This is a genomic window from Ruegeria sp. PrR005 (genome assembly GCF_010500245.1).
Classification (GTDB): domain Bacteria; phylum Pseudomonadota; class Alphaproteobacteria; order Rhodobacterales; family Rhodobacteraceae; genus Ruegeria_B; species Ruegeria_B marisflavi.
The window spans coordinates 108674-159852 of sequence record NZ_JAAGOX010000003.1; the positions used below are offsets into that span (position 1 = coordinate 108674).

The 51179-nt window shown below is 61.9% G+C and carries 56 protein-coding genes, 1 tRNA gene and 2 pseudogenes (1 of these 59 cut by a window edge); 39 read left to right on the forward strand and 20 right to left on the reverse strand.

What is annotated here, in order from left to right; genetic code table 11:
• Positions 1–270: the 5' portion of a DMT family transporter gene (locus G0P99_RS02555; RefSeq protein WP_164127387.1), read on the reverse strand. 690 nt of this gene lie to the left of the window's left edge; only the first 270 of its 960 coding nucleotides appear in the window; its start codon is at positions 268–270; the stop codon falls past the left edge of the window.
• A 179-nt stretch (positions 271–449) separates the two neighbouring features.
• On the opposite strand from G0P99_RS02555, the gene G0P99_RS02560 reads away from it, so the two are divergent.
• From G0P99_RS02560 to G0P99_RS02610, 12 genes and pseudogenes are all read left to right on the forward strand, one after another.
• Positions 450–965 (forward strand): CoxG family protein, encoded by a 516-nt coding sequence (locus G0P99_RS02560; protein ID WP_164127389.1) that lies wholly within the window; start codon positions 450–452, stop codon positions 963–965.
• A gap of 79 nt (positions 966–1044) precedes the next feature.
• A complete protein-coding gene (locus G0P99_RS02565) occupies positions 1045–1974 on the forward strand; it encodes an ABC transporter ATP-binding protein (RefSeq protein WP_164127392.1) in 930 nt (309 codons plus the stop codon).
• Positions 1971–2732: an ABC transporter permease gene (locus G0P99_RS02570; protein ID WP_164127393.1), complete on the forward strand. Its 762-nt coding sequence runs from the start codon at positions 1971–1973 to the stop codon at positions 2730–2732. The genes G0P99_RS02565 and G0P99_RS02570 overlap by 4 nt, the downstream gene beginning before the upstream one ends.
• A gap of 191 nt (positions 2733–2923) precedes the next feature.
• The gene (locus G0P99_RS02575) at positions 2924–3721 is read left to right on the forward strand and encodes a S49 family peptidase (protein WP_164127396.1); all 798 of its coding nucleotides are present in this window, start codon (positions 2924–2926) and stop codon (positions 3719–3721) included.
• Position 3722: 1 nt separating this feature from the next.
• Positions 3723–3893, forward strand: coding sequence for a hypothetical protein (locus G0P99_RS24405; protein WP_203582942.1), 171 nt, complete (start codon positions 3723–3725; stop codon positions 3891–3893).
• Positions 3890–4849 carry a calcium/sodium antiporter gene (locus G0P99_RS02580; protein WP_164127398.1) on the forward strand — a complete coding sequence of 320 codons (960 nt, stop codon included), beginning with the start codon at positions 3890–3892 and terminating at the stop codon, positions 4847–4849. The genes G0P99_RS24405 and G0P99_RS02580 overlap by 4 nt, the downstream gene beginning before the upstream one ends.
• A gap of 16 nt (positions 4850–4865) precedes the next feature.
• Positions 4866–5648, forward strand: a pseudogene (locus tag G0P99_RS02585) (SDR family oxidoreductase); the annotation flags it as partial.
• Between the two features lie 290 nt (positions 5649–5938).
• A complete protein-coding gene (gene uvrC / locus G0P99_RS02590) occupies positions 5939–7810 on the forward strand; it encodes an excinuclease ABC subunit UvrC (protein ID WP_164127402.1) in 1872 nt (623 codons plus the stop codon).
• Between the two features lie 50 nt (positions 7811–7860).
• Positions 7861–9021, forward strand: coding sequence for a serine hydrolase (locus tag G0P99_RS02595; RefSeq protein WP_164127404.1), 1161 nt, complete (start codon positions 7861–7863; stop codon positions 9019–9021).
• A gap of 57 nt (positions 9022–9078) precedes the next feature.
• A complete protein-coding gene (gene pgsA / locus G0P99_RS02600) occupies positions 9079–9750 on the forward strand; it encodes a CDP-diacylglycerol--glycerol-3-phosphate 3-phosphatidyltransferase (protein ID WP_164127406.1) in 672 nt (223 codons plus the stop codon).
• Positions 9750–9995, forward strand: a complete 246-nt coding sequence (moaD, locus tag G0P99_RS02605) for a molybdopterin converting factor subunit 1 (protein ID WP_164127408.1) — start codon at positions 9750–9752, stop codon at positions 9993–9995. Before pgsA ends, moaD begins: the two co-directional genes overlap by 1 nt.
• A gap of 5 nt (positions 9996–10000) precedes the next feature.
• Positions 10001–10444, forward strand: coding sequence for a molybdenum cofactor biosynthesis protein MoaE (locus G0P99_RS02610; RefSeq protein ID WP_164127410.1), 444 nt, complete (start codon positions 10001–10003; stop codon positions 10442–10444).
• Positions 10445–10448: 4 nt separating this feature from the next.
• On the opposite strand, the gene G0P99_RS02615 is transcribed toward G0P99_RS02610, so the two are convergent.
• The 8 genes from G0P99_RS02615 to G0P99_RS02650 form a co-directional block, all read right to left on the reverse strand.
• Positions 10449–11210 (reverse strand): LamB/YcsF family protein, encoded by a 762-nt coding sequence (locus tag G0P99_RS02615; protein WP_203582943.1) that lies wholly within the window; start codon positions 11208–11210, stop codon positions 10449–10451.
• 10 nt (positions 11211–11220) lie between these two features.
• On the reverse strand, positions 11221–12219 hold the full coding sequence (locus G0P99_RS02620; protein WP_164127412.1) for a biotin-dependent carboxyltransferase family protein: 999 nt from the start codon (positions 12217–12219) through the stop codon (positions 11221–11223).
• Positions 12216–12965 carry an allophanate hydrolase subunit 1 gene (locus G0P99_RS02625; RefSeq protein WP_164127414.1) on the reverse strand — a complete coding sequence of 250 codons (750 nt, stop codon included), beginning with the start codon at positions 12963–12965 and terminating at the stop codon, positions 12216–12218. Before G0P99_RS02625 ends, G0P99_RS02620 begins: the two co-directional genes overlap by 4 nt.
• Positions 12952–13872: a hypothetical protein gene (locus G0P99_RS02630; RefSeq protein WP_164127416.1), complete on the reverse strand. Its 921-nt coding sequence runs from the start codon at positions 13870–13872 to the stop codon at positions 12952–12954. The genes G0P99_RS02625 and G0P99_RS02630 overlap by 14 nt, the downstream gene beginning before the upstream one ends.
• 27 nt (positions 13873–13899) lie before the next feature.
• Positions 13900–15210, reverse strand: a complete 1311-nt coding sequence (locus G0P99_RS02635; RefSeq protein ID WP_164127418.1) for a TRAP transporter large permease — start codon at positions 15208–15210, stop codon at positions 13900–13902.
• A 4-nt stretch (positions 15211–15214) separates the two neighbouring features.
• Positions 15215–15736: a TRAP transporter small permease gene (locus tag G0P99_RS02640; protein ID WP_164127420.1), complete on the reverse strand. Its 522-nt coding sequence runs from the start codon at positions 15734–15736 to the stop codon at positions 15215–15217.
• Positions 15737–15802: 66 nt separating this feature from the next.
• A complete protein-coding gene (locus G0P99_RS02645) occupies positions 15803–16780 on the reverse strand; it encodes a TRAP transporter substrate-binding protein (RefSeq protein WP_164127422.1) in 978 nt (325 codons plus the stop codon).
• A gap of 39 nt (positions 16781–16819) precedes the next feature.
• Complete coding sequence (locus G0P99_RS02650; RefSeq protein WP_164127424.1) at positions 16820–18082, reverse strand: FAD-binding oxidoreductase; 1263 nt, start codon at positions 18080–18082, stop codon at positions 16820–16822.
• Positions 18083–18202: 120 nt separating this feature from the next.
• Between G0P99_RS02650 and G0P99_RS02655 the strand changes: the two genes are divergently transcribed.
• Complete coding sequence (locus tag G0P99_RS02655; protein WP_164127426.1) at positions 18203–18718, forward strand: winged helix DNA-binding protein; 516 nt, start codon at positions 18203–18205, stop codon at positions 18716–18718.
• 11 nt (positions 18719–18729) lie between these two features.
• Here G0P99_RS02655 and G0P99_RS02660 read toward each other — a convergent pair whose 3' ends face one another.
• The gene (locus G0P99_RS02660; protein WP_164127428.1) at positions 18730–19857 is read right to left on the reverse strand and encodes an enolase C-terminal domain-like protein; all 1128 of its coding nucleotides are present in this window, start codon (positions 19855–19857) and stop codon (positions 18730–18732) included.
• Between the two features lie 101 nt (positions 19858–19958).
• Here G0P99_RS02660 and G0P99_RS02665 point away from each other — a divergent pair, with 101 nt between their 5' ends.
• Together G0P99_RS02665 and G0P99_RS02670 are read left to right on the forward strand one after the other, a co-directional pair.
• Complete coding sequence (locus tag G0P99_RS02665) at positions 19959–20876, forward strand: LysR family transcriptional regulator (RefSeq protein WP_164127430.1); 918 nt, start codon at positions 19959–19961, stop codon at positions 20874–20876.
• 75 nt (positions 20877–20951) lie between these two features.
• Positions 20952–21041, forward strand: a tRNA-Ser gene (locus G0P99_RS02670).
• Between the two features lie 161 nt (positions 21042–21202).
• Here G0P99_RS02670 and G0P99_RS02675 read toward each other — a convergent pair.
• The 5 genes and pseudogenes from G0P99_RS02675 to G0P99_RS02695 all read right to left on the reverse strand — a co-directional run bounded on the left by G0P99_RS02675 (position 21203) and on the right by G0P99_RS02695 (position 26745).
• Positions 21203–22348, reverse strand: a pseudogene (locus G0P99_RS02675) (IS3 family transposase).
• Positions 22349–22514: 166 nt separating this feature from the next.
• The gene (locus G0P99_RS02680) at positions 22515–23894 is read right to left on the reverse strand and encodes a parallel beta-helix domain-containing protein (protein ID WP_164127432.1); all 1380 of its coding nucleotides are present in this window, start codon (positions 23892–23894) and stop codon (positions 22515–22517) included.
• Between the two features lie 17 nt (positions 23895–23911).
• On the reverse strand, positions 23912–24988 hold the full coding sequence (locus G0P99_RS02685; protein ID WP_164127435.1) for a tetratricopeptide repeat protein: 1077 nt from the start codon (positions 24986–24988) through the stop codon (positions 23912–23914).
• A gap of 25 nt (positions 24989–25013) precedes the next feature.
• Entirely contained in the window at positions 25014–26126 is a 1113-nt protein-coding gene (locus tag G0P99_RS02690; RefSeq protein WP_239059645.1) for a cytochrome-c peroxidase, read from the reverse strand.
• 1 nt (position 26127) lies between these two features.
• Positions 26128–26745 (reverse strand): c-type cytochrome, encoded by a 618-nt coding sequence (locus G0P99_RS02695; protein WP_164127437.1) that lies wholly within the window; start codon positions 26743–26745, stop codon positions 26128–26130.
• Between the two features lie 102 nt (positions 26746–26847).
• Between G0P99_RS02695 and G0P99_RS02700 the strand changes: the two genes are divergently transcribed.
• Complete coding sequence (locus G0P99_RS02700; RefSeq protein ID WP_164127439.1) at positions 26848–27915, forward strand: AraC family transcriptional regulator; 1068 nt, start codon at positions 26848–26850, stop codon at positions 27913–27915.
• Between the two features lie 33 nt (positions 27916–27948).
• Here G0P99_RS02700 and G0P99_RS02705 read toward each other — a convergent pair whose 3' ends face one another.
• Positions 27949–29004, reverse strand: a complete 1056-nt coding sequence (locus G0P99_RS02705) for an AraC family transcriptional regulator (RefSeq protein ID WP_164127441.1) — start codon at positions 29002–29004, stop codon at positions 27949–27951.
• A 140-nt stretch (positions 29005–29144) separates the two neighbouring features.
• On the opposite strand from G0P99_RS02705, the gene G0P99_RS02710 reads away from it, so the two are divergent.
• From G0P99_RS02710 to G0P99_RS02765, 12 genes are all read left to right on the forward strand, one after another.
• Positions 29145–30878 carry an acyl-CoA dehydrogenase gene (locus G0P99_RS02710; protein ID WP_304621492.1) on the forward strand — a complete coding sequence of 578 codons (1734 nt, stop codon included), beginning with the start codon at positions 29145–29147 and terminating at the stop codon, positions 30876–30878.
• Between the two features lie 21 nt (positions 30879–30899).
• Positions 30900–31706, forward strand: a complete 807-nt coding sequence (gene dmdD / locus G0P99_RS02715) for a methylthioacryloyl-CoA hydratase (protein WP_164127444.1) — start codon at positions 30900–30902, stop codon at positions 31704–31706.
• 16 nt (positions 31707–31722) lie between these two features.
• Positions 31723–31941, forward strand: a complete 219-nt coding sequence (locus tag G0P99_RS02720; RefSeq protein WP_164127446.1) for a hypothetical protein — start codon at positions 31723–31725, stop codon at positions 31939–31941.
• 125 nt (positions 31942–32066) lie between these two features.
• Positions 32067–32639, forward strand: a complete 573-nt coding sequence (locus G0P99_RS02725; protein WP_164127448.1) for a peroxidase-related enzyme — start codon at positions 32067–32069, stop codon at positions 32637–32639.
• Positions 32640–33276: 637 nt separating this feature from the next.
• Positions 33277–33465 (forward strand): hypothetical protein, encoded by a 189-nt coding sequence (locus tag G0P99_RS02730; RefSeq protein WP_164127449.1) that lies wholly within the window; start codon positions 33277–33279, stop codon positions 33463–33465.
• Positions 33466–33492: 27 nt separating this feature from the next.
• On the forward strand, positions 33493–33759 hold the full coding sequence (locus G0P99_RS02735) for a phenol hydroxylase subunit (protein WP_164127451.1): 267 nt from the start codon (positions 33493–33495) through the stop codon (positions 33757–33759).
• 35 nt (positions 33760–33794) lie between these two features.
• A complete protein-coding gene (locus G0P99_RS02740; protein WP_164127453.1) occupies positions 33795–34793 on the forward strand; it encodes an aromatic/alkene monooxygenase hydroxylase subunit beta in 999 nt (332 codons plus the stop codon).
• Positions 34794–34806: 13 nt separating this feature from the next.
• Positions 34807–35079: an MmoB/DmpM family protein gene (locus tag G0P99_RS02745; protein ID WP_164127455.1), complete on the forward strand. Its 273-nt coding sequence runs from the start codon at positions 34807–34809 to the stop codon at positions 35077–35079.
• 19 nt (positions 35080–35098) lie between these two features.
• On the forward strand, positions 35099–36613 hold the full coding sequence (locus G0P99_RS02750; RefSeq protein WP_164127457.1) for an aromatic/alkene/methane monooxygenase hydroxylase/oxygenase subunit alpha: 1515 nt from the start codon (positions 35099–35101) through the stop codon (positions 36611–36613).
• Between the two features lie 135 nt (positions 36614–36748).
• Positions 36749–37120 carry a phenol hydroxylase subunit P4 gene (locus G0P99_RS02755; RefSeq protein WP_164127459.1) on the forward strand — a complete coding sequence of 124 codons (372 nt, stop codon included), beginning with the start codon at positions 36749–36751 and terminating at the stop codon, positions 37118–37120.
• A 31-nt stretch (positions 37121–37151) separates the two neighbouring features.
• Positions 37152–38210, forward strand: coding sequence for an NADH:ubiquinone reductase (Na(+)-transporting) subunit F (locus G0P99_RS02760; RefSeq protein ID WP_164127461.1), 1059 nt, complete (start codon positions 37152–37154; stop codon positions 38208–38210).
• A 71-nt stretch (positions 38211–38281) separates the two neighbouring features.
• Positions 38282–38827 carry a peroxiredoxin gene (locus G0P99_RS02765; protein WP_164127463.1) on the forward strand — a complete coding sequence of 182 codons (546 nt, stop codon included), beginning with the start codon at positions 38282–38284 and terminating at the stop codon, positions 38825–38827.
• Positions 38828–39002: 175 nt separating this feature from the next.
• Here G0P99_RS02765 and G0P99_RS02770 read toward each other — a convergent pair whose 3' ends face one another.
• Both G0P99_RS02770 and G0P99_RS02775 read right to left on the reverse strand, forming a co-directional pair.
• On the reverse strand, positions 39003–39533 hold the full coding sequence (locus tag G0P99_RS02770; protein ID WP_164127465.1) for a redoxin domain-containing protein: 531 nt from the start codon (positions 39531–39533) through the stop codon (positions 39003–39005).
• Positions 39534–39543: 10 nt separating this feature from the next.
• Complete coding sequence (locus G0P99_RS02775; RefSeq protein WP_164127467.1) at positions 39544–40257, reverse strand: GntR family transcriptional regulator; 714 nt, start codon at positions 40255–40257, stop codon at positions 39544–39546.
• A gap of 139 nt (positions 40258–40396) precedes the next feature.
• Here G0P99_RS02775 and G0P99_RS02780 point away from each other — a divergent pair, with 139 nt between their 5' ends.
• The 9 genes from G0P99_RS02780 to G0P99_RS02820 are packed head-to-tail and all read left to right on the forward strand — an operon-like array spanning position 40397 to position 47399.
• Positions 40397–40768: a 2Fe-2S iron-sulfur cluster binding domain-containing protein gene (locus G0P99_RS02780; protein ID WP_164127469.1), complete on the forward strand. Its 372-nt coding sequence runs from the start codon at positions 40397–40399 to the stop codon at positions 40766–40768.
• Positions 40769–40791: 23 nt separating this feature from the next.
• Complete coding sequence (locus tag G0P99_RS02785) at positions 40792–41715, forward strand: catechol 2,3-dioxygenase (protein ID WP_164127471.1); 924 nt, start codon at positions 40792–40794, stop codon at positions 41713–41715.
• A gap of 10 nt (positions 41716–41725) precedes the next feature.
• On the forward strand, positions 41726–42148 hold the full coding sequence (locus tag G0P99_RS02790) for a heme-binding protein (RefSeq protein WP_203582944.1): 423 nt from the start codon (positions 41726–41728) through the stop codon (positions 42146–42148).
• Between the two features lie 10 nt (positions 42149–42158).
• Positions 42159–43673: a 2-hydroxymuconic semialdehyde dehydrogenase gene (locus G0P99_RS02795; RefSeq protein WP_164127474.1), complete on the forward strand. Its 1515-nt coding sequence runs from the start codon at positions 42159–42161 to the stop codon at positions 43671–43673.
• 13 nt (positions 43674–43686) lie between these two features.
• Positions 43687–44481: a 2-keto-4-pentenoate hydratase gene (locus G0P99_RS02800; RefSeq protein WP_164127476.1), complete on the forward strand. Its 795-nt coding sequence runs from the start codon at positions 43687–43689 to the stop codon at positions 44479–44481.
• A 5-nt stretch (positions 44482–44486) separates the two neighbouring features.
• A complete protein-coding gene (locus tag G0P99_RS02805) occupies positions 44487–45431 on the forward strand; it encodes an acetaldehyde dehydrogenase (acetylating) (RefSeq protein WP_164127478.1) in 945 nt (314 codons plus the stop codon).
• A gap of 1 nt (position 45432) precedes the next feature.
• Complete coding sequence (gene dmpG / locus G0P99_RS02810) at positions 45433–46452, forward strand: 4-hydroxy-2-oxovalerate aldolase (protein WP_164127480.1); 1020 nt, start codon at positions 45433–45435, stop codon at positions 46450–46452.
• Entirely contained in the window at positions 46449–47216 is a 768-nt protein-coding gene (locus G0P99_RS02815) for a 2-keto-4-pentenoate hydratase (protein WP_164127482.1), read from the forward strand. Before dmpG ends, G0P99_RS02815 begins: the two co-directional genes overlap by 4 nt.
• Positions 47217–47219: 3 nt before the next feature.
• A complete protein-coding gene (locus G0P99_RS02820; protein WP_164127484.1) occupies positions 47220–47399 on the forward strand; it encodes a 4-oxalocrotonate tautomerase in 180 nt (59 codons plus the stop codon).
• Positions 47400–47577: 178 nt separating this feature from the next.
• Here G0P99_RS02820 and G0P99_RS02825 read toward each other — a convergent pair whose 3' ends face one another.
• Together G0P99_RS02825 and G0P99_RS02830 are read right to left on the reverse strand one after the other, a co-directional pair.
• Entirely contained in the window at positions 47578–48732 is a 1155-nt protein-coding gene (locus G0P99_RS02825; protein ID WP_164127486.1) for a fatty acid desaturase, read from the reverse strand.
• Positions 48733–48827: 95 nt separating this feature from the next.
• On the reverse strand, positions 48828–49031 hold the full coding sequence (locus G0P99_RS02830; RefSeq protein WP_239059651.1) for a hypothetical protein: 204 nt from the start codon (positions 49029–49031) through the stop codon (positions 48828–48830).
• Between the two features lie 193 nt (positions 49032–49224).
• Between G0P99_RS02830 and G0P99_RS02835 the strand changes: the two genes are divergently transcribed.
• Both G0P99_RS02835 and G0P99_RS02840 read left to right on the forward strand, forming a co-directional pair.
• Positions 49225–49560, forward strand: a complete 336-nt coding sequence (locus G0P99_RS02835; protein WP_164127490.1) for a cyclic nucleotide-binding domain-containing protein — start codon at positions 49225–49227, stop codon at positions 49558–49560.
• Between the two features lie 356 nt (positions 49561–49916).
• Positions 49917–51070, forward strand: a protein-coding gene (locus G0P99_RS02840; protein WP_370462685.1) for an IS3 family transposase whose coding sequence is annotated in 2 segments (ribosomal slippage) — positions 49917–50178 and positions 50178–51070 — 1155 coding nt in all. Because the reading frame shifts where the segments join, the coding sequence is not laid out codon by codon here.
• Positions 51071–51179 lie beyond the last annotated feature (109 nt).

The window sequence follows — 51179 nt, forward strand, 5'->3', positions numbered from 1 at the left end:
CGGCATCACCGCAAGCGCCACGAAATAAGTCATGTTGGACACCACCACCAAGAGGCCCCGCAGCAGGTGGAGGAAGGGTTGGCGGGTTTTCAGGATCGACAGACCACCTTCGGCCTGGACCAGAATCAGCGAGAACAGGATCCCCACACCCGAACGGACAAAGACGATCTGGTGCAGCGGGTAATCGCCCGACAGCTGCTTGATCAGCATGTCGTTGACCGAAATCGCCGTCATGCCCACCAGGACATAGACGATTCCGGCCGTAGCCATGGCTGCACTGGTTTGCTTCATCCGCCGCTTGATCCATCTGTGACAGGGCTCCGCCCTCAGGGGTATCACGGGAATGCCGGTGTGCAATTCCGTATTTCGATGGCGCCCCGTGTTGCTTGCGACCACAGAGGGGGCTAGGTCTGGATCAAACCTGGCCTTTGCGACAAGGAGTGCGCCCTATGCAGATGAGCGATACCCGCGAAATCGCGGCAGACCCCGCCACCGTCTATGCCGCCCTGCTGGATCCGGCGGTGCTTCTGGCATGCGTGCCCGGCGCGCAGGAGGTGACCGGCAATCCCGAGGAGGGATACACCGCCACCGTCGTGCAAAAGGTTGGGCCGGTAAAGGCGACTTTCCAGGGAACTGTGACCATGTCGGACATGGTTCCGGGCGAGTCCCTGACTATCGCAGGCGAGGGAAAGGGGGGCGCGGCAGGCTTTGCCAAGGGCGGCGCCAGCGTGCGTTTCGCGCCTTCGGAGAGCGGCGGCACCTTGCTGAGCTATGATGTCGAGGCCCGGGTCGGCGGCAAGCTGGCGCAGCTGGGCAGCCGTCTGATCGACGGCTTTGCCAAGAAAATGGCCGACCAGTTCTTTGACACGCTGACAGCGCAATTCGCGCCACCGCCCACAGACGAGGACAAGGACTCGCCGGAGGAGAGGAAGGGCTGGCTGGGTCGGCTCACCGGACGCGACTGAGGACGTGGCGGCGCGCAAATTCGGCCTGTTCCTGTCCACATCCAGCCTGTAGGTTCGCCGCGAGAACGGGATCAGGCGCATGAACACCATACTTTCGATCCGGGACCTGCGGAAATCATATGCCGACGGGTTCGAGGCGCTGAAGGGCGTCACGCTGGATATCCGCGAAGGCGAGATCCTGGCGCTGCTCGGCCCCAACGGCGCGGGCAAGACCACGCTGATCTCGACTGTCTGCGGTATCACAACGCCGAGCTCGGGCAGCGTTACTGTGGGGGGGCACGACATCCAGGCCGATTTCCGCGCCGCCCGCCGGATGATCGGGCTGGTGCCGCAGGAGATCGCGCTGGAACCGTTCGAGAAGGTGATGAACACCGTCCGTTTCTCGCGCGGGCTGTTCGGCAAACGCGCCGATGACGGCCGGATCGAGGAGGTGCTGCGCAAACTCTCGCTCTGGGACAAGCGCCGCAACGCGATCAAGGAACTGTCGGGCGGCATGAAACGCCGGGTGCTGATCGCCAAGGCGCTCGCGCATGATCCCCGTGTGTTGTTCCTGGACGAACCCACCGCCGGGGTCGACGTGGAACTGCGCAAGGACATGTGGGACATCGTGGCCGAGCTGAAGGCCGCGGGCGTCACCATCATCCTGACCACCCATTACATCGAAGAGGCCGAGGCCATTGCCGACCGGATCGGCGTGATCAACAAGGGTGAGCTCTTGCTGGTCGAGGACAAGGCCAAGCTAATGGCACGGATGGGCAAGAAGCATCTGTCGGTGATGCTGTCACGCCCGATAACGGCCATTCCACCGGCGCTGGCCCGGCACAATCTGGAACTGAACGGGGCGGGTGACGAGCTGCTTTACACCTATGACACCCATGCCGACCGCACCGGCATCACCAAACTGCTCAACGACGTGGCTGAGGCCGGTCTGGTGCTGCGCGACGTGGCAACCCGGCAATCAAGTCTGGAAGAGATATTCGTCACCCTGGTAAAGGGAGAAACACCATGAACTGGGCCGCCATTGCCGCCATTTACCGGTTCGAGATGGCCCGGTTCTTTCGCACCCTGACACAGAGCTTCATTTCGCCGGTACTGAGCACCTCGCTCTATTTCGTGGTCTTCGGCACCGCTATCGGCAGCCGCATCCAAGAGATCGAGGGCGTCTCTTATGGCGCCTTCATCGTGCCGGGGCTTGTGATGCTGTCGGTGGTGATGCTGGCGATCTCGAACGCCTCCTTCGGCATCTATTTTCCGAAATTCCTGGGCACGATCTACGAGTTGCTGTCGGCGCCGGTGAATTTCATCGAAATCGTTATCGGTTATGTCGGCGCGGCGGCGACCAAGGCGCTATTCGTGGGCGTGGTGATCCTGGTGACCGCCAGTTTCTTTGTCGAGCTACGCATCGAGCACCCTCTGGCGATGGTGGCCTTTCTGGTTCTGACCTGCCTGAGCTTTTCGCTTCTGGGCTTCATCATCGGCATCTGGGCCAGCAATTTCGAACAGATGTCGCTGGTGCCGCAACTGGTGGTGACGCCGCTGATCTTTCTGGGCGGCACGTTCTACAGCATCTCGATGCTGCCCCCGGTCTGGCAGACCATCACGCTGTTCAACCCGGTGGTCTACCTGATTTCAGGCTTCCGCTGGTCGTTCTACGGGCTGGCCGACGTCCCGGTCGCGCTGAGCCTTCTGGCGATCGCCGCCTTTACCGGCTTGTGCCTGGCGGTGATCGGCTGGATCTTCCGCACCGGCTGGCGCATCCGCAACTGAGACGCGGCAGGATGCCCAAAAGGCATGCGTTTCCTTCAGGTCGAAAAAACTCCCGCCGGAAGCATCGCGCGCAGAGCGATAGACAGGCCCGACCTTCAAGTCGTGCGATTGTGTGGGAAAATTGTTGCCGTGGCGTTTCTGTTCCCGTCCGCGTCTTGTTTGTCGGACAGTGGAGCTCTACATCGGCTGCCATGACACTCGCCCTGCCCTTTCTGAAAAAGCCGCCGCTGGTGGCCGTGGTTCGCCTGTCCGGTGCCATCGGCATGACCGGGCGCGGGTCGCTCAATGACACCTCGCTAGCCCCCGTGCTGGAACGCGCCTTTCGCAAGGGCAAACCGGCGGCCATTGCGCTCGAAATCAACTCGCCCGGCGGCTCACCGGTGCAAAGCTCGCTGATCGGCGCGCGGATCCGGCGGCTGGCGGACGAGTTGGATGTGCCGGTCTATGCCTTTGTCGAGGATGTGGCCGCCTCGGGCGGATACTGGCTGGCCTGCGCCGCCGACGAGATCTGGGCCGACGACAGTTCGATCCTGGGATCCATCGGCGTCATTTCGGCCGGGTTCGGCGCGCATGTGTTCCTGGCCCGACAGGGGATCGAACGGCGGGTCCACACGGCGGGAAAGTCGAAATCCATGCTCGACCCGTTCAGCCCGGAAAAGGACGAGGATATCGCCCGGCTTAAGGGCATCTTGGGTGACATTCACAAGAATTTCATCGACCACGTAAAGGCCCGGCGCGGGGCACGGCTGGATCTGTCCGAGGACCTGTTCACGGGCGAGATCTGGTTGGGCGCACGGGCGCGCGATCTGGGGCTGATCGACGGGATCGGGCACCTGAAACCCAAGATGCAGGAACGGTATGGCGACAAGGTGCGGTTCCGCCGCTACGGAATGCGCCGTCCGGTCTGGTCGCGGTTCGGCCTGTCGTTGGCCGAAGACGCGCTGGGCGGCATAGAAGAGCGGGCCGCCTTCGCGCGGTTCGGCCTCTGACATGCTGGTCAAGATCGTCACCCTCTTTCTGGTCGCCATCGCGGTGCTTGCCATGTTCGGGCGGCTGCGGTTCCCCGGTGCGCGGCGGCTGAGCTCGGCAAAATGCCCGCGCTGCGGCCGCTACAGGATCGGCAAGGGTCCCTGCGCCTGCGGGCATGGAGGCCGCGCATGATGGCATGGGTCCTGTCTGGACTGGGGCTGTTGATCCTGCTTCTGGCCGGTGACGCGCTTGTACGGGGCGCGGTCAATCTCAGCCTGCGGCTGGGCGTGCCGGCGCTGATCGTCAGCCTGACGATCGTCGCCTTTGGAACCTCGGCGCCGGAACTGCTGATCTCGATCAAGGCGGTACAGGAAAACGCGCCCGGCATCGCGCTGGGCAATGTGGTGGGTTCGAACACCGCAAATATCCTGCTGGTACTTGGTTTGCCCGCACTGCTGGCGACGCTGCACACCAGCGAGTGCGATACACGGCGCAACTATGTGCTGATGCTGCTCGCCTCGGTCCTGTTCATCGGGCTGGCGTTCTGCGGCACCTTCACGGTGACCAGCGGGATGATCCTGCTGGCGGGTCTGGGTCTGATGCTGGCCAATGCCTTTCGCGAGGCGCATGCCCATCGCAAGGCTTGTGGCGCCGCCTGCGCGGACGACGATCTGGAAGTTCTGGAAGAGGCTGACCCGAACATGCCCTGGTGGCGGATCGGCATGTTCCTAGCGCTGGGTCTTTTGGGCCTCCCGATGGGGGCGCATCTGCTGGTCGACAACGCTTCGGTCATCGCGCGCACCTATGGGGTCAGTGAAACGGTGATCGGGCTGACGCTGGTGGCGCTGGGCACGTCCCTGCCGGAACTGGCAACCACGGTGATGGCCGCGCTGCGCCGCCAGGCCGATGTGGCGCTGGGCAACGTGATCGGGTCGAACATGTTCAACCTGCTGGCGATCGTCGGTGTCGCCACGCTGTTCGGACCGATCCCGGTCGATCCTTCGTTTCTGGAATTCGACCTCTGGGTGATGCTGGCGGCCTCGTTGCTGCTGATCCCCTTCGTGTTCTTCAAGCTGGACATAAACCGGTTCTGGGGGGCGGTGCTGAGCGCCATGTACATCGGTTACGTGGTGATCGTTCTGGTCTAGGCGGCGAGAGGAGAGCCACATGGCACGCGCGTTGGTAACCGGGGCCGGGCAACGGCTGGGCAAGGCGATGGCGCTCTACCTGGCACAGCGCGGCTTTGATGTCGGTGTGCACTATGCCAGTTCCGAACACGATGCCGAGGCCGTTGCCGCCCAGATCCGGTCCATGGGCCGCGCGGCCGTTGCCCTGCCCGCCGACCTGCTGGACGAAGCCCAGACACAGGCACTGCTGCCCGAGGCGGCAGAGAGGCTGGGGGGCCCGATCACCTGCCTGGTCAACAATGCCTCGATCTTTGAATATGACAGCCTGACCAGCGCCAGCCGGACCAGTTGGGACCGGCATATAGAAAGCAATCTGCGCGCGCCCTTCGTGCTGACACAGGCGATGGCGGCGCAGGGGTTGCAGCCCGTCGCGGACGACGCTGGCGAGCCGATGGCGACCGGGCTGATCATAAACATGATCGACATGCGGGTGCGCAAGCTGACGCCGGAGTTCATGACCTATACGCTGGCCAAGGCGGCGTTGTGGACCATGACCCAAACCAGCGCACAGGCGCTGACACCCGCGATCCGGGTCAACGCGATCGGCCCCGGCCCGACGCTGAAAGGTCATCGCCAGTCGCCCGAGCATTTCGCGGCGCAACGGGCGAACACAATCTCTGGGCGTGGATCAAACCCGCAGGATATTACCGCCGCTTTGGGCTATTTCCTCGACGCTCCCGCAGTCACGGGGCAGTTGCTTTGCGTCGATGGCGGGCAACACCTGGGATGGCGCACGCCCGATGTGATCGGGGTTGAATGAGCTTTTGCGGCTCAAGTTTTGCACCGTTCACATTCCTGTTGCGAAAGCGTTACAAAAATCCCTTTGATTTCATGAGCTTGTATTTAGATCAAATTTTTATTCATTAAAAACAGCCAGTTGCGAGGTTGCCTATTTTTTAGGCAAATCACCAAAGACCCCGAGTTTGAAGGGAAATTTCTACCTCACGAGAACTTATAGCCAGACTTATCCACAGAAGTCGTGGATTTGTTTCCTCTTGATCCGGCAATCAGAAGATTGCAGCCAAGGGGGTAGAATCATATTTCGGTACCATGGCTGACCAAACCCCAAACACCACCGATGCACCCGATACCGGATACGCCTGTATCCAGGGCTATCTGCGGACCCTGAGCGGAGCGCCGGGGGTCTACCGGATGCTCGATGCGCAGGCGCGGGTGCTCTATGTCGGCAAGGCCCGCAACCTCAAGGCGCGGGTCTCGAACTATGCCCGTCCCGGTCACAGCCCGAGGATCGAGCGGATGATCCGCGAGACCGCATCGATGATGTTCCTGACCACGCGCACCGAGACCGAGGCGCTGTTGCTGGAACAGAACCTGATCAAGCAGCTCAAGCCGAAGTACAACGTGCTGCTCAGGGATGACAAAAGCTTTCCCAATATCCTGGTGGCCAAGGACCATCCCTTTGCCCAGATCAAGAAACACCGGGGCGCAAAGAAGGAGAAAGGCACCTATTTCGGTCCCTTTGCCAGTGCCGGTGCGGTCAACCGCACCCTGAACCAGTTGCAAAAGGCGTTCCTGCTGCGCAACTGCACGGACGCGGTATTCGACAGCCGCACCCGGCCCTGCCTGCTCTACCAGATCAAGCGCTGCTCGGGACCGTGCGTGGGGCTGATCTCTGAGACCGACTATGCCGCCGCCGTCAAGGATGCCGAACGGTTTCTCTCGGGCCGCTCGACCCGGGTGCAAGAGGAGCTGGCGGAGCAGATGATGGCGGCCTCCCAGGCGATGGAGTTCGAGCGCGCCGCCGCGTTGCGCGACCGGATCCGGGCTTTGACCACGGTGCAGGGCGCTCAGGGCATCAACCCGCGCGGCGTGGCCGAGGCGGATGTGGTGGCGCTGCATCTGGAAAACGGTCAGGCCTGCGTCCAGGTGTTTTTCATCCGCGCCAACCAGAACTGGGGTAACCGCGATTTCTATCCCCGCGTGGGCGAGGACGTCTCGGCGGCCGAGGTGATGGAGGCCTTCCTGGGTCAGTTCTATGACAACAAGGAACCGCCCCGTCAGCTGATACTGTCGGACGCGATCGAGAACGCCGACCTGATGACCGAGGCACTGAGCGAGAAGGCCGGGCGCAAGGTGGAATTGCTGGTGCCCCAGCGCGGCGAGAAGGCCGAGCTGGTTTCGGGCGCGCTGCGCAACGCGCGCGAGTCGCTGGCCCGGCGCATGTCGGAAAGCGCCACACAGGCCAAGCTGCTGCGCGGGCTGGCCGAGGCGTTCGACCTGGACGGCCCGCCGCAGCGGATCGAGGTCTATGACAACAGCCATATCCAGGGCACCAATGCGGTCGGTGGGATGATCGTGGCGGGGCCCGAGGGGTTCATGAAGAACCAGTATCGCAAGTTCAACATACGCGGCGATGATCTGACCCCCGGCGACGATTTCGGCATGATGAAAGAGGTCCTGACCCGCCGCTTCACCCGGCTGCTGAAAGAGGATCCGGACCGTGACAAGGGGCTGTGGCCCGACCTCTTGCTGATCGACGGTGGCACCGGTCAGGTCAGTGCGGTGCAAGAAATCATGGTGGCCCACGGGGTCGAGGATATTCCGATGGTGGGCGTCGCCAAGGGCATCGACCGCGACCACGGCAAGGAAGAGTTCCATCGTATCGGCCAGCGCCCCTTTGCGTTGAAACGCAACGATCCGGTGCTCTACTTCATCCAGCGGCTCAGAGACGAGGCGCACCGATTTGCCATCGGCAGTCATCGCGCCAAGCGGGCCAAGGCGGTGGGAGCAACCCCGCTCGACGATATCCCCGGTGTCGGCGTCGCGCGCAAACGGGCGCTGCTGGCGCATTTCGGCAGCGCCAAGGCGGTGAGCCGCGCCGATCTGGCCGATCTGACCGCGGTCGAGGGCGTATCCGAGGGTCTGGCGCAGAAAATCTACGACTTCTTCCACGAAAGCTGACTTGCCTTTCCCGGCTGCCTGCGGTTGGGTCTGACCCAGGAGGAGAGCAGATGACATTGATGCAGGGATTTCCACCGGCCGAGGCCGACCGGGCGACACTGGCGAACTGGCGCACCCAACCCTACTCGGCTTGGGCGTTTCACCATGTGCGCGAAGTCGTCCCCTCGGCCGAGATCGCCAACGCACCGGGCGATGTCTGGGCGCTGGAACGGGGTGTGCCGCTGCTGTCGGATACCGCGATCGAGGATATCCTCGCCCCGACCCTGACCGATGCGGTGGTCGTCCTGCACAAGGGCCGGGTGGTGCATGAGCTGTATCGCAACGGTATGATCGCCGAGGACCCGCATATCCTGATGTCGGTGTCGAAATCCATGCTCGGCCTCCTTGCCGGTATCCTGGCGGACAAGGGTCTGTTGGATCTTGAGGCTGGCATCATCGACTATATCCCCGAACTCGGGCCCACCGCCTATGCCGGGGCGACCGTGCGCCAGGCGCTGGACATGCGGGTGGGGGTCGAGTTCTCGGAGGATTACACCGCCACATCGGGCCCGATCATCGCCTATCGCAAGGCGGCCAACTGGAACGTGGTCGAACCCGGCGAGGTGGCCCCGGACCTGCGCAGCTTCCAGATGATGCTGACCGCAAGCGACGGTCCGCATGGCGGGCGGTTCCACTATGTCTCGCCGGTGACCGACCTTCTGGCCTGGGTGATCGAGCGGGCGGCGGGGCGGCGTTATGCCGACCTGATGTCCGAACATCTGTGGCAGCCGATGGGCGCCGAAAAGGCGGGCTATATCACCGTGGACCGGATCGGCGGGCCACGCGCGGCGGGCGGCATGTGCGTCACCGCCCGCGACCTGGCGCGGGTCGGCCAACTGATCTGCCAGGGCGGTGCGCGTGCGGACGGGCGACAGGTGATCCCCGCCGCATGGCTGGAGGATATCGCGACCGCAGGCGACCGCGAGGCCTGGACCACCGGCGATTTCGGCGAGCGCTTCAGCGATTTCGACATGGCCTATCGGTCGAAATGGTACGTTCATCCGGGCGAGGCGCCGTTGATCCACGGCATGGGCATTCACGGCCAATTCATCTTTGCCGACCCGGCGCGCGATCTCGTCGTGGCCTGGATGTCCTGCGAAGCGGAACCCACCAGCGACCGCGCCTTTGGCCTGCGCTATCGGCTGATCCAAGAATTGCGCGCGGCGCTATAGGCAATGCGGCACACCTGTCCTCTTTTCCAATCGCACAGTGCAGGGTAGACCCGTGACATGAAATGGAACCTGCCCAATATCCTGACCCTGCTGCGCCTGCTGGCAGCCCCGGGTCTTGCCGTTATGTTTCTGTATTTCAGCCGCCCCTATGCCGACTGGTTCGCGCTGCTGCTGTTCGTGTCAGCGGCGGTGACCGACTGGTTCGACGGTTATCTGGCCCGTGCCTGGAAACAGGAAACCAAGATGGGCGCGATGCTGGATCCGATCGCCGACAAGGCGATGGTGGTGATCGCGCTGATGATCCTGGTGGGTTATTCGGCCGAACACTGGACACCCTGGCTGGTGCTGCCCGCCACCGTGATCCTGTTCCGCGAGGTCTTTGTCTCGGGCCTGCGTGAATATCTCGGTGACGTAGCAGGCACTCTCAAGGTCACCAAACTGGCAAAATGGAAGACCACCGCGCAGATGATCGCCATCGCAGTTCTGTTCAGCCAGGGCATCTTTGAACACTATCTGGTGATGTCCTCCTTTGGCATGGATCAGCCGATGGTCGATCAGATCCTGACAGGTGCCGTCCCGGACCTCCACGGGCTGCGGTGGAAGCTCGAAGGCATGGTCTGGGCTGGGCGCGCGGGCTTGTGGCTCTTGTGGGTCGCGGCGGCGCTGACATTGATCACCGGCGTTGACTACCTACGTAAAGCCATGCCGCACCTGAAGGAGACGCGCTGATGGATGTACTCTATTTCGCCTGGGTCCGCGAACGGATCGGCATTCCGCGCGAGCGGGTCGAGACCGGGGCCGAGACCGTGGCGCAGCTGGTCGAGGAGTTGCGCGCGCGCGAGCCGCGCTATGAAGCAGCCTTTGCCGATCTCAGCGCCCTGCGGGTCGCGCTGGATCAGGGCCTGGCCGATTTCGATGCACCGCTGGCCGGTGTGCGCGAGGTGGCCTTCTTTCCGCCGATGACGGGGGGCTGATCGCCATGCGCGTGGTGGTGCAGCAAGAGCCCTTTGACCTTGGCGCCGAGGCCAACGCCTTTGCCGCCGCCGATACCGGCATGGGCGCCATCGTGACCTTTACCGGTGTGGTGCGCGACCTGGCACGCGGCGATCTCGATGTGATGGAGATCGAACATTATCCGGGCATGACCGAAAAGGCGCTGACCAAGATCGCTGCCGAGGCACAGGAGCGCTGGGCGCTGGGCGATGTGCTTGTGATCCATCGCTATGGCCGCCTTGCCCCCGGCGACCGCATCATGATGGTGGCCACCGCCGCACCCCATCGCAAGGATGCGTTCGAGGCGGCCGAATACCTGATGGACTATCTGAAATCCCGCGCTCCGTTCTGGAAAAAGGAAATCACCGGGGCTGGCGCCGGTTGGGTCGCCGCCAAGGACGAGGACGAAGACGCCCTGACCCGCTGGTGAGATCCTAGCGCTCGAACCTTGTCACCTCTACCCCGCCTTCTTCCAGGCAGGCCCGTACCGAGCGGGCGATCTGAACCGCCGTCGGCCCGTCGCCATGCAGGCAGATGGTGTCGACCGAGGTCTCCAGATGCTTGCCGCTTTCGGTGATGATGGCGCCCGCCCGCACCATCTTAAGCATACGCGGCCCGGCGATATGTGGATCGTGGATCACCGCGCCGGGCAGCGACCGGTCGACCAGCGTGCCGTCGTCGTTATAGGCGCGATCGGCAAAGATCTCGCCCACCCATTTGCAGCCCAGTTCGCGCACCGCCTGTTCCTGCTTGGTGACCGCCAGCACCATGATGATGATATCGGGGTCCACGTCCAGCGCGCCCTGGTAACAGGCGCGCGCCATGTCCTGATCGACCGAGCACATGTTGGCCAGCGCCCCATGCAATTTCAGATGCCGGACCTGCGCGCCCACCGCCCGTGCCATGCCCAGCGCCGCGCCCAGCTGATAGCGCACCATGTTGCGCAGCGAGGCCAACGGTACCTTCATGTTGCGGCGACCGAACCCTTGCAGGTCGGGAAAGCCCGGATGCGCACCGATGCCCACGCCGTTTTCCGCCGCGAGCGCCATGGTTTTCGCCATCACGTCCGGGTCACCGGCATGAAAGCCACAGGCGATATTGGCCGAGGTGATGATTTTCAGCAGGCTGTCATCGTCGCCCATCTTCCAGGGGCCAAAGCTTTCGCCCATGTCCGCGTTCAGATCCACTTGGGTCATGATATGCTCCTCAATCGGTGGCGGACACGACGCCGCTGATCAGTTGGTAGGACAGAAGGTCGGGAATGTCATGCGGGTCGCGCACCAATGGTTCGACCCGCGAGCTGAGGCGCGCAAGGTCCTTGAGCCAGGCGGCATGCAGACTGACGGCCTCGTCCAGCGACACGAACTGAAAGCGCACCGCGCCCCCCGGCGGCGTCTGCGCCGCGCGCGGCAGGTCACAGGGCAGCACGGTCGCGATTCGGGGATAGCCGCCAGTGGTCTGACATTCGGGCAACAGGATGAACGGGTTACCAGTGCCGGTCATCTGGATATCGCCGGGCGAGATCACCTCGGATAGAATGTTGAGCTGTCCCTTGGCGGAAAAACCGGGCCCGTCGCTGTCCAGTTGCATCCCCATCCTGTTGGCGCGCGGACCACGGCGGAACTCGGTCGCCTCGAACCGGGCCAGCGTCTCGGCATCGAACAGCGCGGTCTGGAAACTCGCCACCACCCGCAGGGTGCCGCCGCCAAACCGGTCTTCGGCGGCGATTTTCATCCCCGCTTCCCCCTTGTCCGGCCCGGGAACGAGCGTATCGCCCGCCGCCACCGCGCGACCAACCCGCGCCGCCAGATGCGCCGAGCGCGAGCCAAGGAAAGGCTCGGTTGCAATGCCGCCGCCCAGATGCAGGTATCCGTACCCGCCCCTCAGCACCGCCCCGATGCTGAGCCTTTGTCCCTTTGCTAAAGCGTGCGAGGCGTTCCAGGCGACCGGGCTGCCGTCTATGCTGGCCTGCATCGGCGCGCCGGTGAGCGCGATGCGCACAGGCGATAAGGCCTCGAATTCACCGCCCATACCAGCCATCTCCAGCGCCGCCAGATCGGGTTTCCGACGCAAGAGCGCCGCCCCTTCGTAGAGCGCACGCAGATCGGCGGCGCCCGAGCGCGACAGACCCTGATCCAGGTAGCCTTCGCGTCCCTGGTCCTGGATGGTGCAGGCCGGGCCGATGCGGCGGACGATCAGGCTCATGCCGCGATCTCCTCGACCGTGGCGCCGCCGGTGCCATCCTCGTTATGGGCGCGGATATGGTCCAGTTCCGCCCGTTCGATGGGTTCGAACATCATCTCGTCACCGGGGTTGAGGGCAAATGTCGGCTCCATCCCCGGGCGGAAGCAGCGGAACGCGGTCTGTCCGATATGGCGCCAGCCGGTGGGCGTAGGCCCGGCAAAGACGATGAGCTGACGAATGGCGCAGACCAGCGCGCCTTCGGGCACCATCGGGGTCAGCTGTTGCAGGCGCGGAATGTCGAACTCGGGCGCCAACGGGCCGAGATAGGGCTGGCCGGGGGCAAAGCCGATGGTCAGCACCCGCACGCGCGATTTTCCCAAACGGCGGATCGCCTCGCCTACGTCCAGACCCGCGGCCATGGCGGCGTCTTCGAGTTGCGGCGCCAGATCGGTGCCATAGACGGTGGGCACCCGCCACAGTTTGCGGCCCGAGGGCAGTGGCGCGGCATACCAGTCGCGTTCGGCCAGCAGGGCGGCCAGCCGCGCCTGTACCTCGGCGTGGCTCAACCGCAGCGGGTCAAAGCGCAGATAGGCCGAGGCGAGCGAGGTCGAGCTTTCCACCACGCCCTCCCACCCGGCCTCGTGCAGCGCGCCGCGAAAGGCCAACGCGGCGCGGTTCGACTGCTCGGTCATGGTGTCGGCAAAGGTGACAAGCATCCCGTCCAGCCCAACGGAACGTATCAGGGGAAACGGGTCAAACCGGGTCATAGAGCCTCCGCATCAGGGTCGGGGTCAGGTACATGGGAAACTGGTAGCATCCCAGAAATATCAAGAGCGGGTCGGTCGCCTCGGGCGGCAGGGCCACCAGAAACAGCGCGAAATTGCGGTTGCCCGCGACAATCGAGGTCGGCACCGGATCAGGCCGGCCGGTGCCGCGCAGGAACGCAAAACTCAAGAGCTGGGCCCCGAAATTGATCCCAAAGGCGGCGGCCAGCCAAAAGGCCAGATCGGCCGGACGCTCGGCCAGCGCGGGCCGGATCGCTGACATCAGCGCCACCACCACCACGGCCAGCGCGATCACCGTCAGCCCGTCGACCGCGCGGCGGTTGATCTCCGACAGGTGACGCGCGCCCCAGTGGCGCAGGGCAAAGCCCAGACCGGCAGCGGCAAGGATCACCGCCAACAGCCGCAGCGCGGCCGCCAGTACGGCGGCTAGGTCGCCGAACTCGGGCAGGAACCAGAACACCGGAATCGCCGTCAGCGGCAACAGCGCGGTGCCAAGGATGAGGAGGCGCAGCGCCGGGGCCGGATCCTGCCGCAACAGGATGGTGAAATTCGCCGATCCGGTGACCGAAGGCGCCGCAAGCACCAGTGCCAAGGCGAGTGCCAGAGGCGTCATCGGCAGGCAGATGAGTTTCAACAGCAGCAGGAAACCCAGCGGCAGCGCCAGTTGCAGGACCAGCACCGCGCGGGCGGTGCGGGTCAAATCGTTGAGCTTGCCCGCCGCATCGACCGGGCCGATGCGAAAGGCAGTGAGGAACAGCAGGAAAGCCACCAATTCGGGGATCCACGGCCGCATTGCGGCCGCCACCCCCGGCAGGGCAAGCCCGGCAACCAGGCCCGCAATAAGGCCGAGCTTGCCATGCCGGGCGATGTAGGCCAGCGCCTGTTGCATCCTGCCGTTCCTCTTGGACCATTCTCGTCAGCTAGGTCGAGACCTGATGTTCTCGGGCAGCCAGGTGGCCAGATCCGGGAAGGCGATGAGCACGAAGACCATCAGCACCATGATCAGGAACATCGGGATCGCGGCGCGGGCGATGAACCCCATCTGGTGTTCGGTCATGCCTTGCAGCACGAACAGGTTGAACCCGATCGGCGGCGTGATCTGCGCCATCTCCACCACCACGACGATGAAGATACCGAACCAGATCAGGTCGATCCCCGCCTCGCGGATCATCGGCTCGACTACCGCCATCGTCAGAACCACCGAAGAGATACCGTCGAGGAAACAGCCCAGGATGATGTAGAACACCAGGAGCACCATCAACAGCTCGAACCGGCTCAGCTCGAAACTGGCGATCAGGTCGGCCAGGCCGCGCGGCAGCCCGGTAAAGCCCATGCTGAGCGACAGGAAGGCCGCGCCCGCAAGGATCAGCGCGATCATGGCCGAGGTGCGGACCGCGCCCATCAGGCTTTCTGTAAAGGTGCCCCAATTGAGAGACCCCTGCCCCGCCGCCAGCGCCAGCGCACCGATCACTCCGAATGCGGCCGCCTCGGTCGCGGTGGCAAAGCCCAGATACATGGAGCCGATCACAACGATGATCAGCAGCATGACCGGGATCAGGAAGCGCGAGTTCTGCACCTTTTCAAAGAAACTCATCTTTGGTTCCGGCGCGGGGTTCCAGTTCGACGAGACCTTGGAATAGATCGCCACATAGGTCATGAACATCAGCGCCAGCACCAGACCGGGCAGGATGCCCGCAAAGAACAGCTTGGTGATCGATTCATTGATGGTCACGCCATAGACGATCAGCGTCAGCGAGGGCGGGATCATCAGGCCCAGCGTGGCCGCGCCCGCCAGGGTTCCGATAACCATGCGCTCGGGGTACTGCCGCTTGCGCAATTCGGGGATCGACATCTTGCCCACGGTGGTCAGCGTCGCAGCCGAAGAACCCGAGACCGCCGCAAACACGGTGCAGCCCACGATATTGGTATGCACCAGCCCGCCCGGCAGCCGCGCCATCCAGGGCGACAGGCCGCGGAACATGTCCTCGGATAGTCGCGTTCGGTATAATATCTCGCCCATCCAGATGAAGAGCGGCAGCGCGGTCAGCGTCCAGCTTGAGGCCGAGCGCCAGATCACCGTGATCATCGCATCCCCCGTGGGGCGCGAGGTGAAAAGTTCCATTCCTACAAAGGCCACGCCCAGCAGCGCGAGGCCCACCCAGACACCAGAGCCCAGAAGCAGGAACAGAACGAAGAGAAACAGTGCAATCGGGATCAGTTGTTCCATGTCCCTACTCCGCGTGGCTTTGCTCCACGAGATCTTCGCGCATCCCGTGGTTTCCGGTGAAAATCAGACGGATCAGGTGATCCCAGAAGCAGATCGCCAGCAGCACGGCGCCGATGGCCATGATGGATTGCGGGATCCACAAAGGCGTGGCGTCCTGGCCCTGGCTCACATCCTTGAACCGGTGGCTTTCCATCGTCACCTTGATGGCGTAGCGCGCCAGAAAGGTAGAGGCGGCGGTCCCGACGGCAAAGCACCACAGCTCGCCCCAGTACCGCCAGCGGCCCATCTTGCTGAGCAACAGCGACACGCGGATATGGGCGCCATGGTTCAGAGCATAGGCAAAGGCAAAGAAGGACGCGCCCGCCATGCAGTACCCGGCATAGTCAGCCGCGCCGGGAAAGGTGGACCCGGTCCAGCGCGCCAGCATTTGCAGCACGATGATCCCCAGGATAGCGATTGTGAAGAAAGCGGCGACGACACCCCCGGCTGTATAGAGCGCGTCAAGCCCGCGGCGCAAAGAACCCATGCCCCTGCCCCCTTATGATTTCAACAGGTTGGGAGGCCGCAGCATGCGGCCTCCGCCTGATGATGGTTAATTTTTCGCCTTGTACGCGTCGACGACGGCCCGGCCTTCATCGCCCGCGCTTTCGAGCCACTCGGCAGTCATGGTCTCGCCGATCGCCTTCAGTTCGGCAACGAGATTGGCGCCAGCCGGACCCACGGTCATGCCGCCGGCCTTCAGACCGTCCAGCGTGAACTGGGTATAGTCCTTGGACCGTTGCAGGCCGTTGGCCTTGGCGGTGGCGGCACAATCCCGCATCGCCGACTGGGTCTCGACACTCAGCCCGTCCCATGCATCCTTGTTGGCGAACACGATGTTACGCGGCAACCAGGCGTCCACTTCGTAGAAATGGGTCAGGTGTTCCCAGACCTTGCGGTCATAGCCGGTTGCGCCCGACGAGATAAAGCTTTCGGCCACGCCGGTTGCAAGCGCCTGGCTGAGTTCGGCCGCTTCGACCTGCACCGGCAACATGCCGGTCAGTTCCGCCATGCGGGCGGTTGCGGTCGAGTACGAGCGGAACTTGATCCCCTTCATGTCGGCCACGCTTTCGACCGGCTTCTTGAAGTAGAGACCCTGAGGCGGCCACGGCACCGAGTAGAGATAGACCAGGTTCTGCTGTGCCAGGATCTCGGCTACTTTCGGACCCGCGACGTCCCACAACTGCTCATGCGCGCCAAAAGAGGTGGCCAGGAACGGGATCGAGTCGATACCGAACATCGGGTTCTCGTTCTGGTGCGCCGAGATCAGTCGCTCGCCGATCGGCGCCTGGCCGGTCTGGATCGCGCGCTTGATGTCGTTGCCCGCAAACAGTGAGCCCGACGGATGGGTCACGATCTCCATCGCGCCGCCGGTCTTGTCCTTGACGCAGGTGGCAAACTCGGCCGCATTTTCCGAATGGAAGTTGGTCGCCGCATAGGCCAGCGGCATGTCCCATGTTTCGGCGCTCGCCGACAGGGCCGAGGCCGCGGTCAGGGCGGTTGCCGCCAGCAGGTGTTTCATTTTCAGCATTTCAGTCTCCCTAGTTTGTTGGATCGGTTTGGTTTCTTATTATTGCCCGGCCTTCGCATAGCGTGCCGGGGAATAGGCGCTCAGGTCAACATTAGGTTGCCGGCCCGAGATGAGCTGGGCCAGGATGCGGCCCGTTTTCGGCCCGCCGGTCAGCCCCACGTGATGGTGGCCAAAGCCGGTATAGGCCCCCTTGATATGTGGCAACTCGCCGATCACCGGGATCGAATCCGCAGGCGCGGGACGGTGCCCCATCCATTCCGTCACCTCATCGGCCTTCAACCCCGGGAAAACGGCGGCGGCGCTGCGTTTGAGCAGGTCGATCGGCGCCTTGGACGGGCCGTTTTCAAGCCCGCCGAACTCGACGACGCCCGCCAGTCGCAAACGTCCCTCCATCGGGGTGGCGACGAATTTGCGTGCTGCGACCATGACCGGCGACTTCGGCATGAAACTCGGGTTCCAGAACTCGATATGATAGCCACGCTCGGATTCGAGCGGCACATCGAGGCCCAGCTTCTTGGCCAGCGGCCCGGACCAGACGCCGGTGGCCACCACGGCGGCATCGCAGGCAATCGTCTGCCCACCGGCCCGCACGCCGGTGACGCGGCCATTCTCACGCACGATATCCTCGACCGCCGCCGTGATCAGCTGCCCGCCCTGCGCCACCACATGGGCGGCAAGATCCTTGACGTACTGGCCCGGGTCGGCGATGCGACCATGATCCTTGAGCCGCACGGCAAACCGCAGATCCTCGGAGAACACAGGGTCATAGGCTCGGAATTCAGCGGCCTCCATCTCGTCCCAGACAAAGCCGTTCTGCCGCCGCAGGCCCCAGCCAAAGGCATCGCCCTGATAATGCGCCCGGTCGTTGTAGATGAACAGGTAATCCGATGGCACCACCCATTTCTCGGCCCCCGTCCCCTGCGCCAGCGCAAGGTGATCGGCCAGGCTGTCACCGACAATCTGCGCCATGGCATTGGCCGTGTGGGTGGCGGCGGCGGCGTTGGCATGGCCAAGATACTTGATCAACCACGGCGCCAGACGCGGCAGGTATCCCCAGCGCAGGAACAGGGGCTGGTTCGGGCTGAACAACATACCTGGCGCCTTGGCGATCAGGCCCGGCCCGGTCACCGGCACGATCGAGCAAGAGGCAAGAACGCCGCCATTGCCAAAAGAGGTACCCTCGGCCGGACCGGCCCGGTCGATCAGGATGACCCGGTGGCCGTCGCGTTGCAGCCAGATCGCGGTCGATACGCCGACAATGCCGGCGCCGATGATGGCGATGGTCTTTACGGTCTCGTTCATTTCGCCTCCCGACCCTCACCCCTAAGGCGCTGGACCGATTCCATGGGTCGAAGCATGACACACATCGACAAAACGTCAACAAATTGTTGACATGTTTTTAGTGTTAGGTGATCTTGCCTCATGTCACACTCCAAACTTGGTCCGGTGGTATCCTCGGCGCACCTGGCGGCGGGCAGCTTTCCGGAGGTTTCCGAATTCGAATTCGGCCTGATCATCGCAGGCCATGCCTTTGGCCGCTGGACCGTGCGGGCAATGGCGGCGGCGGGATATCCCGAACTGTCCTCGCTGGACGTGCTGGTGCTGCACACGGTGCGCCACCGGGACCGGCCCAAGAAACTGGCCGACATTTGCCTGGTGCTGAATGTCGAGGACACCCATACCGTCAACTATGCGATCAAGAAGCTGAGCAAGCTGGGGTTGGTCAGCGAAGGACGCCTGGGCAAGGAAAAGACGGTCGAGGCCACCGACGAGGGCCGCGCGGCCTGTGACCGCTACCGCGAAATCCGCGAGGAGCTGCTGCTGTCGGCGATGAAGGATGCGGGCATCGAACCCGACCAGATGAGCCGCCTGTCGGCCATGTTGCGGCTGATGTCGGGGCAGTACGACCAGGCCGCGCGGGCCGCCACGGCATATTGAGGGCATCGCGCTCATTCCGATTTCCTGACCGCATAGTGGTCGAGCTTTCCCAACTCGGGCCGCGCGCCCAGGCCGGGACCATCGGGCACCACCACCTGGCCATTCTGAACCCTGAACGGAGTTTCCAGAATGTCCTCTTTCAGAAAGTAACTGGCCTGGTAGAACTCGCAGCCCAGCGTGATCTCGGGAGTGGCGGCAATCATATGGGTCCCCGCCAGATGGGCCAGCCCCGCCTCGAACATATCGCCGCCATAGGCCGTCAGCCCGTGCGCCGCCGCGATGCGCGCCACCGACTGGCCGCGTGACAGGCCGCCGGACTTCATGATCTTGACGGACACGCCATCGCAAATGCCTTCGCGCGCGGCGCGCACCATATCCTCGGGGCCGAACACGCTTTCATCGGCCAGAAGAGGGATGTCCGTCAGCCCCCGCAGTTGTGCCATCATGTCGAAATGGTGGAACCGTACCGGCTGTTCGATGAAATCGGGGCGGAACCGGGCGACGTCCAGCACCTGCGGGATCGCCTGTTCGATGCTCAGACCCTGATTGTAATCGACACGCACCCCGAATTCGGGAAAATCCCGCGCGATCCGTTCCAGCCGCATGATGTCGAACGCATGATCCTTGAACCCGGTCTTGAGCTTGATCAGCCCGACGCCATCGTCGCGCAGGCGCTCCATCAGGGCGATGTCGGCGTCGAAATCCGGATTGGCAATGGAACAGCTCAGCGGAATGGTGTCGCGGAACCTGCCCCCCAGCAGCGCCCAGACCGGCAGGTCTGAGATCTGCCCTGCAAGGTCCAGCAACGCGCTTTCAAGCGCCGCCTTGGCCTCGGTGCAATGGGCAACGGCGCGGGACGCCTGTTCCATGATCAAGGCGCGGTCGCCAACCCGGCGACCCATCACAAGCGGCCGCAGATAGCGGTCGAGCGCAGCATAGCTCGCCTCGGGCGTTCCCGTAAAAACAGACCAAGGCGATGCCTCGCCAAACCCTTCGGCGCCGCCCTCGGCAATCAGGCGCAGCACCACGATCTCGCAGGATCCCTCGACCCTGCCGATGCCATGATCGCGTGCGGAAACCACGGGCAAGGCGAGGTACCACAGATCGAAACCGATAATTTTCTGGTCAAGCGCACTCATATGATCCCCCGATGACGCTAGGGAAGTGTGCGAGAGGTTTTTCATCATTTCCAATACTAAGATTTGCAAAAGGTATCATTTCAGATGATGATTTGGGTGATATGACCTCGTATTTCCGCCATTATCAGGCGTTTCACGCCATCATCGAGACCGGCACGGTAACCGGCGCCGCCGGACGGCTGGGCGTGTCGCAACCGGCAATCTCGAATCTGCTGGCGCAGCTGGAGCGGCGCACCCGGCTCAAACTGTTCGAACGCAACCGCGGCCGCCTGCTGCCGACACCCGAGGCGATGGTGCTCTATGACGAGATCGACACCGTGATGCGCGGGCTGGTGCATGTGAACCAGGCGGTGGTCGACCTGCAAAACCAGAAGGCCGGGCAGTTGCAGGTTGCCACCAATCACGCCATGGCCTTTGGCTTCATGCCCGGCGAAATCGCGCGCTTTGCCGCCGACAAGCCGAACCTGACGGTGGCCTTTCAGTCGCAGTATTCGGCCAAGATCCAGGAATGGGTGATGGCCGGCCTGTTCGAGATCGGCATCTGCGAACTGCCCGTGCGCCACGACGGGTTGGAGGCCAAACCCTTCTTCTTCGAGATCCTCTGCGCCCTGCCGGATCACAGCCCCCTGGCCCGGCACGAGGTGCTGACACCCTCGCTGCTGGATGATCAGCCCTTCATCGTCATGGGGGCCGACCACATGGTCACCCGCCGCGCCCGCGAAGCGTTTCACAACGAGGGCGCCACCCTACGCATCCGCTGTCAGACCGACCTGTTCCGCAATGCACTGAACCTTGTGAAACAGGGGTTGGGGGTAACGCTGGTCGATCCGTTCACGGTGGCGACCGATCCGCAGCAAGGCTATGTCCTGCGCCGGTTCACGCCGCGCATCCTGCTGGATGTGATCATCGTCACCGCGCGCGGCCGACCGATTTCCGCGATCGGCGCGCAGTTCCTGGAGCAGGTGTCGGCCAGCATGGCCGCCCTGGCAGCCCCCGAGACGGACCGGCTTGAGGGGTGAAAAAATCTCTTCCTGACTGACAAGTCGGCAAATTCGCCCTTGTCCTCCTGTCCCGAAATCCATAAACGGGTCAACGGAGCTGTGGCCGAGTGGTCGAAGGCGCTCCCCTGCTAAGGGAGTAGGCCCGGAAGGGTCTCGTGGGTTCGAATCCCATCGGCTCCGCCACTACATGGCCTCATAGAGTAATAATTTAAAATCAATATGTTGCTTAAATTTCTACCAAAGCAACCACACACGTTGACCACACCTCCCAAAAAATACCAGTGAAGCGTTATGCTCCGCTTAACTGAGCTACTCCCCGAAAACCGGACAGTTTCCGGTTTGATCTAAGCTACTTTCTGTCCCTGCTGGCCGGTTTCGATCTGGTTGAAGTAGACCACGGCGGGGGGCTGTCCGCCATGGGCGGCATGAGGCCGCTGGTGATTATAGAAGGTGATCCATCGGCCAACGCCAGACTTGGCCTGCGAACCCGTCTCCCATGCGTGCAGATAGACGCACTCATACTTCAGGGACCGCCAGAGGCGCTCGATGAAGATTTTGTCGAGACAGCGGCCTTTACCATCCATCGAGATCCGGGTGCCGATCCGTTTCAGCCGGTCGGTCCAGACGAAGGACATGAACTGTGAGCCTTGGTCCGTATTCATGATTTCGGGTGGGCCGAAGCGGTGGACCGCTTCGTTCAGCGTCTCGACGCAGAAGTCGGCCTCCAGCGTGTTCGAGATGCGCCAGGCCAGCACCTTGCGGGTGCACCAGTCCATGATGGCGACCAGATAAAGGAAGCCCCGCCGCATCGGCAGATAGGTGATGTCGGTGCACCAGACCTGATTTGGCCGCTCGACCCGCAGTCCGCCCAACAGGTAGGTATAGGTCTTGTGCCCCTTGGCAGGCTTGCTGGTGTTGGGCTTCTGACAGATCGGCATCAGACGCATATGGCGCATCAGTCGACGGATGCGCTTCAGATTCACAGGATGACCTTCGTTCTGCAAATGCCAGGTCATTTGCCGGACACCGTAGAACGGGGTTTCCAGGGACTGCTCGTCGATCAACCGCGTCAGGGCGAGGTTCATTTCGGTCTCGCCCTGTGGCGCGTAGCAGAACGACGACCGCGAGACCGACAGCAGGCGGCATTGCGCCCCGATCGACAGGCTTGGGTGGTTCTTCTCGATCATCCCGCGCCTCACTTGCCGGTCCAGGGCTTGAGCTTTCTGGACAAAACATCGTTGGCGATGGCCAGTTCCCCGATCTTTGAATGCAGGTCCCGCACCGTCTCCTCGTCGACTTCGGCTTTCTTCTTCCCGCCACGTTCAAAGATGTCCGACGCCCCTTCGAGCAGCGCTTTTTATCCACTGGTGAATCATCGTCGGGTGCTCGCCGTATTCGGCCCCCAACTCCGACACCGTGCGCTCGACCTTCACGGCTTCCAGCGCCACACGAGCCTTGAAGCCCGCGTCGTGATTTCTGCGTTTAGACATGTTCTGATCTCCTCGTTCTTGGAGACCAGAAAACGTCAGATCGTAGCTTCCGTCACTGTCCGATTTTCGGGGAGTAGCTCATCTGTGCGGTGTCCCAGCGGTTGGTGCAATTGGCCGCGCGCGGAGCCTCCGACGTAGCGCAGTGCGCGGCCTGTGGTGACCGCTATTACTTCCCCAGGTCTTCGAGAATATAGCTTGCGATGGCATCCAGTGTTTCTTCCCCCAGATAGGTCTGCGGCGGCATTTCGGGAAAGCCTTCGCGCTTGCGCACCGGATCGGTGATATAGCCGACCATACCAGACGGATCGCCGTCGTAAATCGCCTGTATCGACTGCATCGACGGGCCGTGCAGCACGCTGTCATAGGCATGACAACCGGTGCAAACCGCCAGATAGGTCAGACGCCCCTTCTGTTCGAGCGTGTACTCCGGCTCTTCTGCTCCGCCCTCTAGCCGCGCGGTGGCAAAGCCTGCGACGCTGTTGTCGCCAAGACAATCCTGCCACCTTCTGGTGCCCAGCGTATCGATCCCGTCGCCCGGCAGGACACAGCTGTCGCGACCCTTGCCCATGGCCAGCACTTCGATGCCGGTTTTCCCGGTGGCGGCCAGCATTTCGGCCAGCATGCCATTCATGTTCTCGCCATTGCCCCGCCAGGTATTGCCCATCACCCGGACCCCATCGGAATAGGGATCAAGCTTGGGGTCGCTGTCCATGCCAAAGGTGATCAGATCGGCCACGAACACGCCGACATTGTCATTGTCCGCGATCTCGTTGTTTTCGATTGTGATGTTATCAGGCCCCACGACCAAAATACCGGTCCCGCTGGGAACCCCCGCCGCGATCGAGCTTGCGGGGGCGAAATTGACATGGTTGTTGCCAATGATCCGGTTGTCGCGGATGACCTGCGAGTAAGCGTCCTTGACTGGCAGGCCGGGCACCAGCGTCAGGGTTATGCCGGCGGCATTGTCATAGACATGGTTGCCCGCCATCAGCGCGTTTCGGGTATTCTCGAACTCGATCCCCATCACATTGCCAAAGGCCACGTTGTCGATCACGTCCACATTGTCAGACATGCCCACATAGATGCCCGCGTCCTCGGCCCCTGTGACGGTATTGCCGATCACCAGCCCGTTGCGGCCGAATTGCGGAAAGATGCCGTAAAAGGCGCCCTCGACATAGTTGTTAGAGATCTCGAAGTTATTGGCCCCTTGGGTCATGATGCCGTTGCCCTTGTATCCGGTGACCCGGAACCCGTCGATCACGATGGAATGACCCGAGGCGATGATTCCGTCATTGAGCTTCATCTCGCCATCAAGCAGCGCCCAGTTGTCACCGTCGCGCAGCCCGCGCAGGGTGATGCGCGGTTTGTCCACGTAGACCGATTGGTGATAGATGCCCGGTTCGACCAGGATGGTGTCGCCCGGCGCGGCCTGATTGACGACGTCCTGGATACTGCCGCCCGAGGGCACGGTCAGCTCCGCCGCCAGCGCGGTCGAGCTCAAAAGAGAGGCGAGTACCGCCCCATGCAGAGTGGAAAGGGTTTTCATCGCGTGTCTCCGTTGTCTCAGTTCAGATCTTCGGGCTTCTTGCCTGTCAGCGGATCGGCGCCGCCATGGCCCAGTGCCGCCATTTCCTTGCGCGGGTCGAGCTGCTGATGAGCTGCCAGGACCGTAGCCCGCTGCTCGCCCATCTGCCGGGCAAGCTCGGGGGCGCCAGCGCGCAACGCTAGCCCGCCGAGATACTTCATCTCGTCGACATAGTCCTGAAGGTTCTCGGCCACCGGATCGATCCCGACGGCCTGCTTCAGCAGCGCCAGTGCCTTGTCGGTCTCGCGCTCGCCCAGATAGGCCTCGACCAGGGTGTGGTGGACGCTGAGATCCGTGGGGTTGAGCGCGTGGGCCTGTTCCAGCAGCGCGATCGCCGCCAAGATGTCACCGCCTAAAAACTCTGGCAGTACGGCCAGAACCTGCCCCAATAGGAGCGGCCCCAGCCCATCCAGGGCCTCGGGGTTTTCCCCGATGGCAATCTGTAGGTCTTCGACCGCCGTCGCCACGGCAGCATTCTGCGCATCAGTCTGGGTTTCGCGCAGCGTAGAGGCGAGCAGATAGGCCGCGCGCAGCAGGCGTGCCTCGTTCAGCTTGGAAACCAGCGGGTCGATCCGGGCCATCAACCCCTCGGCGCGTTCCCGCGCCTGCTCCCAGCGCAGGCCCAGTTCAGCAGCCAACTCGACGCCCTGATAGTGGGCAGAGTAGCTCTGGTCGAGGACCTCGAAATAGTCGAGATGGGCGCCCAGCACCTCCAGGTGAGTTTCGATATTGCCGGTACGGAACGTCGCCACAGCCCAGATCAGATTGGTCGGCAGCGACAGTTCATCCATCGCGCGCGCCCCGTATTCGGTGGCACAGCCCATCGCGGCGCGGTCCCACTTGCTGGTGGCGTTTTTTTCAAACGCTGCCATTAGTGCATCATAACCTTCGATCCTGGGGCAGGCGATCTTTTCGGCGGCCTCGGCGCGATAACGCGCCCGGACTTCCTCACTTTCCAGATCCGACAATACCGATCCGGTCTGCGCCGCAAGCGCTGTGCCAAGCAAAGCGGCGCATGTGGCCAAGAGTGCAACTGTCTTTCCATTTCGGGTCATTTCCCCGGTCCTCCCTGTTCCGGCCTCACGGCCTTGGTTCCGATGGCAGAACGGCCGGGCGCTCTGGCATCAAGTTCTCGTCTTCGAGCGCGGCCAGAAAGGCGATGATATCGGCCACAGTCGCGGTGCTCAGCTTTGGCCCGTTGGTCATGTGCACATGCCAATGGATGCGCAGATCCTGCCCCTTGGGCGCGGCGTGACCGGCGGTGTTGTTGTAGAAGTCGACCACACCTTTCAGCGTGTCGAACTGGCCCGCGTGAAAGTAAGGCGCGGTGCGGGTGATGTTGCGCAGCGTAGGCGTCTTGAACGCACCCAGCCGCGCCGGGTCGTCCGACAGCGCCCCGGCGCCGGGATCGGCAAAGCCGCGTTCATCGGCGGGCGCCCCCACCACCGCCAGTTCGAAATCGGTGAAAAGCGGCGGGATATGACATTGCGAACATCGCGCGACAAAACCGCGAAAGGCGTTCATACCTCGGATCTCTTGCGGGTTCAGCGCGGTGGCATCGCCATGGGCATAACGGTCATATCGGCTGTTGAGGCTGATCAAGCTCGACTGGAAGGCCGCCAATGCGATGACTGTATTGGCGATGTTCGGCGCCGCTCCAAAAGCGATCTGAAACAGAGCGACATAGCCCGGTGCGGCGTTCAGTGCCGTCTCAACCCCCTCGACCGTTGCGGCCATCTCATCGGGGTTGAGGAGCGGCAAAAGCGCCTGCGCTTCCAGCGTCTCGGTCCGCCCGTCCCACATCAAGGACTGCGCAAACCCCACATTCCAAAGTGTGGGTGTAGACCGGTCCAACTCGACTGCGCCGATGCCGCGTTTCTTTCCGTCCGAAAAACCCTGTGCCGGATCGTGACACGAAGCACAGCTCAGATCGCCACCATCCGAAAGGATCGGATCGAAGAACAGATAGCGGCCAAGGTCGATCTGTTGTGGCGTATAGCGGCGCGCGGGTGGGTCGAGCCGGGCACGCAGCCCGCCATGCTGCGGCGGGCTGTCGTAGAACTGGTAGAGCGTCACCAGCTCGCAGGTGCCGTCGACCAGCATCTGAAAACTGGGCGGACAGGTGTCTGACAGGGTGATCTCTTCCGCCATGGCGGGCGCGGCCAGAATAAGAAAGAGAAGCCAGGCCCGCATCTCAGGGCTCCAGAGTCACGATATACGAGACCAAAGCGGCGATATCGGCCTCGGATACGATCGCGTCGGCCATGGCCTTCATCTGTCGGCCCGGTTCGTCCGCGGGATGCACCCCGCGCCGACCGCTGCGAAAGGCGTCCAGTTGCTCTGCCAGATACCAGCCATATTGCCGGGCCAGCCGGGGGGCGTTCAGCGCCGGTGTCCCCTGCGCCCGCGCGCCATGGCACGAGATGCAGCCGGAATAGAGCCCCCTGCTGCGAAATCCCGGCGGATCGGTGTCATCCGCCAGCACCGGCAGCGATAGCCCGGCAAGGTATCGGGCAATCTCGGCGACATCTGCCTCGGACACATCGGCGAGCAGCGTGACCATGGCGGCGGCCATTTCGTTCTCGGGGTCCACCTGCCGCACACCAGAGCGGAAATGCTCCACCTGCCGGGCCAGATAGTCGCCATCCAGCGCGGCCAGAGCCGGGGCGCGAAGATCGGCATTGCCTTCGCCCGCCTCACCGTGACAGCCGGCGCAGTTCTCGGCAAAAAGCGCGACACCGTTGGCATGGGCGACACCGGAAGGTAGGAGCGCAATCGACAACGCCAGAGCAGCGAATGAACGAAGAGACATCGGCGGGTCGGGTCCTTTTTTGAACAGGCGATTTGCACGACCCTAGGCAGAGACGTGGCGGAAATATTGACACGCTCGGCAAGAAAATTGACATTTTCGGCCATGACTCGTGTCATCGCCCCTCACCGCCCCGACACCGGACCCGTCACGCCCTGCGGCTGGCTGGTCGAGGCCGTGCACAAGGCCGGAGTGCCGCTGCGCGAGATCGAGACGGTTCTGGAGCGCCAGGTCGAACCGGACCGCCTCGACCGGGTGATCCTGCCATCAGAACGCTATTTCCGGTTTTTCGAATGGGCCGCGGATCGGTCGAGCGATCCCGATCTGGGTATCCATGTCGCAGCGCATCTGACCGCACGGGATTTTGGCCTTTTGGGGTATTTGCTGGAAAACTCGGATACGCTCGGCACGTGGCTCAACAACCTGACCACCTATAACGGGATCTTTTCGCAGGATGCGAGGATAGAGGTGACGCGCGCGCAAGGTTTGGTCAGCCTGGCCTATCGACCTGTGGTCGCCAACGGCATCGAACCGCTTCAGGATATCTGGTGCAGCATCGGCATGATCGTCCATACCATGCGCCATGCGACCGGTTGCGGCTGGGTACCACTGCGCTGCCGGTTCACCACGCCACGCCCCGCAGATACGGCCGCCCTGGAAGAGCTGTTGTGTTCCAATCTTCGCTTCGGGCAGGACAGCAACTGTATCGAGTTTCCCGAACGCGACCTCGCCCTTGCGATTCCGGGCGCCGATCCGGTGCTTTTTGGACTGCTCAAAGGGCAGGCCGACGGGATCCTGGCAAGCCTCAGCCAGGAAGGGGAGATCGTCAACCGGCTGCGGTTGATGATCACGGCACATCTGTCCGATGGGGGATTTGATACCGCCCAGGCCGCGCGTGCGCTCAAGATGTCGGTGCGCAAGCTACATCGTGAACTGGCCGGGCGCGACACCTCGTTCCGCAAGCTGCGCGGCGAGGTGGTCCGCGAAACCGCCCGCGCCCATCTGGCCGATCCGAACATCCAGATCACTGAAATCGCGCATAGGCTGGGGTTTTCGGAAACCAGCGCCTTTACCCGAGCGTTCAAGACGCTCGAAGGGGTGACGCCGAGAGAGTTCCGGACCCGTTTGCTGGCCGGAGTGACCTTGCACCCCGTTCCGGGCCGTTCAGGGTAAGAACCTGTTTCTTTCTCATGATCGGGTCGCGGTTCAGGTTTTGCTCACACCTGTCGCCGACATCGCATGGTTGCTCGAAACACGGTATGATCCCGGCGTCCGGTTTGTCCATTTGCGAAAGGCCCGATGAAAATTCGCCGGCGCAGAGAAACCGGTGTCAAAGGCGATTTGTTCGATGCTGTCTGTACCGTTGCGAAGCGCGCGGATCGCGATGTCGCGGCGCAGCGCATCCTTGATGTCCTGAAAGGATGTGCCCTCCCGATTCAGGCGCCGGTTCAGCGTCCGTGGGGTCATCTTCAACGCCTGCGCCACATCTGGAAGCTGGCAGGTCTGCCAGGACGCGCCATAAAGGAATGCCCGCACACGCAGGCTGTAGGTGTGGGCGCGCGAGCCTGTGAAAATCCAGTCAAGCGGTGCACGTTCAAGGAACACCGCTGCCTCTGCCGGGCTGCGGGTGATCGGGTTGGTGAATTGGCGTGAATCGAACAGGATGCTGGAATTCGGGGCATCGAAAACCACCGCGCAAGGAAACACTACCGCGTAGTCGGCGGCAAAATCGGGACGAGGAAAGGCAAAGCGCACCGCTTTCACCGGCGTTTCCGCCCCGCCGAGCCACGACAAAAGCCCATGCGCCAGTTTCAGCATCAACAAATGCCCGAAGCGCTGCGGGCGGGTTTCCCGATCATACGGGATTAACGACAGTTCCACCTCGTCCGCCTCGTTGCGCAGCTCAAGGCGGAAATCATCCAGGATCAGGTTCCAATATGTCGAGAACCGATACAAGGCCGAAGTCAGGCTGCTCGCCTCACGCTGCACGGTCACCAGATGTTGCAGGGCGCGGCGCCGGATCGGGCGGCTCCACAACCCCATCATCTCGTCACCTGTCTCGGGCGCGGCAAGTTGGTACAAGCGCGCGATTTCATTCAGCGTGACGCGCTGATTGGGGGCCATGGGGCTGGTTTGCAGACCCGACTGTTGCAAGAGCGATACCATGGCCTCGGGCGAGCATCGCAATTTCAGCGCATCCAGCCAATCCTGAATGAAGCCCGCCGACACGGTTGTCAGCGAGACGGGATCATGACTAGTCATGCAACCCTCGTTTGGCGCAATCGGATACAACATTGGCAAGAAATGAGCTTATCGGCAAGGAGGATGGTCGATAAATGACGCAAAGCCATAGCGCCAAGAGAGAAACACGCATGTCCTATCAGCCGCCCGTAAAAGATTTGATGTTTTGTATCGAACACCTTTCCCATTGGGAAAACGTATCCACGCTCGCGGTCTATGCCGACCACGATCTGACGGATATCGGTGCCGCGCTCGAAGGTTTTGCCCAGTTTTGCGCCGAACAGATCGCGCCTTTGTCTCAAATCGGAGACACGCTGGGCGCCCGGTATGACAATGGTCGCGTGACGATGCCCGAAGCCGACGCGCAGGCCTATGCCCAGTTTGTCGAGATGGGATGGCAGGCGATGACCCATCCGGTGGAATACGGCGGCTTTGGGCTGCCCCGCGTCGTTGGCGCTGCGGCAGTCGAGGTTCTGAACGCCGCCGACATGAGCTTTGGTCTTTGCCCGCTGTTGACCGATGGCGCGATCGAGGCGTTGCTACTGACCGGATCGGACGAGCAAAAGGCCACCTATCTGGAGCCGCTGGTTGCGGGACGCTGGTCTGGCACGATGAACCTTACGGAACCGCAGGCAGGCAGCGATCTGGGGCGGGTGAGCACCAAGGCGACCCGGCGCGAGGATGGCACCTATGGCGTTTCGGGAACAAAGATCTTCATCACCTATGGCGCCCATGATCTGACCGAGAACATCATCCACCTCGTGCTCGCCCGCACGCCGGAGGCCCCCGCCGGACCCAAGGGGTTGAGCCTTTTCATCGTGCCGCAAAAGCTGGTCGAACCCGATGGCACTTTGGGCGCTGAAAACGCCGTGAATTGCGTCAGCATCGAACACAAGTTGGGCGTGCGGGCCAGCCCGACCGCGGTGCTGGAATATGACGATGCGACCGGCTTCCTTATCGGCGAGGAAAATCGCGGGCTGGAATACATGTTCATCATGATGAACGCCGCGCGTTTTTCGGTGGGTGTGCAAGGCATCGCCATATCCGAACGAGCTTATCAACGTGCCTTGTCCTATGCCCGCGAACGGGTGCAAAGCCGTCCGGTGAACGGTCAGGCGCGAGATGCCGTCGCCATCATCGAACACCCGGATGTGCGCCGCATGCTCATGCGCATGCGCTGCCTGACCGAGGGCGGCCGGGCCATGGCAGCGGCAACCGCCGGACTGTTGGATATTGCGCATCACCGGGACGATCCCGAGGCGGCAGCGATGGCAGAGTTCATGGTGCCGCTGGTCAAGGGCTTCTGTTCGGAACGGGCGGTCGAGGTCGCATCCTTGGGTGTTCAGATCCACGGCGGCATGGGTTTCATCGAGGAAACCGGAGCCGCCCAGCATTATCGCGACGCCCGTATCCTTCCGATCTACGAAGGCACCACGGCCATTCAGGCCAATGACCTTCTGGGGCGCAAGGTGATGCGGGATGGCGGCGAAACCGCCCGCCGGTTCGCCGCCCGGATTGCCGAGACCGAGGCCAAACTCGCACTGGGTTCCGCCAACGCACAGGCGATTGGCCAAAGCCTCGCCCAGGCACGCGGCAGCTTCGAAGGTGCGCTGAACTGGCTGCTCGAAACCAGCCGCAAGGATATCGACGCGGCCTTTGCGGGTTCTGTTCCCTTCCTTATGCTGGCCGGTACGCTGGCGGCGGGCTGGAAGCTGGCCAAGGGCGCCCTGGCGGCGCAAACCGCCCTGGATGCGGGTCAAGACGCGCCGTTCATGACCCGGAAAATAGCCACCGCGCTGTTTTTTGCCGAACACATCCTGCCCGATTGCGCCGCCGAACACGCCCGTATCCTGCACGGCGCACGCAGCCTGCTTGACGCGGATTTCCCTGACTGACACCCCGAAAGGACCAGACCCATGAATGACGTCGTGAACCCCGACACCTACGAGAGCCTCGCGATTTCGCCACGTGAGAACGGCCTCTATGTCGTGAGCCTGAACCGCCCGTCCAAGCGCAACGCGCTGAACGTGGCAACGATCGAAGAGCTGATCCGCTTTTTCAGCGGCGCCCGCATGGCAGGCGTCAGGGCCGTGGTTCTGGCCGGCGAAGGCGACCATTTCTGCGCCGGCCTGGACTTGGTCGAGCATTGGAAGGCCGACCGCAGCGCCGATGACTTCATGCATGTCTGCCTGCGCTGGCATGAAGCCTTTAACAAGATGGAATATGGCGGGGTGCCGATCATCGCTGCACTCAAGGGCGCGGTTGTCGGCGGCGGTCTGGAACTGGCCAGCGCCGCCCATATCCGGGTGATGGACGACTCTACCTATTTCGCCCTGCCCGAAGGCCAACGCGGCATCTTCACCGGTGGCGGCGCCACGATCCGTGTATCGGACATGATCGGCAAGTACCGCATGATCGACATGGTTCTGACGGGTCGCGTCTACCAGGGGCAAGAAGCCGTGGACCTTGGCCTCGCGCAATACATGGTCGAAGGCTCAAGTATGGACAAGGCGATGGAAATCGCCGCCAAGGTGGCCCAGAACCTGCCCCTGACCAACTTTGCGATCTGTTCGGCGGTCAGCCACATGAAGAACATGTCCGGCCTCGATGCGGCCTATGCCGAGGCGTTTGTCGGCGGCATCGTCAACACCCAGCCTGACGCCCGCGCGCGGCTGGAAGCCTTCGCCAACAAGACCGCCGCCCGCGTTCGGCCCAACACCTAGGAGGAGCAGAATCGGGATGCGCCAACATTTCGAAGCCCTTCGCAAAGCACCGGCAAACCATGTGCCGCTGTCGCCATTGTCTTTCCTGCGCCGAGCCGAGTCCCTTCACGGCGCACGCATGGCGGTGATTCTTGGCGACATCCGGCGCAACTGGAGCGAAACCGGTCACCGCATTCGTGCGGTGGCCAACGGGCTTGATCGCGTGTTCCGACGGCATAAGTCCTGCTGGCTTTGACCGGTATTTTGGTTTTCAGAGATGCGCGGCCTCAAGTGCCGACGGATAGCCTCGATTGACCTGAGCAGCGCAACGTTTCCAGTGCCCGCACCAACCCTGATCAAAAAGACCGAGAGGAACCAAAAATGACCGCAGCCCCTATTAGCCGCTTTCCCATCCCGAACCTCGAAGACCTTCCCGAAGACATCTGCAACATTATCACCAGCATACAAGAAAAGGTCGGCTTCGTGCCGAATGTCTTTCTGACGCTCGCACACCGGCCCGACGAACTGCGCGCTTTCATGGCCTATCACGACGCCTTGATGGAAAAGGAAAGCGGGTTGTCGAAGGCGGAGCGGGAAATGATCGTCGTCGCGACATCAAATGACAACGGGTGTCAGTATTGCGTCGTCGCGCATGGTGCGATCCTGCGAATCCGCGCTAAAAACGCGCTGATTGCCGACCAGGTCGCCACAAATTACCGAAAGGCCGACATCACCGAACGCCAAAAGGCGATGCTGGATTTCGCGATGAAGGTCTCTAATGATGCCCGGTCGATTTGCGACGAGGATTTCGAAATCCTGCACCGCCACGGCTTCAGCGACGAGGATATCTGGGACATCGCCGGTGTAACTGCGTTTTTCGGCCTGTCCAACCGCATGGCCAATTTCACGTCCATGCGACCCAATGATGAATTCTTCATGATGGGGCGAAGATAACAAAGTCTGCGTTTTCAACGTCAGCGACATCGGTCGGGTCACCTTGACGGAGAGTTTGCTGTCAACTCCCCGCCAGAACCTCCGTCACGTGAACCGGCCTGCATGACCGGACCGGTCGGGGGTTCTGCGCACGCGATACCGACCCAGTTGGTTTGTGGCCCATTCGCATGACGATGCTGAGGCCCAGATGAAAGCCGGCCTCCGGCACACCCGGCACCGATCCAACTTCAGTTGGACATACCGACACAACGCCCCCCCAAGCCACCAGAAGGCGATACGCCGCCACCTGAAAGCGCGCCATACTAGTCCCAACCTCTTGCCAGGCCGGGCCGGCGATTAGAAGGGTTTTGATCACCTCGACAGATACAGTCTCACCTCAGATAGGCCGACTATTTTCCGTCTTTTCAAATAATTGCATGAAAATGTTCTAAAGCCAGTAGATGACGATAAGATTAGTCTATAGCGATAAGATTTAATAAAAACGATATTTTTATTGACTGCCGGAATTTTTTCCGCTCAATTGGCTACACGCTGCTCGTCGCCACCGGACACCTGCGCATTCACGACGCTTGGCCTTACAGGAGAGGGCGATCGAACCAGCGATGGAGGATTGAGCGCCAACGCTAGGGAGAGAGAAATGGACCACACCGAACGCCAGTCCGACGAGTCCAAGTCCGGCTGCAAGAATTGCGGCAGCTGCAAGAAGGGTGGTTGCGCCTCGATTGTTGCGGGCCTCGAGATCGACAACCTGCCACGCAATCCTGCCATCCTCGGGGCATCCGCATCCGGCAATACCGCCACCGCACGCATTCTCGCCGCCGAATAAGGCGCGGGACAGAGGAGACCGACACCAATGGTAGCCATCAAACCCACCCAGCTGGGCAAGACCTTTATCCGCGTGACCGGACGTCAGCTCGACCGTTTCATCGAATTCGATTTCATCCTCAACGACGAGTCCCTGACCGTCGAGCTGGTGCTGCCCGAGCACGCATTCGCCGAATTCTGCGAGTATTACGACGCCGAGATCCTGCCCCCCGCCGGCGACGGCGCCGAAGTGATCCCGCTCAAGGATCGTTCCGCCGGTCTTTACCGAGCACCGGACAACGCCACAGACGACTGACACCCCACGCACGCCAATCCGAAGGGAGGATACCCGTGACCATCGACCTCAAAACGCTGAACATCGAGCCGCGCCGGCAGACGTTCGGTCATATCGCGCGCCGGTTCGGAGAGGATCGCCCGGCCAGCCGCTATGAAGAAGGCATGCTGGACGTTCAGGCGACCAAGCATTTCCATTACAAGCCGTTCTGGGAGCCGGACAAGGAACTTTATGACGCCAGCCGCACCGAGATCGTGATGCAGGACTGGTACGCGCTGCGTGATCCGCGCCAATACTATTACGCAACCTACAACATAGCCCGCGCGGGCATGCGGGCCGCAGCCCAGCACAATTTCGACTTTGTCGAAAAACGCGGCATGCTCGGCAACCTTGACGCCGGTTGGCGCGCCAAGGTCGAGGACTACCTGCTGCCGCTGCGCCACGTGGCCTGGGGCGCGAACATGAACGCCACCCAAATCTGCGACCGAGGGTACGGCACCGCCGTGACTGCCCCGGCGATCTTCACCGCCGGCGACCAGCTGGGCATCGCCCAGGTGATTGGCCAGATCGGCATGGACATGGCCGGCGGCGGCGGCGAGGCGTTGGAAGCCGCCAAGGAGAAATGGATGACCGCCGACTACTGGCAAGGCATCCGCAAGCTGGTCGAAAACACGCTGGTCGAACAGGATTGGTTCCAGCTGTTCATAGCCCAGAACCTGGTAATCGACGGTATCATCTACCCGCTGGTCTATGACAGCTTCGACGCCTCAGGCCAGGCCCATGGCGCCGCCGCAATCTCGATGCTGACCGAATTCATGAGCGAATGGTTCTCCGAGCACAGCCGCTGGACCGACGCCGTGATCAAGGTTGCCGCCGCCGAATCCGGTACCAATGCCGCCAAGCTGAGCGCTTGGTTCACCAAGTGGCGCGATCAGACAGGCGAGGCAGTCCGCCCGCTGGCGGCGCATGTTCTGGGCGACGGTGGCGATGCCGCGGTCGATCAGGCTCTCGCAACCCTCAACGCCCGTGCTGCCAAGCTCGGCCTGTCCACCTGAAGGAGCCGAGACGATGGCACAATTAGTATCCATCACGCTGCAAGACACCGGCGAAGGCCGCATGATCGCCGAGGCGATAGAGCAGGACAATCCCGGCGTCGAAATGATGCGCATGCCCGGGGCGATGAAGCTCGACCGCGCGGACAGCCTGCGCATCAACGCCGAAACCGTGTCCGAGAAACTCGGACGCGACTGGGACCCCCAGGAAATCCACCTGACAATGATCTCGATGGCCGGGAATCTGGATGAGGACGACGACTATTTCGCCCTCTCCTGGAACCGCTAATTCAAGGGAGAAACACGATATGGCTAAGAAACTCGGTCTCAAGCAGCGCTATGGCCTGCTGACCCGCGGTCTGGACTGGGAAACCAGCTATCAGCCGATGGACAAGGTGTTCCCCGAGGCCACCTTCGAGGGCATCAAGATCAAGGATTGGGACAAGTGGCAGGACCCCTTCCGCCTGACCATGGATGCCTATTGGAAGTTCCAGTCCGAGAAAGAGCGCAAGCTCTACGCCGTGCTCGACAGCTTTGCCCAGAACAACGGGCAACTCAGCATCTCGGACGTGCGCTATCTGAATGCGGTGAAGCTCTTCATCACCGGCGTTTCGCCGCTGGAATACCAGGCACATCGCGGCTTTGCACATGCCGGGCGCCAGCTCCCCGGTGTTGGCCCGCGCATCGCGGCGCAAATGCAATCGCTTGACGAGCTGCGCCACGCGCAGACGCAGATCCACACGATCTCGCATTACAACAAGTTCTTCGACGGCATGCATGAATTCCCACATATGCATGACCGGGTCTGGTACCTGTCTGTGCCCAAGTCGTTCTTTGACGATGCCCGTACTGCCGGCCCGTTCGAGTTCATGATTGCGATCGGTTTTGCCTTCGAATACGTGCTGACGAACCTTCTGTTCGTGCCGTTCATGTCGGGCGCGGCCTATAATGGCGATATGGCTACCGTGACCTTTGGCTTCTCGGCGCAGTCGGACGAAAGCCGCCACATGACGCTGGGCATCGAGGTGATTAAGTTCCTGCTGGAACAACATCCAGACAACCTGCCGATCGTGCAGAAGTGGGTCGATAAGTGGTTCTGGCGCGGCTACAAGGTGCTGGGTCTCGTCGCGATGATGATGGACTATATGCTGCCCAAGAAGGTGATGTCCTGGAAGGAGGCATGGGAGATCTACTTTGAACAGGCCGGCGGGGCGTTGTTCGAGGATCTGGCCCGCTACGGTCTGAAACCGCCCAAGTATCACGAGCAGGCCACGGCGGATGCCGAGCACCTGTCGCACCAGAACTGGTCGATCTTCTACAACTACACCCAGGCCGCGGCATTCCACACCTGGCTGCCGGAAGACGACGAAATGGCGTGGCTGTCCGAGAAGTATCCCAACACATTCGACAAATACTACCGCCCGCGATTTGAACAATGGCGGCAGATGGAGAAGGACGGCAACCGTTTCTACAACAACGCGCTGCCGCAGCTATGCCAGACCTGTCAGATCCCGATGGCCTATACCGAACCGGGTGACCCTACAACGATCTGCTTCCGCGAGAGCGAGTACAAGGGCGACAAGTACCACTTCTGTTCGGACGGCTGTAAGGACATCTTCGATAACGAGCCCGAGAAGTTCTCGCAATCCTGGCTGCCTGTACACCAGATCTTCCAGGGCAATTGCGGCGGGGCCGATCTTGGCGACGTGCTCAAATGGTACAACATGAATGTCGGCGCCGACAACATGGACCAGAACGTCTCGCCCGAGCAGGCGCTCTGGGACAAATGGCAGGCCGAACGCAGCCGCGTCGCCGCCGAATAGACAAAATTCGCCTGCTCTCAGGCCCCGTCAACCGCCTGCCCGGTTCGTTCCGGGCAGGTCTCCCGCCGGTGGAACCTGCGGTGGTGAACGAGGCCACGCTGACAATAGCATTCGATACATCCAAGGAGGAGAAAAATGGGCGTTATCGCGCTTGATCCCGATTATGCCAGCAAGGTCGCACCGGCCGACACGCTGGACAAATTCCACGGCAACCAGCTGGTTTACATCCACTGGGAGGAACACCTGATGTTCTGCGCCGCGCTGGCCTTCCCGTTCCCGCCCGGCATGCCCTTCGGCGCGATCCTGGCCGAGATCCTGCCGACCTTTTACGGAATACATCCCGATTTCGAGAAGATCGACTGGGGCAAGGTCCGCTGGACCGTCGATGGCAAGGATATCACACCTGACCCGGAAAAATCACTTGCCGATCATGGGGTTGGCCACAAATCCCTGATCCGGTTCTGGACCCCGGGCCTGACCGGCGTCAACGGGCTGGCGACAGTCTGACACGAGTGACAAACCAACGGAGACGCGTCACATGACGTTCCAACTCACCATCGAACCGCTTGGAGAGACCATCGAGGTCGAAGAGAGACAAACCATCCTGGATGCCTGTTTGCGCCAGGGGATCTGGCTGCCGCATGCCTGTGGGCATGGTCTTTGCGGTACCTGCAAGGTCGAGGTTCTCGAAGGAGAAGTGGATCATGGCGACGCGTCATCCTTCGCGCTGATGGACTTCGAGCGTGACGAGGGCAAGGCCCTGGCCTGCTGCTGCACGCTGGAAGAGGATGTCACCATCGAGGCCGAGATCGACGAGGACGAGGATGCCGAGAACATCCCGGTTCGCGATTTCACCGGCACGGTGAGGGAGATCGAACGGCTTTCGCAGGACATCCTGGGCGTCTGGCTCGACCTCGACGGCGATCCGATTCATTTCCAGGCCGGGCAGTACATCAACCTGACCGTGCCCGGCATCGAGGGACCACGCGCCTTTTCGATCGCCACCTCGCCTGCCGATGGCACCCGGATCGAGCTGCATATCCGCAAGGTCGAGGGCGGCAAAGCCACCACCTGGATTCACGAGAATCTGGAGGTGGGACAAAAACTGTGTTTTGCCGGCCCCTATGGTCAGTTCTTCACCCGCAAGTCGCGCGGCGGCACCAAGATCTTTATCGGTGGTGGCTCCGGCCTGTCGAGCCCCAAGTCGATGGTTCTCGACCTGCTGGAGAACGGCTGGAGCGACCCGGTTTGGTTGTTCCAGGGCGCGCGTGGGCTGAAAGATCTGTACTATCGCGACCTGTTCGCGGGACTGGCCGCGAAATACGAAAATTTCCACTATATCCCGGCGCTGAGTGCGCCTAATGACGGCGATGACTGGACCGGAGAGACCGGCTTTGTCCACCAGGCCGTGGAACGTGTCTTTGACGGACAATTCGAAGGCCATACCGCCTATCTCTGCGGACCGCCCCCGATGATCGAGGCCGCGATCCGCACCCTGATGAAGGGCCGGCTTTTCGAGGAAGGCATCTTTACCGAGAAATTTCTTACTGCCGGCGACGAAGACAAGATCAAGAGCCCGGTGTTCCGCCGGATCTGACCATAGCTCCGTGGCGGGCCCCGCCCCGGCTGCCCTGTTCCCCCAGTTACAAATGCATGAAGGAGGATGCCATGAAAGTTGGTACCAAGGTTCCCAATGTAACCTTCAAGACCCGTATCCGCGACGATAGCATCGGCGGGCCCAACCCGTTCCGCTGGCAGAACATGACCTCGGACGATTACTTCAAGGGCAAGCGCGTGATCCTCTTCTCGCTGCCGGGTGCCTTTACGCCCACCTGCTCGACGTATCAGCTCCCTGGGTTCGAGCAAAATGCCCAGAAATTCGCCAAGCTGGGGATCGAAGCGATCTATTGCATGTCAGTCAACGACGGTTTTGTGATGAATAAATGGGCCGAAGCGCAGAGCATCAGCGCCGTCAAGGTGATCCCCGACGGATCGGGCGACTTCACCCGCGGGATCGGCATGCTCGTGTCCAAGGACAATCTGGGTTTTGGTGCCCGATCCTGGCGCTATGCCGCGATTATTAATGACGGTGTGGTCGAGGCCTGGTTCGAAGAGCCCGGCCGGGCCGACAATCACGCCGAAGACCCATACGGCGAAAGCGCGCCTGAAACGCTGCTGGCCTATCTGGAGACGGCCAGCGAAACCGTCGCCTGATACCTGCCCCTGCAATCGCAGAACAGCTGTCCCGCCGACCGGGTTTCGCCGGTTCCGGCGGGAAAAGCACCCTGTTTTCAGCTCTTGAGATCCGATTAGAGCAGGACGGACAGCGCAGCACATTGGTCCCACATTTTGCACGCTATTGCAGACGAAGTATGCGGGGATCAGGCCATCATGGCAGAACGCCGGTATAGCTTCCCCGTGGGGCGAACCCCTTCGAGAGTGTGAAATCCATCGCCTTGAGGATTTGATCCGCCGTCGGACGCATGAACGGCAACGAATGCAGCACGCTGAACGAGACGGTCCCGTCCTGCCGGACCCAGAACAGTCCGGGCTCAGAGAATATCTCTGGCTCCTCGGTGCCCTCGCGCGCCGTCGACAGGAACAAACCCCAATCGTCGCGCGCCACGCGCAGGTCGAGCCCGAATCCGATCGGCAGGCGGATGATCTGCATCTCTTCGGCCAATTGCGCGGCACGCTCCCGCACGTCGCCGCTCAACGCAAGCAGTCGCACGCCACGTATCGCGAAATCGCCAATCCGATCATCCAGTTCTTTGAGCTGGCTGCGACAGAGCGGGCAATGCGCACCGCGATAGAACGCCAATAGCGTCCCTCCCGGCGGAGCATACTGTGCAAGGTCATAGGGTCCGTGAGCGACTGTTTCGATTCTGAGGGTCGGAGCTGGAGATCCAGGCAGGAGCACCGGTTTGCCCTCACTCGGCTGCTGCAATCGGCGCCAGCCGCGCCTCGATCTCGGGAACAGTGCGCCAGATGTGATCGCGGGTCAGTTTTTCGGCCAGTTCGACATCGCGGTCGATCACAGCGTTGAAGATCGCCTGATGCTCCGACCGGACGTCGCGCGGAATCGTCCGTTCAGTCACCGATATCCGCAGATAGCGGACGGAATGGTTGTATAGGATGTCGCGGAAGTTCAACAGCCAGCGGTTGCCGCAGGCCGACACCAGCGCATCGTGGAAATCACGGTTGCGCCTCTCCCATTCATCGACCGAAGAACGCTCCTTGCCCGGCATCTCAGTCTCGATCTTCGCCAGCCGGTGATGGGCGCCGACAACCCGGGCCTCCCAGTCGTCGTCGCCGTCGCGAATCGAGTCGGTCACTGCCTGCGCCTCCAGCAGCATGCGCAACTCTGCGATCTGGCGGAAGTCGGCCAGAGATACCGGCGCAACGTGAAAACCGCGCTGTCCCTCGGTGGTCACCAGGTTTTCTATGAGCAGCCGCGAAAGCGCCTCGCGCACTGTGCTCGACCCGACACCGTACTCCTTGCGCAATGCCTCCACCCGCAGGCGGCTTTCGGGTTCGAGAAGGCCGGTCAGGATTCCCTTGCGAATTTCGGCGTGCACTTCTTCGATGGCCGTCTTCCCCGCGGCACCCTCTCTCGAATCATTGTTGCGGTCAGGCGCGAGCATCCGCGGGTCCTCCTCTGATTGTGCAACAATTGCTGGACTTGCCAGTTCAGTCAACCGTCAAAACACTAAAATGACGACATTCAATGCGACATCAGTAAAAAAACGATATTTAATTTGACAAACGATAATGAGGTGAGAAATGCTGACGATAACCGAGGAAAAGGGGAATCGCGTGGACGCCGTTGCCAACACCAAGGCGCATTTCATCTGGATCAAGGGGGATCCGACACCGACGATCTGCCGCGAGGATGAACGCGTCCTCTACGCGCTCGAGCGCGATGGCCGCGCGGGCCCCAAAGCGGTGCGTGTCGGCTGCCGTCAGGGAGGCTGTGGCGCCTGCCGCGTGCGCATCGTCTCGGGCGGCTTCGAAACCGGCAAGATGAGCCGCGCCCATGTCACCAAGGAGGAGCAGGATCAGGGCTATGTTCTGAGCTGCCGCCTCTACCCCAGAAGTGATCTCGTCCTGGTGCCGGCCTTCGCTGGCCCGCGGCGGGCGACAAAAACCAGGTAAGCATTAGGTTAGGAGGAAGACCAATGTCTCAGGAAGGACTGCTGCGCCCCGGCATCGTACAGATCCGGGTACTTGATATGGACGAGTCGATCACCCACTACGTGGATCGCATCGGTCTTCAGTTCGTGTCCAAAGAAGAGGATGGCCGCGTCTATCTCAAAGGTTACACCGAATTCCACCGCCACAGTGTCGTGCTGCGCGAAGCCGAAGCCGCCGGGCTGGATTTCTTTGCCTTCAAGGCCGATAGTCAGGCATCGGTTGACAGGTTCCGCAAGCGGATCGAGGACTGGGGCATCGAGGTGAATGACGTGGTTGCAGGCGAACAGCCAGGCACCGGTGCGCGGATCGGCTTTACCCTGCCCTCCGGTCACCGGCTTGAACTCTATGCAGATATGGACCTGTCCGAGAACCTCGCGCCCGAGACCAAGAACCCCTATATCTGGAACGTCGAACCCAAGGGAATGAAGGCTCAGCGGCTCGACCACGCGCTGCTCTACGGTCCCAATCTTGATGAAACCGAGAAATTCCTCTGCGAGGTGCTCGACTTCCACGTGCCGGAACGGGTCGACCTGCCCGATGGCACTTTGGGCATCTGGGCCACCGTCTCGAACAAGGCGCATGACATCGCATTGGTTAAACATGACGAGCCGGGCAAACTGCACCATGTCGCTTTCTTCCTGGAGGATTGGTCGGAAGTTGGCCACGCCGCCGACATCATGACGCGCTACGACATCAGCCGCGATGTCGGCCCAACCCGTCACGGCATCACCGGCGGCCAGACGATCTACTTCTTTGATCCCTCGGGCAACCGCAACGAAGTCTTTGCCGGCGGCTATACCGCATACAAGGATCACCCGCCTCGGGTCTGGGACGGCAACAATGTGGGCCGCGGCATCTTTTACTACGAGCGTCAGCTCAACGATGCCTTCCTGTCTGTCGTGACCTGACATGACGGCCATGCTCCCGACATATCGTCTGTCGTCCAGCGCAGCGCTTACCGCCGTTTCGGCGGCGGTAAGCCATGCCGAAGGGCTTGGCGCTCAGGTCAATGCCTGCGTCGTCGACGCCGGCGGCAATCAGATCGCCTTTCTCCGGGGCGACGGGGCGTTTTTGCCGTCGGGAAAAATCGCCCGTGACAAGGCCAGAACATCGGCTGGCTTCAAACTGCCGAGTGGCGCGCTTTATGAGGCCCTGAAGGCCGAACCCGCCGTGCTTCGGGGTATCCTGGCACAACCGCATGTCGCGGCGTTCCCCGGCGGGCTGCCGATCACCGCAAAGGGTGAGGTGATCGGCGGCATCGGCGTGTCCGGCGCAACAGCGGATCAGGACGAAGCCTGTGCCCGTGCCGGACTCGCAGCAATCGGGTTACCTCCAGAATAGGAAGACCAAAATGTCACTCGCACAAGAACTTGAGCCGCAGGCTCAGGCCGGGACCCGTTTTCGTGTCGATGAGGTCATGCACTTCATCAATGGCGCATATACCGCAGGCACCAGCGGCCGGACCTTTGACAATATCAACCCGGTGACCGGCGAGAAGACCGGCATCATCCACGAGGCGCTGAAACCCGAAGTCGACGCCGCGGTGACGGCGGCCCGGCAGGCTCTGCGGGGGCCCTGGGGCAAGCTCAGCCTGGCCCAGAGAACCAATCTGCTGCATGCCGTTGCCGACGAGATCAACCGGCGGTTCGATGACTTCCTCGAGGCCGAGATCCTTGACACCGGTAAGCCGCGTTCGTTGGCCAGCCATATCGACATCCCGCGCGGTGCGGCCAATTTCAAGGTCTTTGCCGACACGGTGAAGAACGCACCGACCGAGGCCTTCGAATTCGACACTCCAGACGGCAATGGCGCGTTGAACTATGCCGTGCGCAAACCCAAGGGCGTGATCGCGGTAATCAGCCCGTGGAACCTGCCGTTGCTGCTGATGACGTGGAAGGTCGGCCCAGCGTTGGCCTGCGGCAACACCGTCGTTGTCAAGCCAAGCGAAGAAACCCCGCGCACCACCGCTCTTTTGGGCGAGGTAATGAACGCCGTTGGCGTGCCGCCGGGCGTGTTCAATGTCGTCAACGGCTTTGGGCCCAACAGCGCCGGCGCCTATCTGACAGAACATCCCGGCGTCGACGGCATCACCTTTACCGGTGAAACCCGCACCGGCGAGATCATCACCCAGGCCGCGGCCATTGGCCTGCGCCATGTGTCGATGGAATGTGGCGGCAAGAATCCAGGCATCGTGTTTGCCGACTGCGACATCGAGAAGGCAATCGAAGGCACGATGCGCTCGGTCTTCGCCAATTGCGGCCAGGTCTGCCTGGGAACCGAGCGGGTCTATGTCGAGCGACCGATCTTCGACGATTTCGTCGCCCGGCTCAAGGCCGGCGCCGAAGGGCTGAAATTGGGCCGCCCCGACGCACCTGGTACCAATCTCGGCCCGGCGATAAGCGCCGAACACCAGCAGAAGATCCTGAGCTACTACGAGCTGGCAAAGGAAGAAGGTGCCACGGTGATCACCGGTGGCGGCATTCCCGAGATGCCCGACGACCTGAAAGGCGGCGCCTGGGTCGAACCGACAATCCTGACCGGTCTCAGCGAGGACGCCCGCGTGGTCAAGGAGGAGGTGTTCGGACCGGTCTGCCACATCCAGCCTTTCGATACCGAAGACGAAGCCATCGCGATGGCCAATGACACCCGCTATGGTCTGGCCGCTGCAATCTGGACCGAGAATCTGACCCGCGCCCACCGGGTCGCGCCACGGCTCGATGTCGGCATCGTCTGGATCAACTCCTGGTTCCTGCGCGATCTGCGCACCGCCTTCGGCGGTGCCAAGCATTCCGGCATCGGCCGCGAAGGCGGCGTGCACGGCTTCGAGTTCTATACCGAACTCTCCAACATCTGCATCAAGCTCTGAGGACCCCTGACACATGGTGAACGAAACCCAGATCCAGGAGGCCGCCGACAGGCTGTGGAACGCCTGGCAAAGCAACAACCCCGCCGCGCCGGTGCGCGACCTGATCGGCGAAACCGATGCCGGAGCCGCATACAAGGTACAAGAGATCAACACCAAACGTTGGCTCGGCGGCGAGGAGCGCGTGCTGTCCGGCCGCAAGATCGGACTGACCGCCAAGACGGTACAGGTGCAGCTCGGCGTCGATCAACCGGATTACGGCATGCTCTACGACGACATGGAGGTAATGGACGGCGACGACATCCCCTGGTCGCGTTGCCAGCAGCCAAAGGTCGAAGCCGAGGTCGCCTTTGTCATGGCCGCGCCGCTGACCGGCGGACATATCAGGATGGTCGACGTGATGGCCTCAATCGGCTTTGCGGCGCCGGCTATCGAAGTGGTCGGCAGCCGGGTCCGGAATTGGGATATCCGCCTCACCGACACAATCGCCGACAACGCTTCGTCCGGTCTCTACGTCCTGGGACAAACGCCAAAGCGCCTGGGCGACTTCGACCCGCGCCTTTGCGGCATGGTGATGCTCAGAAACAACGAACCGGTTTCGGTCGGCGCGGGTGCCGCCTGCCTCGGCAGCCCGCTGAACGCGACCCTCTGGTTGGCGCGGAAGATGGCCGCCGTGGGCCGCCCGCTGAACCCCGGCGACGTTGTCCTGTCGGGCGCGCTCGGACCCATGGTCGAGGCCGCTCCGGGTGACGTTTTCGAGGCACGCATCAATGGGCTCGGATCGGTCCGCGCCGCCTTTGCAAAGGAATGACACACATGAGCAAGATCAAATGCGCCATCATCGGCTCAGGCAATATCGGCACCGATCTGATGATCAAGATCATGCGCACCTCGAAAGTTCTGGAAATGGGTGCCATGGTCGGGATCGACCCAGAGTCGGACGGGCTCGCCCGCGCCAGGCGGATGGGCGTTGCCGCCACCCATGAGGGTCTCGAAGGGCTGCGAGCGCTACCCGAATACCAGGACATCCAGATCGTATTCGACGCCACCAGCGCCGGAGCGCACAAGCGCCACTCCGAAGCGGTGATCGCCGATGGCAAGCAGATGATCGACCTGACGCCCGCTGCAATCGGGCCCTACACCATCCCGCCAGTCAATCTCGACGCCAATCTCGACAAGATGAACGTCAACATGGTGACTTGCGGTGGTCAGGCGACCATTCCCATGGTGGCAGCGGTCAACCGCGTTTCACCGGTGCGCTATGGCGAGATTGTCGCCTCGATCAGCTCCAGATCCGCCGGTCCCGGCACCCGCGCGAACATCGACGAGTTTACCAAGACCACGGCGGAAGCGATCCAGAAGGTTGGCGGCGCTGAGCGGGGCAAGGCGATCATCATCCTCAACCCGGCCGAGCCACCGCTGATCATGCGCGACACGGTGTTCTGCCTCTGCGACGAGGCCGACACCGGCGCAATCCGCAAATCTGTCGATGACATGGTCGCCGAAGTGCAAAGCTATGTGCCGGGCTACCGGCTCAAGCAAGAGGTGCAGTTCGAGCATATCGGCTCGAACAAACCACTGCATATCCCGGAAATGGGCGGCGACTTCACCGGCCTCAAGGTTTCGATCTTTGTCGAGGTCGAGGGCGCGGCCCATTACCTCCCCGCCTATGCGGGCAACCTCGACATCATGACCAGCGCGGCGATGAAAACCGCCGAGCGCCTGGCCATCAAACGCAACTGGGTGCAGGAGGCAGCATGACATGACCACGCTCTATATTCAGGACGTCACCCTGCGCGACGGCATGCATGCGGTGCGCCACCAGTATGATCTGGGCCATGTCCGCGACATCGCCCAGGCGCTGGACGAGGCCGGTGTCGACGCGATCGAGGTCGCCCATGGCGACGGGTTGACCGGTTCGACCTTTAACTATGGCTTCGGCGCCCATACCGACGCGGCCTGGATCACCGAGGCCGCAAAGGTGATCAAACGCGCAAAGCTGACCACGCTTCTCTTGCCCGGCATCGGCACGATCGAGGATCTCAAGCGCGCCCGCGACAAGGGCGTGCAATCGGTGCGCATCGCCACCCATTGCACCGAAGCCGACGTTTCAGCCCAGCACATCGCTGCGGCCAAGGAGATGGGCCTCGATGTCTCGGGCTTCTTGATGATGAGCCACATGACCGATCCGAACACCTTGGCACAGGAAGCGCAGAAGATGGAAAGCTACGGCGCCGATTGCGTCTATGTTACCGATTCTGGTGGGCGGCTGACGATGTGCGGCGTTCAGGAACGGTTCGATCACTACGACGCGGTTCTGGAGGCCGGAACAGAGCGCGGCGCCCATATGCACGAGAACCTGTCACTGTCGGTGGCCAATTCCGTCATCGCGGTCGAACATGGCGCAACCCGTATAGACGCCTCGCTGGCCGGAATGGGCGCGGGCGCGGGCAACACCCCGCTCGAAGCTTTCATCGCCGTTGCCAACATCTACGGCTGGCAGCACAATTGCGATCTGTTCAAGCTTCAGGACGCTGCCGAAATCCTGGTGCGGCCGTTGCAGGATCGGCCTGTGCGAGTCGACCGCGAGACCATGACACTGGGCTACTCCGGGGTCTATTCCAGCTTTCTGCGCCATGCCGAACGCGCCGCCGAGATGTACGGGCTCGACACCCGCGAGATCCTGCTCAAGGTCGGTGAACGCAAAATGGTCGGCGGCCAGGAAGACATGATCGTCGACATCGCGCTCGACCTCGTCAAGGAACGGGAGGCCGCAGTATGACCGATCTGGTAAAACTGGCCGAAATCGCCGATACCGCTGCGCTCACCGCCAAGGCCATGCCGCAGTTTTCCGACACCCAGGCGCTGTCGGTCGCCGAAGGTTATGCCGTGCAGGCCCTGTCAATGCAGCGCCGCTATGCCCGCGGCGACCGTCGCATCGGCATCAAGATGGGTTTCACCAGCCGCGCCAAACAGTTGCAAATGGGCCTTAGCGACATGATCTGGGGGCGCCTGACCGAGAGCATGCGCGAGGAGGAAGGCGGCACCATCGACTTTGGCCGCTACGTGCATCCGCGCGTCGAACCCGAGATCGCCTATCTGATCCGCGACCGGCTGGCAGGAAATGTCACGCCGCTGGAGGCGATGAACGCGGTTGCGGGCGTGGCGCCCGCGATGGAGATCATCGACAGCCGCTATGACAATTTCAAGTTCGACCTGGGCGACGTGGTGGCCGACAATTCCTCGTCCTCGGGCTTTGTCATCGGCGACTGGTTCGCCCCGGATACCGATGTGCGCAATCTCGGGCTGGTGATGTCGATCAATGGGCGGGCCGTGGCGGTGGGTTCGACGGCAGCGATCCTCGGCAATCCGGCCCGCGCGCTTGCGGCAGCCGCTCGCATGGCGGCCAGCGCCGGCGAGGTGCTCCATCCCGGCGATATCGTGTTGGCGGGCGGGGCCACCGCCGCAGCGGCGCTTGCGCCCGGCGACCATGTCGAAACCCAGTTCCAGACGCTGGGTACCGTCACCTTCAACGTCGGAGGCTGAACCATGCCCTTGGTGGAGGTCACGATAATCGAGGGGCGCCCGCCCGAACGCAAGCGAGCGCTGATCCGCGAGGTCACCGATGCGGTCGAACACGCACTCGAAGCGCCGCGTGCCAGCATTCGGGTGGTCATCCGTGAGGTTCCAGCGGCGCATTGGGGCGTTGGGGGCGAGCCCAAAGGCTAACGGCCTGGCTGAATCCACGCGGAACGGCCGGGCCGCAAAGGCCCGGCCAAAATCGCGATCTTGCGGTGCGTCCGGCTTGGGCATGCGATCTGCGTCCGTTGCGTCTTGGCCAAGGTTTCGGCCCTTTCCGGACATCAGGCAAACTTGAATGCCCGCCGAGATCAAACACACAACCGCCTCAGGCGGAAAGTGCCCGGGCTTCGGCGAAAGTCAGGAGGCGTCGGCGGTTCTCGTCCCAGAGATGCAGCCGGGCGCAATGAAAGCTTTCCCATAATGTGATGCGTCTGGTCTGTCCCAGAATCTCGTGATCCTTGATCACTTCGGATAGGCGATAGAACGGGATTCGGCTGGCCAGATGGTGAACGTGATGGACGCCGATGTTGCCTGTGATCCAACGTAGGATACCGGGTAAATCATAGTGCGAACTGCCGTAGAGGGCCGCCTCCTGGATGGTCCACTCGTCCTCATGTTGCCAGCTGGTTTCTTCGAACTGGTGCTGCACGTAGAAGAACCACGTCCCAGCGATCGCGCCAAAAAACATGGTCGGCACAAACACCAGCAGCAGCACATCCCAGCCGCCCAGCCAGACAATAGTTGTAAAGCTTATGGCGATGGCGGCATTCGTTGCCATCGCGCTCATCCAATAGCGCCAACCAGAGCGCATCAGGTGAACGGGCAGCCGGTTCTGCAAGAAGAAGATGTAGAACGGCACCACCCCGAAAAGGAAGACGGGGTTGCGAATAAGGCGGTAAGTGGCCCGACCGAGCCATCCCTTTTGCTGATACTCGGTCACTGTCAGGGTCGGGATGTCTCCGACGCCCCTCCGGTCCAGATTACCGGTCGAGGCATGATGAATTGCATGTGTCCGCCGCCAGACGTCATAGGGCGTAAGTGTGAAGACGCCAAGCACCCGGCCGATCCAGTCGCAAAGGCGCCGGTCGCGGAACAGGGACCCGTGCCCGCAATCGTGCTGAATAATGAACAGACGGACAAGGAAGGCAGCATTCGCCAGGGCCAAGGCCAGTGCAATGGCAGGACTGATTGTCAGCATCCACCAGGCAACGGCCCATATCGCGACGAACGGCACGACGGTGACAGCGAGTTCAAGAACGCTTCGGGAGTGACGCGGCTGACGGTATCTCGCCAGTGTCCGGGTCCAGTCCTGGGCATTCAGGTGTCTGATGCCCGGCGCGGAAACAGAGTCACCGGACTGGGCGACCGCCGTTGGCACGCCCGTCGATGGGGTTTGACCCAGCGATGCGACAGGGGGTCGCTCTTGGTCTGGGCGGTCCGCTTGGACGTCGCCTTCCGGAGTGCCTGTACTGCGATCCATGTCGTGGCCGTAGGACGGCTGACACCGCAGGTGTGGCGATGGGGAAGAAGGTCGGTGGGGCAATCTGGGATCCTCTGCGGTGGAGCGTGTCACGATCAAGGCCGACGAACGGAGATTCCGCCGGCAATAATCCGATTCATGAGAGCCGCAACCGCTTGGTGCATTTCCGCGCCCGGGCCGACGGCGTTTTCATGGGTCGCCGCGGCGTCGCGAAGTATCCCTATGATCTCGTGCTCGGGAAGCAGCTTGTAGTCGTGTATCGTAAGCAGAAGCGCCTCGCAAATCGAAAGGGCCGCCATGCCAGCATGATCTGTTTTGTCGGGCAACGTGGGCGCTCCTCGCTGTGAAAGGTGCGGCAGGCGGTGGCGCGCCGTGGTAATCGGCTCCTTTGTTGCAGGAAATGTTATAAAATGAGCTGATCTGAAGCAGTGGCTTGGTCATACGTGTTCGCGACTGCCTCCATCAGAACCTGCTGATTCTGCGAGGGCGTACATGACCGGCGTGGCGCACAACCCCTTCATTCACAAGCTTTCGGCTTTCGTCATCTTGACGGAGGCGGAGCTCGCCGTACTTGCCCGGCTGCACCGACGCCGCCGGACATTCGCTGCTGGACAGGTCATGGTCCATCAGGGGCAATCCACCCAGACGGCTTACATCTTGTCGGCGGGCTGGGTTTGTTCCTGCAAGATCCAGCCGGATGGGACGCGCCAGATCGTCGATTTCCAGGCGCCTGAGGATTTTCTTGGATTGCGCAGCGTGCTGTTGCCCTCACGTTCGGAAACACCATCACTGGTACTCACCCGCCATACAAGAGGCCAGAAGTTATGACGACGAGGGCCATCGCCGAAGGTGCAAGCCAGAGATCGCGACCACAATGGTCTTGGGCGACGTTCCACAAGAGCGCGAATGCTTGCGGTGCGATGCCTTGGTCTGCAGCGGGAGTTTCGGAGAACGGATTTGCAGGCCCTGCAAGGGGTCGAACGCCTAGCGAAACGCCGTGCACGTTAGCCGCTCCTTATCCCCGCGGCCGGTGCAGATCCATGGTTCCTCGCTGCTGAGCCTCGTGCTGTTAAGGAGGTTGCCTATGATCCAGCTATTCCCTGCTGAGCTACCCCCAAAATTTTGGACACTGACGTAAGCTAGGATTTGCTGTCTGCTGATCTTCGACGAGAAGGAGATCAGAGATGTCGAAACGGAAGCAACATTCGCCCGAGTTCAAGGCGAAGGTGGCGCTTGAGGCGCTGAAGGGTGAGCATACGGTTTCCGAGCTGGCGAGCCGGTTCGGGATTCATCCGACGATGATCCACACCTGGAAGCGGGCGTTGCTGGAAGGCGCATCCGGTGTTTTCGAGCGTGGTGGCAAGAAAGCTCCCGAGATTGACGAGGAGCAGGTCAAGGAGCTGCACGCCAAGATCGGGGCGCTGGCTGTGGCCAACGATTTTTTGTCCAGAAAGCTCAAGCCGTGGACCGGAAAGTGAGGCGAGAGATGATCGAGCCGGCTAATTCGGATCTGACCATCGGCGAGCAGTGCCGACTGCTGTCGATCTCGCGGTCTTCGTTTTACTACAGGCCGAAGGGCGAAACGGCGCTGAACCTCGCGCTCATGCGCCAAATTGATGAACAATTCCTTGAGACACCGTTCTTCGGGGTTCGGCAGATGACATGGCACTTGCGCAACGAGGGACACCTGGTCAATGAAAAGCGTATCCGCTGGCTGATGCGGTTGATGAGCCTGATGCCAATCTACCAGAAGCCCAACACCAGCAAGGCGGCGAAAGGGCACAAGACCTATCCCTATCTGCTGCGCGGTCTGCGGGTGGATCGTCCGAACCAGATCTGGGCGGCCGACATCACCTATCTGCCGATGCGACGGGGGTTCCTGTATCTGGTCGCCATCATGGACTGGCACACCCGCAAGGTGCTGGCCTGGCGCATCTCGAACACGCTGGAAGCTGACTTCTGCGTCGAGGCGCTGAATGAAGCGATCGCCAGGTTCGGCCCGCCCGAGATCATGAACACCGATCAGGGCAGCCAGTTCACGTCGTTTGCCTGGACGGACCGATTGCGCCGATCCGGTGTGCGCATCTCGATGGATGGCAAAGGCCGGTTCCTCGACAATATCTTCGTGGAACGGCTCTGGCGGTCCTTGAAATACGAATGCGTATACCTGCACGCCTGGGAGACCGGATCGGAGGCCAAGGCGGGCGTCGGAAAATGGATCGAATTCTACAATCGCAAACGTCCCCACTCCGCCCTTGGCGGCAGACCGCCAGCCGTGGTCTATTGGCTGAGAAAAAACCAAACCCAACCCGATCAGCAGGAGCAAAGAGTAGCTTAAATTACGCCAGATACTGTCCAAACATTGGCGAGTGGGTGGCCTGATCTGACTGGTCCGGTTTGATTGTTAGTGCATTAGTGGCCTCTGGTCCATCTGGACGATGGTTCCA

Coding starts and splice junctions, on each gene's coding strand:
- G0P99_RS02560 (WP_164127389.1), top strand. CDS start 450: ATGCAGATGAGCGATACCCGCGAAATCGCGGCAGACCCCGCCACCGTC.
- G0P99_RS02565 (WP_164127392.1), top strand. CDS start 1,045: ATGAACACCATACTTTCGATCCGGGACCTGCGGAAATCATATGCCGAC.
- G0P99_RS02570 (WP_164127393.1), top strand. CDS start 1,971: ATGAACTGGGCCGCCATTGCCGCCATTTACCGGTTCGAGATGGCCCGG.
- G0P99_RS02575 (WP_164127396.1), top strand. CDS start 2,924: ATGACACTCGCCCTGCCCTTTCTGAAAAAGCCGCCGCTGGTGGCCGTG.
- G0P99_RS24405 (WP_203582942.1), top strand. CDS start 3,723: ATGCTGGTCAAGATCGTCACCCTCTTTCTGGTCGCCATCGCGGTGCTT.
- G0P99_RS02580 (WP_164127398.1), top strand. CDS start 3,890: ATGATGGCATGGGTCCTGTCTGGACTGGGGCTGTTGATCCTGCTTCTG.
- uvrC (WP_164127402.1), top strand. CDS start 5,939: ATGGCTGACCAAACCCCAAACACCACCGATGCACCCGATACCGGATAC.
- G0P99_RS02595 (WP_164127404.1), top strand. CDS start 7,861: ATGACATTGATGCAGGGATTTCCACCGGCCGAGGCCGACCGGGCGACA.
- pgsA (WP_164127406.1), top strand. CDS start 9,079: ATGAAATGGAACCTGCCCAATATCCTGACCCTGCTGCGCCTGCTGGCA.
- moaD (WP_164127408.1), top strand. CDS start 9,750: ATGGATGTACTCTATTTCGCCTGGGTCCGCGAACGGATCGGCATTCCG.
- G0P99_RS02610 (WP_164127410.1), top strand. CDS start 10,001: ATGCGCGTGGTGGTGCAGCAAGAGCCCTTTGACCTTGGCGCCGAGGCC.
- G0P99_RS02615 (WP_203582943.1), bottom strand. CDS start 11,210: ATGACCCAAGTGGATCTGAACGCGGACATGGGCGAAAGCTTTGGCCCC.
- G0P99_RS02620 (WP_164127412.1), bottom strand. CDS start 12,219: ATGAGCCTGATCGTCCGCCGCATCGGCCCGGCCTGCACCATCCAGGAC.
- G0P99_RS02625 (WP_164127414.1), bottom strand. CDS start 12,965: ATGACCCGGTTTGACCCGTTTCCCCTGATACGTTCCGTTGGGCTGGAC.
- G0P99_RS02630 (WP_164127416.1), bottom strand. CDS start 13,872: ATGCAACAGGCGCTGGCCTACATCGCCCGGCATGGCAAGCTCGGCCTT.
- G0P99_RS02635 (WP_164127418.1), bottom strand. CDS start 15,210: ATGGAACAACTGATCCCGATTGCACTGTTTCTCTTCGTTCTGTTCCTG.
- G0P99_RS02640 (WP_164127420.1), bottom strand. CDS start 15,736: ATGGGTTCTTTGCGCCGCGGGCTTGACGCGCTCTATACAGCCGGGGGT.
- G0P99_RS02645 (WP_164127422.1), bottom strand. CDS start 16,780: ATGCTGAAAATGAAACACCTGCTGGCGGCAACCGCCCTGACCGCGGCC.
- G0P99_RS02650 (WP_164127424.1), bottom strand. CDS start 18,082: ATGAACGAGACCGTAAAGACCATCGCCATCATCGGCGCCGGCATTGTC.
- G0P99_RS02655 (WP_164127426.1), top strand. CDS start 18,203: ATGTCACACTCCAAACTTGGTCCGGTGGTATCCTCGGCGCACCTGGCG.
- G0P99_RS02660 (WP_164127428.1), bottom strand. CDS start 19,857: ATGAGTGCGCTTGACCAGAAAATTATCGGTTTCGATCTGTGGTACCTC.
- G0P99_RS02665 (WP_164127430.1), top strand. CDS start 19,959: ATGACCTCGTATTTCCGCCATTATCAGGCGTTTCACGCCATCATCGAG.
- G0P99_RS02680 (WP_164127432.1), bottom strand. CDS start 23,894: ATGAAAACCCTTTCCACTCTGCATGGGGCGGTACTCGCCTCTCTTTTG.
- G0P99_RS02685 (WP_164127435.1), bottom strand. CDS start 24,988: ATGACCCGAAATGGAAAGACAGTTGCACTCTTGGCCACATGCGCCGCT.
- G0P99_RS02690 (WP_239059645.1), bottom strand. CDS start 26,126: ATGCGGGCCTGGCTTCTCTTTCTTATTCTGGCCGCGCCCGCCATGGCG.
- G0P99_RS02695 (WP_164127437.1), bottom strand. CDS start 26,745: ATGTCTCTTCGTTCATTCGCTGCTCTGGCGTTGTCGATTGCGCTCCTA.
- G0P99_RS02700 (WP_164127439.1), top strand. CDS start 26,848: ATGACTCGTGTCATCGCCCCTCACCGCCCCGACACCGGACCCGTCACG.
- G0P99_RS02705 (WP_164127441.1), bottom strand. CDS start 29,004: ATGACTAGTCATGATCCCGTCTCGCTGACAACCGTGTCGGCGGGCTTC.
- G0P99_RS02710 (WP_304621492.1), top strand. CDS start 29,145: ATGTTTTGTATCGAACACCTTTCCCATTGGGAAAACGTATCCACGCTC.
- dmdD (WP_164127444.1), top strand. CDS start 30,900: ATGAATGACGTCGTGAACCCCGACACCTACGAGAGCCTCGCGATTTCG.
- G0P99_RS02720 (WP_164127446.1), top strand. CDS start 31,723: ATGCGCCAACATTTCGAAGCCCTTCGCAAAGCACCGGCAAACCATGTG.
- G0P99_RS02725 (WP_164127448.1), top strand. CDS start 32,067: ATGACCGCAGCCCCTATTAGCCGCTTTCCCATCCCGAACCTCGAAGAC.
- G0P99_RS02730 (WP_164127449.1), top strand. CDS start 33,277: ATGGACCACACCGAACGCCAGTCCGACGAGTCCAAGTCCGGCTGCAAG.
- G0P99_RS02735 (WP_164127451.1), top strand. CDS start 33,493: ATGGTAGCCATCAAACCCACCCAGCTGGGCAAGACCTTTATCCGCGTG.
- G0P99_RS02745 (WP_164127455.1), top strand. CDS start 34,807: ATGGCACAATTAGTATCCATCACGCTGCAAGACACCGGCGAAGGCCGC.
- G0P99_RS02750 (WP_164127457.1), top strand. CDS start 35,099: ATGGCTAAGAAACTCGGTCTCAAGCAGCGCTATGGCCTGCTGACCCGC.
- G0P99_RS02755 (WP_164127459.1), top strand. CDS start 36,749: ATGGGCGTTATCGCGCTTGATCCCGATTATGCCAGCAAGGTCGCACCG.
- G0P99_RS02760 (WP_164127461.1), top strand. CDS start 37,152: ATGACGTTCCAACTCACCATCGAACCGCTTGGAGAGACCATCGAGGTC.
- G0P99_RS02765 (WP_164127463.1), top strand. CDS start 38,282: ATGAAAGTTGGTACCAAGGTTCCCAATGTAACCTTCAAGACCCGTATC.
- G0P99_RS02775 (WP_164127467.1), bottom strand. CDS start 40,257: ATGCTCGCGCCTGACCGCAACAATGATTCGAGAGAGGGTGCCGCGGGG.
- G0P99_RS02780 (WP_164127469.1), top strand. CDS start 40,397: ATGCTGACGATAACCGAGGAAAAGGGGAATCGCGTGGACGCCGTTGCC.
- G0P99_RS02785 (WP_164127471.1), top strand. CDS start 40,792: ATGTCTCAGGAAGGACTGCTGCGCCCCGGCATCGTACAGATCCGGGTA.
- G0P99_RS02790 (WP_203582944.1), top strand. CDS start 41,726: ATGCTCCCGACATATCGTCTGTCGTCCAGCGCAGCGCTTACCGCCGTT.
- G0P99_RS02795 (WP_164127474.1), top strand. CDS start 42,159: ATGTCACTCGCACAAGAACTTGAGCCGCAGGCTCAGGCCGGGACCCGT.
- G0P99_RS02800 (WP_164127476.1), top strand. CDS start 43,687: ATGGTGAACGAAACCCAGATCCAGGAGGCCGCCGACAGGCTGTGGAAC.
- G0P99_RS02805 (WP_164127478.1), top strand. CDS start 44,487: ATGAGCAAGATCAAATGCGCCATCATCGGCTCAGGCAATATCGGCACC.
- dmpG (WP_164127480.1), top strand. CDS start 45,433: ATGACCACGCTCTATATTCAGGACGTCACCCTGCGCGACGGCATGCAT.
- G0P99_RS02815 (WP_164127482.1), top strand. CDS start 46,449: ATGACCGATCTGGTAAAACTGGCCGAAATCGCCGATACCGCTGCGCTC.
- G0P99_RS02820 (WP_164127484.1), top strand. CDS start 47,220: ATGCCCTTGGTGGAGGTCACGATAATCGAGGGGCGCCCGCCCGAACGC.
- G0P99_RS02825 (WP_164127486.1), bottom strand. CDS start 48,732: ATGGATCGCAGTACAGGCACTCCGGAAGGCGACGTCCAAGCGGACCGC.
- G0P99_RS02830 (WP_239059651.1), bottom strand. CDS start 49,031: ATGGCGGCCCTTTCGATTTGCGAGGCGCTTCTGCTTACGATACACGAC.
- G0P99_RS02835 (WP_164127490.1), top strand. CDS start 49,225: ATGACCGGCGTGGCGCACAACCCCTTCATTCACAAGCTTTCGGCTTTC.